Origin of the sequence: Candidatus Sysuiplasma acidicola (assembly GCA_019721035.1) — an archaeon.
GTDB lineage: Archaea > Thermoplasmatota > Thermoplasmata > Sysuiplasmatales > Sysuiplasmataceae > Sysuiplasma > Sysuiplasma acidicola.
Genome location: JAHEAA010000009.1, coordinates 1 through 57,671 on the forward strand (window position 1 = coordinate 1; position 57,671 = coordinate 57,671).

The window sequence follows — 57,671 nt, forward strand, 5'->3', positions numbered from 1 at the left end:
GATTATTCCAAAGAGCTATAGAGAAAGTTTCTCAATCAATAGAATCGATATGAAGAGAGAGGTGGGTATTACAAAGTCTCCATCAAACACCCCTCCTCCACCCCAAGGTGCGGTAACACGAGTGATTGACCCAGCATCGCTGATTATCCCTTCGGCAAAACCAAGTATAAAAGCCACTGGTAGCAATCTTTGCATTGTACCCCGGTAAACTCTGTACGCTAGGTATGCCAAGACTGATACAAAAGCTAACGAATTCAGTCCGGCACTGGATGAAGTGATCTTCTGAAGTGTGTATATGAAGGCAGAAATTATAAAAGAACTCAACAGAGAAATTGCCAATATGAGTTCGGGGTGGTTTGGTCCCCTAATTCTGGACAAGATTGTCTTATTCAACTCAATGCCTCCTTCATAGAAATTCCTTTCCATTTTTCATAGACTTCTCTTGGTGTGCAGTAACCGATTGCGGAGTGCAATCGTCTGCCGTTGTAGAACTCCACAAACCTGCCGATTGTCGCTTCGGAGTCGCCGAAGCTCTCGAACTCAAACCTTCTGATGACTTCCCTCTCCAGGATTGAGTTGAACGACTCTATGTGGGCATCCTCTTTCGGTGTGTGTGGATGGATGCGCTCATGACTGATGTTCATCATTGAGAGAAACTCCTCCACGGTCCTGCAGACGAGCTGCGTACCGTTGTCATTCCTGATCCTGACATTGCCGATACTGCCAATCCCCCTCTCGTGGAACGCCTGCATCATTGCCTCCCTGACGTCGTCTCCCCTGCACTGGAGTCCAAAATAGTGCTTCACCGCCTCCCTGGTGAAACAGTCGATGAAACCGAGGAAGTATGCGTTCCTCTCCTCGCCGGCAATCCAGACATACTTTATGTCCGTCTCCCAGACTTGGTTCGGTGCGCTGACAATGACTTTGGATTCCACCACTCTGCTGACAGGGCTGCGTCTGTTGTACGAATGGTTGAGCAGACGGTTCTCAGCCATCAGCCTGCGGACTTTCTTCCTGTTTATCACGAAGCCCTCACGCTGCAGCTGCTTCGTCACCTTTTTGTAGCCATAGCACACAAACTCCTGTGAGAGCACTGCCCTCATCTCCTCAACCACCTCACCGTTGGTCAGATACAGTGTTTCACACCCATTCCTCCTCATTGTGTGCATGGAGTCAGCCCTGCCTGCCCTCGAAGGCGATGTGGAAGGCGCCGAATAGAAGCTGCTTCTCGGAATGTGCAGCATGTTCAGCGCATCCGTCACGGGAACACCCTTCGCGACGTATCCGGCCGCCAGTGCGCTCATTGTTTCGTCACCTTCCTTTTTTTTAATGCCTCGCTCAGCATCTCATTGGCGAGCTCCTTTTCAGCAAGGAGCTTCTTCAGCCTGGAGTTCTCCTTCATCAGCTTCCTGATACCCGGTTCCAATCTCCTGGCGTATGACCTGAGGCCGTCTATGCCGAATGTGTCGTAGTTTTCCTTCCACTTGTAGTACATTGTAGGATCGACGGTGTACTTCCTGCACGTCTCCACCACTGCACCCTTTTCCTGTATCTCCTTGATTATGGCAAGCTTCTCCTCCGGCTGCCATCTCCTTCTCGAAGTCGCAGTCACTGTTCTCCCTCCGGACCACCCTCTATCTGACTCCTTTCCTTGAGTATTTTTCCTTCTTCCTTATTTGCCAATTTTGTCCAATGGATTAAGGGGGCAGACCAAGGAAGAGCGTAATCTGAAAAATCAGGGCACTGAACTCACTTATCGAAGCAAGCCGCTATCAAATATCTAAATATTTGCCAGTTTGAGACAAGTTTTCAAAATATCGCTGCTGTCACTTATCGGAGTAATACTTCTGGGGCTGCTGGGAGGATCAGAATCAAAATTGCCAGCCTCTTCAATATGAAGTTTTACACTGTTTCAGAGCATAGTTCTTAAGTTTCGGACACGTTGTGTATAATTGGTTATAGATGATTTGCAAATGTGCATCTACAAGTAATGGAAATGATGGTGGATGAGTGACAGGACCAAATTAGCCAATCTGTTAGATTGTCTAGGGATAGATTTGGTTGAACTAAGGGAAGTGAACAACACCGAGCTACGTCTTAAGGTGCAGAAGACCGTCTATCTACTTAACTATCTCAGGGAGAAAGGATTTGATTATCCATTTTCATTTTACGTTAGGGACCCTACTCTAGAGCGCTCGCCCTGGATTATTATAGAATTGACTCCACGCGGCCTGGTATGATCAAGAATCTGGAGGTAGTAAAGCAGTTCTTTACGCGTGAGACGTCATGGCTTGAATTGGCTTCAACGATGCTTATGGTTCACAAGGACAACGTGGGGCGTTCAAACGTCAATGAATTCGAGATAGTCAAGAATATCAAGCCCTGGATTACTCTTCCCAAGTTTCGTGAGATAATCAATGAATTCAATCAAAGCCATGTGCGTACCATGGTGAAGAATACATCACGAATTTAGTTCAATACTCAGCTGTTACTGACTCTTATGATGGGAGCTGACCTTGACTCACTGAACGAAATTAGGAAGAGTCTCATATGAGTAAGAATGCTATTCCGACCGACGTTTACGCGTTATCTTTTTTTCTTTCTCTACTCACGGTGCGCAGACTGCTGATATTGCAGCGACCGTTCCTAAGACACAGATTGTCCCGTGAAGCCATTCACTCAACATATGGCACTAAGATGCGGTTATAATTCGGCAACGTTAAAATGGAAGTGGCTGCCTTAATAGGGTTGCCAATGGATAGTCATAGCGGCATCACCGCCACCTCCGGGGAACTTACGAGGAATCTGTCGTTCAGGGACGTGTTCTTTCTGTCATTTGGCGGTATGTCGCCATTACTCAGTCTCCTGACTTACGGCGCTGTGGCCCTCGCGTTCGGCGGACCTCTCGCACCGCTGATAATGGTAATGGGCACACTCCTCGTCCTTGTAAACGGCCTTGTTGTAATGCAATTATCCAAGCGGTTCAGAACATCCGGCGGCTACTACACCTATGCCTTTCAGGTTCTTTCGGAGAGAGTAGGCTTCAGCACGGGCTGGGTGTATCTCTTTTATTCCATGCTGTTCGGAATGGCATATGTGATTGGAGCCGTGTTTGTTGTCTCAACAGTCATCGGGCTGCCGAGCTTTATTACACTGATGGCCATAGTCATTCCCGCCTCAGCATTTCTGATTGCAGGCATACGACCGTCGGCGAAGTATGCCGTATACACGGGCATAGTGGAGATTGCTCTCATACTTGTCATAGTTGCCCTCTCATTCTATCTGACAGGAGGCGCCGCATACCTACCCAACCCCGCCGTATACCACATCACGGGCGGTGAATTTGTACTCGGAATACTGTTCGCAATGGGTATTCCGACCGGATATGGCGCGATTGCACCGATATCAGGCGAAGTGAAGAATTCCGAGAAGGTGATTGGAAAATCAGCGGTTTCGGTCATATTGACTGGCGGCCTGCTTGCCACCCTTTTCATATATGGAATTTCAAACCTGCTTCTACAGGAAGGGCTTAAGATTCCTGCAGGAGTTTCAGGTCTTCCGATCCTGTCCGCCATAACTCATGACTTCTCCGCATACGGCGGATATCTCACGATTGCAGTGACTGTTGCAGCACTTAATGACGGCATCCTAGCAATCCTCTCGTTTGGCGCGGCCGCCTCAAGAACAATGTTCAGAATGGGGTACGACAGATCTTTTCCCAGCATATTTGCAACGAAGATCAGAAACCAGCCGATTGTGGCAAATATTGCTGTTTCTGTTATCATACTCTCAGTACCTCTGGTTCTGATACTCAACCTGCCCTTGACAGTTTCATTTATCATTCTTGGAACAATTGCCTCCCTTGGTGGGCTCTTCATTCACATAATGGCTGGCGCCTCCCTCATGCGGGTCGGTATGAGGAGGGGGAAGAGGCTTCTCCTGAGGGGTCCGAAGGATTCAGCGCATGTGCTGTACGACTACAGGGAGGCGGTTCTCGCTGTGGTCGCTGCCACCATAACAACCGTGGAGCTGGTATATTCGGCATATTCAACGCTCCTGGTATACTCAGCGCTTTTCCTGCTCTGGATAGTTGCAGGATACATGATACTGGACGTGAGAGATATAGTAACCAGGACGCCATATACTGCAAGGCTGTTCAAGGGCGAGTTATCCATGGCGGAAAGGTTCAAAGATCTCACCAGTCTGAAAATCAGGAGAGCGCTGCCTGATGTTGTCGTGCAGATGGACGAGAATTTGAAGAGTGCAGTTGACAGGTGTGTGTCCCTGGATGCCCAGGGCGCCGCGGTTATCGACCGCCTGTCCAATCCTGTGGGTACAATGATACTGCGTGATGTGTTCCTGCTTTCGGAAAATGAGATAATGCGGATGAAGGTCGGGGATCTGTGGCTGGAGCGCCCTGTAACAATAGGCAAGGACAGCGATGTCACCGAAATAATCAGGACTTTCAAGGAAAGCAGGATGCCGATCCTGAGTATCGTTGACGAGAACGGGAAGCTGGTAGGAACGGTCAGGGAGAGGGAAGTGCTGATGGCACTGGGTGGAGGCGTGGAGGGGAGTGGCAGCACTGAAGCACCTGCATCTTAGGGACGGTTTATCGACGGTTGCTTCATTTCCTTACTCTACCGCCTCATGCCCTGCTTTTGAACAGAATGCAATACGGCAAGACCACTCCGGGTTTTGCGTCAGATATACACTCGTTTTTGGATCGTCTTGAGGCACAGTTGTGCAATTGTCCGCTGCAGAACAGAATTGAAATGTGCAAAGAAGTGGCATCACAATATCCTCTCTCCTGGGTTTCAAGCGGATACGAGCTGTTTGCTGAATCCAGTACTGCGCTTTGCAAACTCGGACAAGTCGCGACGACCCTAATTACGCTTAGCCGGGAAACGGAAACGTATGAGAGTGTGATTTACGGCATTAGCAGATCAACATTACTGGCATTGTTATGGCGTTAGCTCAGCCCAAATTTATTTGTTCAGCTCTTTCGAAGGGACCGGATGGCTCAATATCTAAATATACCCCAGCATGATTTTTAAGATGACAAACATCGGAATGTCTGGTAACTTTGTTGGCGTGGTGGAGGAAACAAAGTGAATAATTACGGCATATAGCAAAGCTGGAGTTGAGTTGAATGGGATTACTCAAGTTAATTTTGTGGGCATGTTTTATAGTGTTCTTCCCGGAAATAGCCGTGCCCGTAATACTTTTCCTGTGGTGGCAAAGTGAAATTGAGGCGAAGGAGAATCAAAGACTGGCCAGACAGGGAATCGAATCATAACTATTCAATTTCTGCAGATTCAGCGGGACATACGGCGCTTGCCGTTGAAGGATACAGACTACTGGACATGGCACGAGGTATATGCGGCACTCCTGAATATAATCAGATATCAGAATGCGCACAGGTAGGAGGCGTTCCAAAATATGGGCTGACGAAGAAGGACAAATGGACTGCAAGAAAGAGGGCAATCTGAAAATTGATGGCACGGGTCCTCATTAATGTTACACAACACTGGAATGAAGATGGGAGACAGCTGTCACGGAAAACGATTAATCGGCGACATGTATTGCATCAGCCGGTCATGTGAGAAAATGATTGGTTTACTCGTTATAGATATGAACAACGCGTTTGTCAACAGTGAATCACCGCTCTGTGTCAGTGGCGCAAAGAAGACAGTGCCGCGTATCCGGCGCGTCGTTGATGAATGCAGGAAGAGGGGCATCCCCGTATTCTTCATAACAAGGGGGTACAGGGAGGATGGCTCAGACGTTGAACTGAGCAGATGGAAGTACTGGAGCGAGAATGGGAGACCGCTCCTTCTGAACTCAAAGGGAAAACTGTCTGGCGAATTCTACGGGCCGCTCAAGCCGAAGAAAGGCGATTACGTTGTGCTGAAAAAGAAATGGAGCGCCTTTTTCAGGACGGAACTTGACCTTCTTCTCAGAAAGCACGACGTGGACACCGTAGTGATCACAGGCACACAGACACCCAATTGCATAAGGGCAACGGCTTACGATGCAGACATGAATGACTTCGGCACCATTCTGATTTCAGATTGCATCTCTTCAAACACGGAGGAGGTACAGCAGGCAAACCTGAGGGATTTCAGGAATGTCGGCTTCACTGTTCTCTCTTCTGACGAATTCATTGGAAAACTAGACCGCTTCACAGGCGGGAGAACACTTGCCGAAACCGTCAAGACCGACGTGAAGAAGAGGTTCAACAGCAAGACAATGAAGCATCACGGGTGATGACACCTCGTGAGTCGGGTCTACTGCTTACAGGCGGACGCGCAGTATTGTTGACGGACACGCGCGATATATTTGGATCAGTAGCAGGTTTATTCTAATATGATTCCACAGTATCGTTTAAACCTAACATGGAGTTTATTTGTTATGCTATTCTGTTGGCGAAAATATAATTTCTTAAGCTAATTGCTGTAAGTCGTCCAGTAATAACTGCTGAAAATAAGTTTAAAGAAAAGTCAGTAGATGTGTGCAGCACTGGTCATTCTCACTGCCGTTCCAGTCTCGAAACAAGCTGAATGTAAAGCCATGGGAGAGTGAAACCAGGAGAAGGCAAAGTGAAGTTATCTTCTTTTCTTCTTTTTTGATGAACGCGCAGCCTCTGCGCCAGCAACATCGTCGATAAGCACGGACTCGTTGTAATTTTCTTTCAGCCTGTCAAGGACGTAGAAAGTACTGCTCCTTTCCACACCCTCGGTTTTGGTAAGTTGTTCTATTATGCCTGAAAGTTCCTTTTTTGTCCTGCACCTTATTAACACGATAAAATCGACGTCGCCCATAACAAAATAGACTGCCCACACGCCCCTTATTCTGGAAATGGCCTCGCCTATGTTCTGAGAATATTTGGGACCGTATCTTCCACGAACGAGTGAAATGGCCATCATGTTGTTGTCGAGTTTCTCAGGATCCAGCTGTGCATAGAATCCCTTGATTATGCCTGCGTCCTGCAGCTTGCCGACCCTGTTGTGAACGGTGGATTTAGATATCGAAAGTCTGTCAGCGATGCTCTGGAAGCTCATGCCGCCGTCAGTGGAAAGTATCTGGAGCAACATTCTGTCGAGCCTATCGAGTTTTTCATGTGCTTCCTTTGCCATGATGTGTGATAATCAGTCAAAATACAATAAATTATGTCGGCATTCAGTTTCGTGTAACGGTTGTATCTTCAAGGCATTCTTGCAGATCAACATTTGCAGGTGGATGCCATCGACCCAACTGTCCACAGTGAAGTGAGAACCTACCGAGCTGCATAAGGAATAACAGCCACCAGCTGACCACAATCTTTCTCTCTGTGTGAGTATGGCATGACCTTCACACGCCGTCCTGGGCTTGCAGGTCTCCGAAGGAGGAATACCTGTTTCTCCGGAACCGGCACATGGCAGCTGGTGCTGGAACGCGTGTGTCAGCATATCCATTCCACGCTATTACGGATAAAATGAAGTTCATTGCTTGTTTTTTACGTGCCGGCAAGGGAATCGGAGACTGCCAGAGATTCGTCGAGCACCTCAATACCGTGGTCTATTTCCTCTTTCGTCACTATCAGGGGCGGTGCGATGGTGAGATGTGTAATCCATGAGTTGACATAAACACCTCTCTTCATCATCTCCTGAGACACTTTTCCCGCCACTGTCTGTCTTCCTTCAAGTTTGTCCTCTCTGGTGTTGAACGGCTCCTTTGTATCCCTGTTTTTTACAAGCTCAACGGCCCAGAACATACCGACTCCCCTGACATCTCCTATGCTGACGTGCCTCTCCTTCAGCTCTGCAAGACTTCTGCCAAGATACTCTCCAATTTCAGCAGATCGCTTAATCAGATTGAGCCTCTTGTATTCATCAATTGCAGCAACCGCGGGGAGCAGCGTCAGCGGATGCGCCTCATATGTATGGCCATGCTGGAAGACATTGTCCTCGAAGTAATCGGCAATCTCCTTGGTGGTTGCAGTCAGGGAGAGAGGAGCATAGGCGCCGGTTATGCCCTTCGCTGTTGTCAATATGTCCGGCCTGACTTTCCATCTGTTGACTGCAAACCATTCACCAGTCCTTCCCCATCCAGACATCACTTCATCTGCAATGAGCAGTGCACCATGTTCGTGTGTTATCTCACTAAGCCGCTTCATGTAGCCGTCAGGCGGAACAATAACACCGTTTGTGCCTGTCACCGGCTCAACCATGACTGCTGCAACATTTCCCTCATGCCTGAACATGTAGTCGACATATTCCGCGCACGCGATGCCGCATTCAGGATATTTCAATCCCAGCGGGCATCTGTAACAGTATGGGTCGGGCGCCCTGACCACTCCACCTGCATTCCCCGGAGTTTCCGAAGCATATCGCCTGTGGTCACCTGTCAGCGCTATACTGGCTGCCGTTGAACCGTGGTACGAGTCGTACCGGGTGATGATTTTAAATTTCCCCTCCTTCCTGAAAAACATCCGGGCGATTTTGACGGCGGCCTCATTGGCTTCCGTACCTGATGTCCCGTAGAAGAATTTTACCAGATTGTCGGGCAGGACTTCGAGCAGCTTCTTCGTCAGTTCCACCCTCGCAGCTGTTGTGAACTCCGGTGAAATGTAGGGCAGCGTGCGTGCCTGTTCGGCTATTGCATCGATCACCTTCCTGTTGCCGTGACCAAGGTTGCTGCACATGAGCTGGGATGAAAAGTCGAGGTAGGTGTTACCTTCCGAATCGGTGAAGTTGCAACCCTCTGCACCGACAATTAATTTCGGCTTCCAGCCTTCCTGTTTCTTCCAGGTACCGTAGTTGTAATGCCTGGTAATCGCAGCGCCATCCTCTACCACAGTGGCATCCGTTTTCTTGGTATCTGCCTTCATTTTATCCTACCTGCATGCCTGTGACGGCAATCACAGAGCGTTTATCCACGCTGTAACATTACGGCCATTGCCATTATTTAAAGTTAATCGAATTCACTATATTGCTGGAAATTATATACCATAATGGCGGTTGCATAAGACAATATGTCAAATAACATCGAAATTATTTGACTTTTTGCCCAGCAGCCCCTACGAATGCTTGGAGCTATTCAGTGCCGAAATGCAGATTGTGCCCGGTCTGCGGAAAATGATTCAAATACTCATTTCAGGCGCACCCTCAATGCCTGTGCGCAACAAAAGATCGATATCCTCTCAGGAAGTCCTCCTTCCGCTCTCCGTTATGCATAATCATGTGTGATGTCATCAGTAGAAAATTATCATGTTCAACGAAAATGCGCCATCCGTAGTTCACGTATGAATCAGCTTATTAAACATCGCTAAAATTCGTCTTTGCCAGCCGGACTCCACCGGAGTTGCAACGGCAGCCACAAGCATCAGCTGCGAAGATATCCGGGAGATTGCATTCATCAGGTAATCTAACGTGTTTCCAGTCCGGGGTGCCCCGTAACCCGCGGCTATCCAGGCAAGCATTGCCATGGCATAGATTGCGGCAAGTGGCATGACATATCGCAGATTCCTTTTGTTGGACCACGGCATCACCGTGAGCACCAAGAGCAGGCCGGAAACAGTGGCGCTGACAGCTCCCGCACTTCACCAGTAGTATTGTGACCAGTATATGGCATTCCCCACATCTGCCGGAACCAGAAACCATGCACTGACAAAGAACTGTTCATACACGTTGATCATTCCGATAGATGCTGCGTTTGCGACGAGTGCTCCAATTACAAGTGACGCGATGGTGCTCCTGTGCTTCCTTTCCCGAATAAAACAGAAATAGCAGACGCCGACGAATGAGAGGTCAACCGCAACATAGGTGAACGGATAAACCGTATTCGAATAGCCAGCAACCTTAAAGATCAAATGTCCGGCCGAGTCTCTTTCGGGATTGAAAAGTGCAGTTGCTGCGGCATAATCGAACCAGAATCCGAATGACGTTGCAAGTGCAAGCCAGAGCCAGATCGCGACATTCCCGCCCTTATACTCCACGCGGAATGGATGGTTGCCTAAGTTATGAAATTTGTCTGCTGCGGCAGCCGATGACTGTTTCGTGTTTTAGCATTCTATGAAAATTTCACTGAACGTTTGATGCGACCCTTACAGTGACTGCTGCATAATACGCATATTAATTCAACATAGTGTGCTGTTGCACCTCCCTGATTACACTGGATGAGATAGATTCTCTATTCACCAACAATGCCAAAGTGCCGAATTTAGCGGTATTCGCCAATCTCCACGTAATGTGATATGTGCTTCAGCACGACAGTTTTGACTTCCGCAATTTCAGCGGCGGCGGTTTCGAGTTCACCGAACTGTTCAAAGGTCTTAAAGGGGTTCTGAGCAGTTGAAGGTAGGATAGCGTTTTATAGACAGAGAGGCGGTGTGTATCGATGAAATTATCCGAGTGGGCACGACAGGCAGGTGTGCGTTACGAAACCGCATGGAGATGGTACAAGGCATGCATCCTCCCGGTTCCGGCGACACGATTGCCCACAGGGACCATCCTTGTGCTGCCGTCGGCTCCCCCCTCGCCCTCTGTTGCCCTGTATGCGAGAGTCTCTTCACATGACCAGAAGGCAGACCTCGCGCAGCAGACTGCTCGACTTGTCACATACGCCACCGGAAAGGGCTGCAAGATCGGGAAGGTTGTCGAGTAAGTCAGTTCAGGACTCGACTGTCACTGTTCCAAGGACTTTGTCAAATTTTCCTTAAAACTCAGGCTGCTTCATGATTTCTGTGAATGCTGTCCGCTGCAATCACAATTGTCGTCGTCAGTTGCGGACATTGCCCTGATTGCTATGCAGCGGACACTGTCAGTATTGTGCAATAACATGTTTCGGCGACCTCCCCCTGTCGCCGTTTAAATAGTCTGTAAGACTAGAATGATGCATGAGGATGGCGCGTTATCGGCTCCGTGGCAATGCCCGTGCGGTGCCACACATGACCGTGACATACGATCGCGGCCGAACCAGGATGTCTGCCCGTGACCCGGGCAGGAGCGGGAGGCTGATGAGGCAGTTCAAAGATGCTCAGCGGAAGCCTTCAAGTCAACATTTTCAAGCAAAAGTGGACAGTGTCGTTCCAAGTTGCTCGTCATCCTCCGTGATCCCGAGATCGGAGGCATCGTCGTGGAGCATCGTGATCGTCTTGCGAGATTTTGTACAGAGTATATCGAAGCGGCCTTCGCCGCTTCAGGCAGGAGGTTCATCGTGATGGAACAGGGTGAGGAACAGGGTGAAGTGGAGGATGACATCGTGAGGGACATGACGGAAGTACTCATATCCTTCTGTGCACGGCTCTACGGGCGCGGGTCTGCCGGAAACAGAGCAAGGAGAGCGCTGGAGGCAGCACGGGCATGAATATCATTCGCTCGACACGGTGCTCTCTCACGGAGGCCACTCAGGCCAAGGTGGAGCTACTCGCCACTGTCCTGACGGAGTATGGACGGGTGGTGAACCACTTCATCAATCTCTGGTGGGGACACGGCCCTCCACCAAAAAAGACGGAACTCCTCAAGGAAGTCATTGCCGTTCCAGGCACCTGGCTGTCGGCCCGTCTTCGCAAGGTGGCGGCGAGAGAGGCCATTGACATGATCCGCGCCTCGAGAGAGCGGGACGGGAAAGACGCTGTCAAGCCCGTCCATAAGGGCAAGCGGATGTATGTCTCCTCGACCATCGCTTCTCTCACCCACGACGCTGCCGCAAAGGAGTTCGACGCATGGTTGCACATTGCAAGCGTGGGTCGTGGCATCACCATGAATCTCCCCGTGCGGTTCCACAGGCACTATCACCGCTATGCTCAGGACCCGGGAGCGCGCCGATTGGAGTCCTACATCATCACCGAGGATTCAGTGCAGCTGGCATTCGAGGTGGATGTGGGGGAACCCCGTACTGTTGGTCCTGAGCTTGGATTGGATACGGGCATCAACACGCTCGCCGCTCTCTCGGACGGGACGCTCCTGGGGACAGACATCAGGCCGATGGTTGAACGTATCAAGAGATGCAAACACGGTTCGAACGGGCAGAAGACTGCCCGCCGTGCCATCAAACAGCGGATGGCGGAGGTGGCGAAGGAAGTCCTGTCCACTGGTCCCTCAGTCATAGTGACTGAGGATCTTACGCTCCTTTCTCATGGAAGGAAGACACAGCGTCGCGTGTCTAAAAATATGCGGCGTAGTCTCGGTGCGTGGACATACCGTAACTGGCTTAACCGGCTGGAAATGGCCTGCCAGACGAACAGTGTTCGATTCGAGCGGGTTCCACCGGCATACACCAGTCAGCGGTGCCATGAATGCGGCCACATCGGGAAGGGGAACCGGAACGGGGAGAGTTTCTGCTGCCGGAAGTGTGGCTACGCCGGCAACGCGGATGTAAATGCTGCGAAGAACCTCCTGATACGGTTCTGGGGCAAGACCCCGACCCTGCACCAGCCTACGGTCGGTGCTTCAAACGGATGTCATACAACGCTATGACTTCCGAGCTGTCATTGTCTTGAAAGTGAAATGCGATTTCGTTCAAGGCTTGCCTCATGCAACGGGCCTATCGCGCAAGCCTCCTCGATCATGTCCGCTCCAATCAGCATCGCTTTGCATGGGGCATTCAGTCACTGAATTCGATTCTCGATGAGGATTCTTGACGAGTCTTGATCCGGGCGAGTTTGAAGCATTCAAATCAGTTCTTTTCTATCCAGTCGAAAAGCTGAATGAGATTGTCACGTAGTTCACAGCCTCTGTCAGTCAGTGAATATTCTACAACAAGCGGTCTCCTGTCTATTACCTTTCTCTGTATCAGATTCAAGACTTCAAGTTCTTTGAATCTCATGGAAAGGAGATTGGCTCTAGGTCTGCCTATGCTTTCCAGAATCTTGTTGAAACCCATGCCTTTTTCATTACCAAGGAGACCTATGATCAGAAGCGTATATTTCTTTCCCAGGACTCTCAGTATGGCCTCTGATGGAAAGATGCATATTGTTTTCTCCCCATGCCTGATCATACACGCCTTTTCACTGATTCCCTTCATATCGATGACATGTACTACCGATTATTATAAAATCATCATAAAAGGCTGCACGCCCGTATTTCCGCTTCAGTTCAAAACATTAAAGGTGGTGTAAATTTTGGGACTGCTGCATTTATAACGTCGCGAGACCTGATTATCACGGAATCATGCAATTTGAGTGTGTGATTGAATGAAATCTGTCACAGGCAGATCAATCGTTCCGGCAGCCGAATACACAAACGCCGCATCATCAGGGGCAAATGACGGCGAAAGGTACTGTATAGTCTGCGGGAACAAAGGAACAAAAGTCTTTGCGACTACCATGCGAAATCATGTGGACGTCAGATACTGGTCCCTCATCGATGATACGTACCGTTTTTCCACCACCCCTGGATGCAATGTGGTTTATTACAGCAATGCTGCAGGAATTTATTTTTTGACCGATGAGGTTAAGACTCCGTGTGCCCTCAAGGAAACGGATTCAGTGAAGCCGGTCTGTTATTGCATGGGCATAACAGAAGACAACATCAAAGCCGAAATACTGGGCAAGGCATGCTGTGATTCGCTAGAGGATATCGAAGCTTATACGCGGGCGGGAACAGGCAAGTGGTGCTTTGTGACCAATCCGAGCGGAAAATGCTGCAGAGATTACCTTCCATCGATAGTCGACAAATTCCTTAAGCAGGTTAAAGAACCGCGCGTCAGGTTGCTGCTCGCAGACGTGGCAAGCAGACTCTCGCGCGAAAGTGATGATTTTACTGACATCACGCTCAGCGTTCAAGGAATGACGTGCGAAAGTTGTGCTGTGCTAGTAAAAGAAGCTCTTAAGGGTGCAGGGGCAGATTCAGTCTTAGTATCATTGAGTGGAAAGACCGTCACCGCGAAGGTGCCGGAAGGTCTCAGTCCTGAAGAGGCGGCGAGGGCAGTTACTGATGCTGGTTTCGAAGCTGTGGTGACTGAAAAGAGTACATAATGCGTGAAACATGGTTGCCTTTTCGTTCACGCCCTGGCCGGGATTTGAACCCGAGTCCCAAGCTATCTGCCGAAAGCCGACAGGCTTGGATGATAGGCCACTACACTACCAGGGCTTCCATGGGCCAAAACGATTGTGCATATTTAACTTGCGCAGAGCGGACATGATGTTCAGCTGCCCGTCAGTATTCTGATTATGGCGTCCGCCGGTCTTCCATCGGTCTGCATCAGTGCCTGCCTAGCCTGCTCCACTGTGCATCCAGTCTGGCTAACAACGAGGTCGATGTCCTCCTGCTGTATAACTGGGCCTGAGTGGATGCTCTCTGAAGCGGTTGCGCCGCCAATTACCGGCTCTCCAGTGACTTGGTAAATTTGTTGTCCTGACACTTTTACCATGACGACCGTTGGTTTCGAAAATCTGTATTCTTTGGATTTCGTTCTGATGATCACTTCGCTGACATCGTCAATCTCTTCTGTCTGCATACCCATCTTTTTCATTGCCATCTTCATCTGGCGCGGGTCTATCTTTCCTAGTCCGGGTATCATGATATCACAGCAATCCTACGCACGCATCGGTACACAAAGCATGCATATATAATTGAGGCAGTCCGTGTCAGGCCACCTCCTACCTGTGTCATATCGCTGCAGTTTTAAAGTCCGGCATCTTCTGCCTCAGTAGTGAACTGCCGTGATGCTGACACCGGCGGGAAGCTGGAGCGCAATTTAAATGACCCCCACTCAAGGGAATATCCGGTGCATTGTAACGGATGTTGACGGAACCCTGACTTCCTACGACAGGCGAATCAGTGTCGGTGCGATAAACACACTGAGGCGCATTCAGGATGCCGGCATCACAATAATACTGGCGACCGGAAACGTCCTTCCCATCGCATACGGTCTTTTCAAAATGATAGGTCTTACAGGTGCGATAGTGGCAGAAAACGGGGGTGTTCTGTACCACAACCAGACAGTGGAGTATCTCAACAGCCCCCAGAAACCTCTCGAGGCTTTCAACTTTCTGAAGAGCAGGCTGGACGTTCACAGGCTATTCACAGATCAGTGGAGAATGACCGAAGTCGCTCTGGAGCCCTCGGCGGATACTGAGGCCGTCAGAAGATTGCTCAGCGGGCACGATGTCAACGTGGAGTCGAGCGGCTTCGCAATACACATTCAGAGCAGAAATTTCACAAAATTCAAAGCCGTTTCGAGAGTATGCCACACCATGGGTATTGCGCTCGAGCATGTTGCGGCGTTCGGTGACGGTGAGAATGATATCGAGATGCTGAAGAACTGCGGCATTGGTATAGCTGTTGCTAATGCACCCGAGCACGTAAAGAAAGTGGCATCGCATGTCACGAAATCGAGCCATGGAGATGGCTTCGTTGAAGGCATCGAATGGCTTGCCATTCTGCGATGAAGTCGAGTGTGCTTTCAGACTTCTTACAACGTTCTGCCACTGTAACAGCCCGAACAAACCGGCCTGTCAACCGCAAAATGTCTATCGCACGTTGCCAATCCGCAAATGGAGCACGTTCTGCGGCTAAGGCCGCCGCATATGTGGCACAATCCTGAAACGCTCATGCAGTTTGTCAGGGCGACATGCTATTTCAGGAGTTCGAATCATAGGAGTTTTTTTGCCGTTTCTTCATCCATTGATATCGACTTCAGCGCATACTTTAACGCTTTTTTCTGGATCATCTCGCGAGTCTTGTCGTCCAGAAACCTTTCCATGAATATGGGGGCTTTTCGTGCATATTCTGCTGCAAATTCAGAATAGAACTGTGCCGATGATTCAGGCTCAAGCTCCGCAGCCCTGTTGTAGGCCGCTTCAGCATCGTTGAAGCGGCCATTCTCCGCACAGAAAAAACCAAGAGAACTCTGATAATATGCGTTCGCGGGATCATACTCTATGGCTTTTTTGTAGAGTGCGAGTATCTCGTCAATCGTAACCTGTGAAAGCGCCAGGGATGCCTCTGCACGCCAGAAGTACGCTTCGGCATTTTTTGGATCGCTCTTCAGTACTTTGGCAAATTTTTTGACTGCATCTTCGGGTCTCCCCTCATTTAGCAGCTGTATTCCATCTTCAAGATCCTTTCTGCTGTCTTCACCGGGCATTTTTCATCACTGTGTGTCGCTCGCGCAATTTGGCACAGTACGCCTGTACCTGTCGATGATAAATCAGCTTTCCTCTTAAAGGTTGCCTGAAAATTTATGGTACGAGTATCTTTTCGTCCATCTGTCGTGTTCTTTCTCCCTGCCATTTCGTTTTTTTTTTGAGATAGCTTCAGTTCTTGAAGTGATTTGAATTCTGCGGGCGAAGGAATATGTTATCTTATGGCAACACGTTTCACACCTGTCGGATTATATCATGGCGGACAAGGGACGGACAGTTCAGCTCGGAGCAGATGAGGCAGGTCGGGGCCCCGTTATGGGACCGATGGTTTTGTGTGCGCTCGCAGGCGAACCTGAAGAACTTGCGGCAATAGGGGTGAGAGATTCCAAGAAGCTATCGCCTTCAAGACGGAATGAGCTGTTTGAGCAGCTGCACTACGTTTCAAAATGGGAAATCCATGTAGTCTGGCCACAGGAGATTGACAATGCGGTTAATATGTCGGCGTTAAACATGCTTGAGCTGACGCACTTTGCCCAGTTGCTCAGTCTGTTTGACTGTCCTGGGGCTTATGTCGACGCTCCTGATGTCGACGAACGCCGTTTCTCTCTAGAAGTGTCAAAACTTTGTGGCAAGTTGGTTGTTGCCGAGCATAGGGCGGACGAACGATATCCTTCGGTCTCGGCCGCATCCATCATCGCAAAGGTGACGAGAGACAGGCTTATTGATGGATTGAAGACGGAACTCGGTTCGGATTTTGGAAGCGGATATGCCTCCGACAGGAAGACCGTACTGTTTATAGAAGAGTATGTGGCCAGGTGCGGCGTTCTCCCGCCTTATTGCAGGCATTCGTGGGAAACTTCGAGGCGAATACTGGCAAACAGTAAGATTAAAAACCTCGAATATTTCAGGTAAGTCAATGATAGAGGACCTGATCAACGGAGCGATAAGCAAGTTCAATTCAAGGGTGGAGAAGGACCCTGTTCTGCAAAAAGAGCTGGAGGGAATGACAAGAACGGTTCAGGTTGAGCTGAAGGACGGTAAGAGCTTCTGTTTTAGCCTCCAGAAAAACAGGATGGGCGATCTTCACGAAGGAAGGCTTGAAAATCCTGATATTAAGATAGTTTCTGACGAGGCTACGCTGTCCGGACTTCTGACTGGAACCATCAGACCCATGAAGGCATGGGCTACAAAGAAAGTTCAGTTCAAGGCATCTCTTGAAGATCTGATGAGAATACGCAAATTCTTCTGATCCACGATTCCTTTTGCAAATTGCCCGCGTTATTTTGCGGCCGACTTACCAGGCATATCAAGAATGAAAGCTTTATTATGGGGGCACCAATCAGTCTAACACAAAACAAAGCGGGGTGGGGTAGCCAGGACATCCCGTCGGGCTCATAATACTCATGGGAAACCCGAAGAACGATCGTTCAAATCGATCCCCCGCTACTGAAAACCGCTCTCCGCTGTTGAGTCTGGCAATTGTTTTATAAGCAGTAATGTTTCTGCCGGGCTGAATGGAAAAGGTCAACCTCTGCAAAAAATGCATCAACTGGGACCATCGCCCCGAAGGGAACCCCGGTGAACGAATGGGTTACTGCCTTTCACGTAAGAGACTGGTCGGACCGCATTATGAATGTGAATTCTATCAGCTGAAAACACCCGAAAGGATGGCCATCATGAACAGAAAACTGTACGGATCCATCGACGAGTCCGGCGCAGAAGAAATGGAATTCTGAGCGATCTGCCTTTCTTTGGATGTGAATATATTTTATCGGTGAAGCCGTTTTAGCCTCGCCGGATGAAAGTCAGGCACAGGACAAAAGAAAACGCATTACCCGAGGACGTGTACCGTTGGAAGGTGGTTCTGTCTGAAGAAAATTGTCAGGAACACGGTTATTGTCTGTCTTGTGGCAGGACTCGTTGCACTCAACGTTTTTACGGGCTTTTACAACAACACGAAGCCTGCCAACTCCTATCCGGGTTATCCTTCTATCATGTTTGCCTATAATGCCGGAAACATAACAGTTTTCATCCACGGCGCTCTTGGCCCTTATTTTTACAACAATATCACCGTTACTGGCAGTTACAGTTACGCGGGGAATCATTCTCTGAGACTGGTTAAGTATGCAAATAACACATATTACCTCGGGCTTCAGGTGCGTGCATCAATTATGTCAATAAATGCGACGGCAATAGACAGCTCACAGAGCACGGAGTACTATTACAACGCGAGTATAACCGTCAATCCTTCCGCTACGGTAAGCGTCGAGAAGCAGGTTGCCGGAAGCAGACACATTCATGTTCTGGTCCTCGGCAATACTCCATATGTTGGTGCAATGGAGGGCATTAAAATTGCCTAAATTGTCAATTTCCGGTGTTATATGGTCTGCAGTCATTGCGATTCTTGTGCTGTTCGAGATACTTCAGTTCTCCGGTATAATACGATTATCATCGATTGCTGCAAATTTCTACATATTCATGTTTTCTCTTGTAACGATCTCCATACTGGCTGTCATAGGTGCAATTTTTCTTGGAATAACAATAGCGCACAGACTTCTGGAATCAAAGGGGTTCACCCCGTTTGAGGTGGAGATGCTTGCAATGAAGGAGCAGATTTCAGAAATGCGCAAAGCCATCGATGAACTCCTGCGTAAGTAGCACGCACAAGTGTTAAACGAGGCGCTCCGGGCAGATGTTCCTTCTGGAGCAGTTGAGGCATTTACCCGGTCTGTTGTGATTCCTGTGTGCGTTTCCCGCATCTTCTGCACTCTTCATCTCTGATACTTTTGTCATCAGAAGTTTTTCCACCTCGTCGTCGTAATCCACGGCAAATCTCTTTGTACCGTAATATATGAAACCGAAATCCGGCCTCTTACCGTAGTTGTCCTCAACGAGTTTGCAATAGGCTGAAATCTGTATCACGTGGGAGAACAGAGGCCCGGATGGTACTCTCCCTGACTTGAATTCCACAGGCATCAGCATACCGTCACTCTCTACTATGAAATCCGGTCGACCAGAGATGCTTCGGTTCTCTGAAACAAGCACAGGATGGCTGTCGTCGCCTATGTATACGATCTTCCCGCTGATGTTCATACTTCTTTCGAGTCGTAATGCCTTCTCTTCCACCCTCAAATCAAGGTAGAGAAAGCTACTTGCGCCAATGAGCCAGATGAGTGATGCTGTCTCCAGTATCTCTGCCAGAAGTGTGTTGACCTGAAGTATGGTCACAGACATTATGGACAGGACCATAGACAGCGTAGCCAGGAAGAGGATAAGCCGTTCCGTCAGCCTCTTCCTGCTGTAGACCTCCGTCCTGGTCAGATAAAGTATTGACAGCGAGAGCAGTAGCCACACCACCGCCACAAGCAGCAGTATTCTTGAGATCATGAGCTTCTGGTCAAAGTTCACGAGTGAAATGCCTATCGCGGCGAGGGCCGTCGCAATCACGGCGTAATACATGATCATCCTGCTGTAGAGGACACTTTCTGCCTGTTTTCCAGACAGGTTGGACAGATCAGCACTCAGCTTTTCGTGTGCCAGAGTGCCTGCGCTGGTATTCTCTCCCTGTGTAGTGTTATCGCTCCTGCTGAGCCACCAGCTCATGGGGCAGTAACAGAACTTTTCCACCTCGCCCGCGGAGAAAGATCTATCTGCCATTGAGACCGATTGCTTCATGGAAGGATAAAAACGATTGCATGTGCTTTTCAATTCGCAAACTTTTTACTTGCGCTTAGTGCCTTTTCGAGCTCGCCGAGTATGCTTTCGTCTCCGATGAGAATGGAATCTTCGCTCTTCATGTCATCTATGTAGCCAAACCAGTAGAGAACAAGCCCTTTTCCAAAAAGCGTCACATATTGGTGGAACTGTCTCCTGTTGTTCTTTCTCAGCTCGATATCATCGCCGAACGACGCCTTCGAATCTATCCATTTGATTTCATAACCGTTGTAATCCAGCGGCTCATCAAGGAGGAAATCCGGAGTCTTCGGAAACTTTCCGCGCAAATCCGCTTCAGTCCTGTATTTTATGCCCTGTTCGTCCAGCCATTTGGCAAGCTTCTCCTCTCCCTTTATTCCACGCTGTTTCTGAACTTCGGCACCTTCCGGAGAATAAAGTATGTCGCTCTTCCTTATGGCAATCATTTCAGATTTCAGCCTCTTGTCCGTTATTGTTTCTGGCTCCCTGACCATCTTCCAGAAACGCTTTCGGCCCACGTTGTCCTGCGACATCAGTATGAGTCCGAGTAATATTGGCGGAAAATTGAGCCTCCTTGCTATTTTGACCATCGGCTCGCCGTTCTTCCATCTTCTCAGGAGAGATGGTGCCATTTCTACGATCTGGTAATAATCGCGCGTCGCGAATCTCACAGTGCGCTGGGTGTAAATTACCAGCATTAGCTCTTCATCAAGCTTTGTCTTTTCGGCCATCTTGGCTATGTCCTCAGGCCTGCGGAGAGAATAGTATATGTCGGAATACAAGTCCCTGTTCATCATCGTACGTTCCTTTTAAGCTGAAATCCGCCCCTCGTCAGGATTGGATGGGCCGATTCCCACCCATACTGGGGAACTAGATAATAATAAATATCGATTGCTCAATCGCTCACATGTCGGCTGAAGGCTCACCGACAAAGGCAGGATTAAGTTGACTCAGTTGAATTTTTTCACGTCAGAAGAGGTGCCACCATGGCTGCCTCCACCGGCCAGAGAAGCGCGCAGCTATGCTTTCTGGGCACAGATCGTTGCACTCATTGAAATTCCCATTTCTGTGGTCCTTTCTATTGTTTCATTTTATTATTACTTCAAGTTCTCAGCTCCGGGATATGTGATAGTGAATCCCAATGCGGCCGCATATTCCACGTCATATCTGTGGCTCTCGGTCTACTTCCTTGCAGTAATCTTCGTTTCAATACTGGAAATTAGTTTCATAAAGGCGCATGTGAGTTCGCTTATTGACACTGGCAAGTTCGTCCCTGCTGAGGAGCGGGCAATCATCTGGGGTATTGTGTCCATTCTCTTCGGCTTCCTGCCGGGAATTTTCCTAATTGCCTGCGCGTATCGTCTACGTGCGATGAACAGTGAAATGCCACAGAGCGCCATGCAGAGTGTTGGCTCGCAAACTGATGTCCATACAACGGCGAAGCAAGAAGTACCTCAGCAATGGCATCCGCAGAAACAGGAACAGCAGACCAGGCCGCAGCAGTACAACGTGCCCGCGGCAACAACAACCCCAAGGCATCACACTGACATGGTAAAGTGCAAGAAGTGCGGTGCTTCTTATCCTGCGTTCATGCACGCCTGTCCGAATTGCAACGAGCCGAAGAGTTGAGTCTGCCAATGTTGTTTCCTCCAGCATTATCCTCCACGGAACATGTCAGGTTGCAGCCTTACCTGGACGCAGCGTGGCAACGATTCACTGCAAAAGATAATTGTTGACCTTTTGCTATCCACCGACGTCAGGGTGTGAATACAGTGAAATTTGCAAACATATCATTTGTCGGGCATTCGAGTGAGAAAATGGCCTCCTTCGCCCAGAAACTTGCGAAAAAGGGCACGGAAAGCGACATAGCGATATTCGACAAGAGAGAGGGCGATATTGCAATGAGCATCGCCGTACCCAAAACTTATCCTGAGCGTATGCAGCCGCTTCTCCAATCCCTCAGGCTCTCGGACGCATCTGTTCTGTTTGCAGATGCGGTAGACGGCACGCTGGGAGAACTAATAGTTTCGCTCAGCACTTTTGGCCTTCCCGGTGTTGTAGTTGCAGACAGTGCAATCTCCGAAAAGGTCTTTTCTATTGCGAAAACAAGACTCCCTGGCTGGACTATGCTGGAGTACGACGACGATTGCGAACGAAAACTCCGGGAATTCATCATGAACCTTGAAGTCAAGAGGGAGCAGGATGGAGAATTCTGGAGGGTTGACGTGGACCATTCCTTCGAGGTCAAGGGCATCGGCACCGTCGCACTGGGAATAGTCAGAAGTGGCACCGTGAAGGTGCATGACAGGGTATTTGGCCAGCCAGGAGGATCTGAAGGCTCAGTGCGTTCGATTCAGATATTCGATGTTGACCACGGTGAGGCGGCGGCTGGAAGCAGGGTTGGCCTTGCCCTTAAAGGGATGATGCCGGTGCAGGTTCCGCGGGGGACCGTTCTGACGAACAACGCCCGTTTCCAGTCGGCGAAATCCGGCAGTTTGAGTTTCAACCGTGAAGGCTTTTATAAAGAGCCGCTGGAAGGTGGAAAGATTATCCATATCAATGCAGGTCTGCAGTGCGTACAGTCCAGGATCATTGATGCCGGGGAGCGGATAGACATTGAATTTGATCAGGAAGTGGCATTCGGCGAGGAGATTGCAATTCTTTTCAATGCAAGGCCACCCGGCCAGCTCAGAATCGCCGGTAGCGGAGCTATTTCGCGGCTCATAGCCTGAAAGATTTAACTATGGGTTCCGTCTGGAGAGTTAAGATGAGCTTCCTTTCCTCTCTCTTCAACATCAGCCTGGGCCTCCTGCTCTCACTTGGATATGCCGGCATATTCTATCTATTGACGCTGGACAGCATGATGGTGCCGGCCGCGAGTGAGGCAATCCTGACGCTGGCCGGCGTATTGTGCTTCGAGGGAAGATTCAACCTTCTTGCCGTCATACTGATTGCGACGATAGCCTCATTGCTCGGTTCAACTGTCTCCTGGGCGATTGGAAAATATGGAGGAAGGCGCTTTCTTGAGAAACACGGGAAGTACCTGTTTATCAGGAAAAAGGAGTTGGATCGCGGAGACGCATTCTTTCGCGATCACGGGGAGTCGGCTGTCTTCTTCGGTCGCATCATTCCGCTTGTAAGGACATACATATCGCTCCCGGCAGGCATAGCGGCGATGGGATACAGGCGGTTCATCATATTCACACTTGGCGGCACACTCATCTTTGTTACAATGCTTACGCTTCTCGGATATGAGCTCGGAAGCAATATCTCTTTGCTCAATGCAGCGCTGAATTACTTCAACGGCGCTGCTATTGTGATAGCATTGCTATTTGTTGCGGGAATTATTTACTCCGTTATGAGGGCAAGAAGACGCGCAACGTGAGGCGCAGCTGTCGCCTGCGGCGCAAGTTTATAAGTGGTGCGATGATTGACATGCCGCATGACCGATGACGTGGCAGATTTCAAAACGGCCGTTTCACGGTTTCCTACAGGCGTGACTGTGATAGCCACGAGTGACGGCACAAATCTTGCTGGCATGACGGCAAATGCGATATTTTCGCTTTCTCTGAGTCCGCCATCAGTTGTCGTTTCTCTTCAGAACGACGCCGAAACGACGAGACTCATAGGCATAACGAGGAAGGGTGCGGTTTCTTTTCTTTCCGCCGATCAGCGCCATGTTTCGGAGACTTTTTCCCGGCGCAACAGTCAGGCGGAAAAGTTCCGGACAGTTCCGTGGCTGAAAGGTAACAACGGTCAGCCAATCATAGAAGGGTGCATTTCCGCGCTGGAGATATCTGTGCAGAACATCATCCCCGCCGCAGACCACCAGCTCGTGATTGCCAACGTTACGCGGGTCGTCAATTCCGGCGGACGTCTCCCGCTGATATATTATGCCAGCAGTTATGCGACTATGGAGCCAGACGGCAAACTTGTTTTGCCGCAAGGACGGCGCAATTATTGACTATTCATCGTAGTAGAAGTTGCCAGTGCTCTTCTGCTCCCGGTCGAGTCTTGAGTCGAGCTTGTTTATCCTGGGTCTCGCCGTGCTGCCGTCCCTTCTGAATGTTATATTTATAGATTTCAGGAATGTATTCATTCCGTTTTTCATGCTCATCGGAGTCGAACCGTGACCGGAAAGTCCGGATTCTCCGGAAAATATCATCAACCGGTCAGCCACAAGATCCATGAAGTAAATGTCATGCTCCACAACAATAGCAGACTTCTTGCTGTTCTCAATCACACGTCGTATTACTCTCGACGTGTTCATTCTCTGCGCGGAATCCAGGTAAGCCGACGGCTCGTCAATCAGATAGATGTCTGCGTCTCTTAGAAGACAGAGCGAAACAGCCACTCTCTGAAGTTCACCTCCGGACAGACTGTCCACGTTCTTGTCCATGAGGTGTCTCAGTTCCATCGGCTCGACCACTTGCGAAACGTAGAACTGCTGTGTAAATCTCTCTGCCGCAGTCGATGACAGAAGTTCCTCTACGGTTGCCCCGCTCCCTGCGCTTATGTACTGTGGCTTGTAACTCACAGTCATTTTACCGTCAACAATGCCGTCGTCCGGTTTTTCAACTCCCGCAAGCATCTTGATGAAGGTGGTCTTTCCTGTGGCGTTGGGACCCAGCACGCCTATCACCTCACCCTTGCCTATCTCACCTGCTTCAACACACAGAGAAAAGCCTGGATATCGCTTTTCCAGCGACGTGTACGAAAGTATTGGTGCATAAGCGCCTTCCCTATCTGATGACCTCTTCTGGAAATCTATTGCGTAATCTCTGAATCTTATGTTGTCCTCCCTGATCCTGCCATCAAGATAGGCGTTTATTGCAGTCCTTGCGCCCATTTCGTTGGATACGACGCCGTATGCACCATAGACGCCGTAGAAAATGTATACATTGTCGGAAATGAAGTCAAAAATGGCAAGATCGTGTTCCACAACGACTATTCTCTTCCCCTTTGCCTCTCTCCTTATCAGGGAAGCGAGTTTCAGTCTTTCATTTATATCCAGATAAGAAGAGGGTTCATCGATAAGGTACACATCCGCATCTTTGCAGAAGGTTGCGGCTACTGCGACCTTCTGAAGCTCTCCGCCTGAAAGATGCGATATTTTTCTCTCCATGGCATTCTTGAGTCCCAGTTCCTCAACAAGATCCCGGAGTATATCGCGTTCATCAACCTTGCCGAGTAGCTCGCTGACTACGCCGTTAAATGTTTTCGGTATGCTGTCCACATACTGCGGCTTTGTCGCTGTCCTGATTTTCCCGCTGTACAGCTTTTCAAAATATTCTTTCATCCCTGTTCCGCGAAAGAATTCTATAACTGCGTCTTTGTCTGCCTGAGCCTCAAAATTGCCGAGGTTGGGTATGATATTGCCCGAAAGGACTGAAATTGCCGTGGACTTGCCTATCCCGTTTGAACCGAGTATGCCTACAACCGCATCTGTTCTGGGAGTGGGAAGACCGTAGAGCCTGAAAGAGTTGATCCCGTATCTGTGTATTGTGTCTTCGCTCATTTCGTCCGGCAGTCCCTCAATTCGAAGAGCATCAAAAGGGCACTTGTTCACGCATATCCCGCATCCGATACAGAGATCCTCGAAGACAACGGGTTTTCCTTCTTCTCCCATCTTGATACAGTCTGTTCCAGCACGGACAACCGGGCAGAAAAAAATACACTCCTGATTGCACTTCTTCGACTGGCATCTGTCTTCGAGCAGTACTGCGACTCTCATCTTACACCACTCTGAAGGAAATCAGCATTGCACTTTAACCTGTCCCTACGGGGCACCGCTGCCAAGCTTCTCGACGTATCCAAGCCTCCGTGCCTTCCTCATGGCTGAGAAGAAGGAGACGATGCCAACGAGGCCCACGCTGAAGACCACGAGAAAGAATCCAATCCCCAGATTATCGAGATTATGCACGTTTATGCCAGTATTCAACCCAATGTTCAGTATGTTGGGCATTGCTATCACCAACAGACCGGAGATGGCAAATGCCAGCCCGCCATAGAGAAGCACGCTTGTTGTTATGTTGCCGGTCACAAAATCGATTCCCTCCTTAGTGAGTTTCCCGACTCGTCTCAGGGTTCCGGCGAAGAAGGCGCCGAACAGCAACTGCATGGTCATCGTTCCAAGACCAAATAGCAGACCCGGTACAAAACCGAGCCAGGGGCTTGGCATCGAAGGTGAAAAAACCGTATAGAGTATGAGTGCAAAGGCACCGAATCCGAAGCCGGCTATCAGACCGTGTACCAGTGCCAGCCTGGATGGTATGGGCTGGGTCGCAAAGGCGCCGTCGCGGCTCTCGATCGGGTTGGCAGTATGTCCGAATTCGCTGTCCTGCTCCGAGCTGTGTTTACTGTGTAATCCGAACAGGTGTTCCATGAGTCTTTCCAGGACATGTATGTGAAAGTAGTGTCTCTTCCGTGCAAAGTAGACTCCTGCAGCAGCCATTGCAGCCCCTACCGCAATGTATGTGATTCCGAACGACAGTGCAGTCATGAATATCCCTGCGAGAGCGAAATATGCAACCTCGGAGAGTATGGCCCTTTGTATGGTGAAACCCGCGGAAAATATCAGTCCGGCTTTAGCGCCCTGTCTGGATCCTCCACTGCTTACGGAATATGAGAACGTTATAGGCCACGTGTGTTCATCCGGGGTTATTCCGTGAACAACTCCAAGCAGGTAAGAGAGCATCAGTACTGTCGTAAAACCCGTGTCTGTCGGATTCCAGAGATTCACGCTGATCAAGCTACTGGCCCCCTTCCGTTCCTACTCTTATCGGATCTCCATGAGGGCAGGATGCAGGGTTACCGATCTTTCTAAGAATCGCTAGACTCGTTCTTGTGTCCAGGAAGTAATCGAAAGCCTTAATGTCTCTGCATGCTTTTTCCATGGAAATGCCACTTTGCACAAAAAGAGATTCCAATACGCGGTGATTTAGTACTATTCTCTCGTATTCGGCATCACCTTCTTCCGTGAGCGTAATCATACCATTCCTCGACTCAGCCAAGTTTTTCCCTTTAAGCCTACCTATGATCTCAAGAGCCGAGGGCGAGCTGATACCCATGATTCTTGCGACTTCACACAACCTCGCTGGAAAAGGCGCAACAGTACTTTCCCTGATTGCTACAAGACAATCTCTTTCTTTCTTTGTCATCCCGGATAATCTCTTTTTTTCTTTCATCTTATTAGCCACATTAGGGTAACCCTAATAATGTAAGGTGCAGTATTTAAGGATTTACAATTCACGATTAGAGGCAATGCCGTAACCATGCAGCCACGTGTCCGCACACCACACTTGGGATAGAATTAATAATCTGATGAAGATAGTCTGCCGGAAAACCGGATGAATCTGTCTGATGTATATGCTGTGAATCGGCAAGGATGATGGTAACTGTGACAAAATATGTTGTAAATGTTGCATGGCCGTACGCCAACGGTGCGATACATGTTGGTCATGTCGCTGGTTCGCTTCTTTCACCGGATATCTTTTCCCGTTACCAGCGGATGAGAGGGAATAATGTACTGATGGTTTCAGGAAGCGATCAGCACGGAACCTCAGTTGTCATAACGGCCGAGAAAGAGGGCATTTCTGTAGATCGGGTAGCAGAAATGTATCACAAATCCAACAAGGAGGCTATTGAATGGCTGGGAATACAGTTCGACCTTTTTACTAAAACGCATACTCAGAACCACTTCGACGTCGTGCAGTCTTTTTTCAGAAAACTGTATTCAGACGGTCATCTTTATGCGAAAACCACCGACCAGTATTACTGTACAACAGACAAGCGGTTTCTGGCCGACACGTACGTCTCCGGTACCTGTCCGAAATGTGGATATCAGGAGGCAAAGGGAAATCAGTGCGAGGTCTGCAAAACCATATTTGAACCGGGAGAACTGAATGAAGTGAGATGCACTCTCTGCTCAAATCCCGTTGTGCTGAAAGGTTCCGAGCAACTCTTTTTTTCACTCTCTGCTTTTTCCGGGCGCCTTCACTCATTCCTTTCCGGCAAAAATTATTGGAGGCAGAACGTGCTTGATTTCTCATTGAACTGGATTTCGTCCGGTCTCGATGACAGATCTGCCACGAGGGATCTTGACTGGGGCATCCCTGTTCCTGTTCCAGGTTTCGAAAAGAATGTAATTTATGTGTGGTTTGAAGCAGTAATCGGTTATCTGTCTGCTTCCATAGAGTGGGCAAGAAACAGGGGTGAACCGGAAGCTTGGAAGCAGTTCTGGCAGGATGAGGAGGCGATGCATTATTATTTCATGGGTAAGGACAACATTCCGTTCCACACAATCATTTGGCCTGCTATGATGATGGCGCACGGTGACCTCGTGCTACCTTATGATGTTGTCGCCAACGAGTACCTCACGCCGGACAATTCAGGGATGAAGTTTTCAAAGAGCCGGGGAGGGGCACCGGAAATCAGGGAACTCATGAGGAAATTCACGCCGGAACAGCTTCGCTACTATCTCACATCCGTGATGCCTGAGGGCAGGGACAGTGTCTTCCGCCTGGATGACATGGTATCAAAGGTTAATAACGAACTCGTCGCGACACTAGGCAATTATTTTCACCGAGTGCTTTCTTTTTCATTCAAGAATTTCGGCGAATTGAAGAGACCTGATACATGGTCTGAGAATGAGCACGTTATACGGGAATCTGTCAAGGCTGCTTCTCTGATATCTGAATTGATCGAGGGATGCGAGTTCAAGAAAGCACTGAAAGCGCTGATGGATCTTGCTCAGTCAGGCAATCAGTACTTTGACAGATGCGCTCCATGGTTTTCAATCAAGACAGACAGGACAAAATGCTCTGCAGATCTCTTTGCGAATCTGGAGCTGATCAGGCGCATTGCCATACTCAGCTTCCCGTTCCTTCCGTTTGCCTCCGCGTCTGTCATGTCATTCCTCGGCTATGCTGACTGCGCAGGAGAACTGCGCTGGGACAGGCTGGACGCAGTTCCAGAGCACTACTTAATCAAGGAGCCGAAACCGGTGTTCAGCCGTATCGACCCAGATATGTTGAAAGATGCGCCGGTAGATAGCCCGGACGTCATCCCTCTAGACCTTCGGGTTGGAAAGATCATTTCAGCGAGAAAGCACCCGTCTGCGGAAAAATTGCTGCTGCTCGAGGTTGATACTGGAGAGAGGAGACAGATTGTGGCCGGTTTGAGGCAGCATTATGCCGAAGAGGCGCTTGTCGGGATGAGTGTTGTAGTTGTCGCAAATCTTGCGACAGCCAAGCTCAGGGGTTACGAGTCGCAGGGTATGATGCTTGCAGCAGAAAGTGGGGGTGCAGTGAAACTGCTCAGACCGTATTCCGAAGTACCGGTCGGAAGAATCGGAGAAGACAATGAGCCTATGAGGACAATCAGCATTGATGAATTCCGGAAAGTTGATCTCAGAATTGCCGGATACAGCGGCGGCATAGTGTCCCTATCTGACGAAAAGCCGGAACTTGAAATCGCCGTTGTCGTATCCGGAGGGAAGCCATTGCCAATCAGGAAGGGTGATGTTTTCATAACGGTGGACGGAGGACGAATCGGTGTTGGTTCAAGGATAAGATGAAGTTAGATCTGCATAATCACTCCATATATAGTCCTGACTCGAATGTGGAGCTAAGGGACGCAGTGGCTGCAGCAAGGCGCAGAGGCATGGACGGCATGGCGTTTACAGACCATAATACTGTGAAAGGTTCAATTGCTGCGCAGTCCTTCAGTACTGAAGACTTTGTGATATTAACAGGATGTGAATTGTCTACTGCAGAAGGACATCTTCTCTGCATAGGCATAATTGACGATATTCCTTCAGGCTCAGGCATGGCTGAGGCTATTGAAAAGGTGGAGTCGCTTGGTGGAATCGCTGTTCCGTCCCATCCGTTCAGACTTGGCACCGGGGCAGGGATGGATACACTGATCAGACTGAATGTGAAAGCCATTGAAACGGTCAATGGCAGGAATCATCACGCTCGAAACAAGAGTGCACTCGCTTTTGCCTCCTCGCGTGGCACAGGTGGTACTGGCGGAAGTGATTCACATTCTTCGGACGAGATTGGGCGCGCCTATACTGTCATAGATGGCGAAAACCTGGGTGCAGACGACATCATACAAGAAATTGCCTCAGGCAGAACCACGGGTGCCGGTACCGGACAGACGTTTTCTGGCTCGGCAAGGACGATGTCTAAAATAGTGTCCGAATTCATACGCAGAAAGGGCAAACACATCTGAACAGGCGGTGCTCTCAATGCGCATACTCAGACAGGATCCGAAAACAGGTGAAATAACTGTTCTCGTTACGAATTCAGATGACCTGTGGCATCTTTACAACATCATACGCACCGGGGACGTAGTGAAGGGGCACACTTACAGACGGGAGGAAGCCAGGGAAGACGCCATCAGAGCACAGAGAGAATCCAAAGTGCGCATCTATCTAACCGTCCGGGTGGAGAAGGTGGAGTTCACAGAGTTCAGCAGTATGCTCAGGGTAACTGGGACGATCGAGGAAGCCGAATTCGGCTCGGGACTTCACCACACCTTCAACGTCGAAGAGGGAACGGAGATAACAATTGTCAAGGAGGAGTGGCACGCCGCATCCCTTGAAAGGCTCAGGGAGGCTGCTTCCGGCAAGGGGGCCGCAAGATTCATCTGTATCTCGATAGAGCACGGCGAAGCAACCGTCGCCGTCATCAAGAGTTTTGGCGTCGACGAGGTTGCTACAATACATGGCAGAAAGTCTAAGGACGAGGCCGCGTCCAGAGATCGGGATGAAACATCCGCATCCATCATTCGGCTGGTGAAATCGTTGCCACGCATGCCTATTCTGGTAGTGGGACCGGGCTTCATGAAGGATGACTTCCTTCGCGAGGCGCGGGCGGCCGAACCTTCACTTTTCTCTAATGCACAACTGATTCAGACCGGGCAGGCCGGTATGGCAGGCATAAGAGAGGCAGTTTCCAAACCGGAGAATGCAAAATTGTTCCAGGAGGCGCGGATCGCGGAAGAGGCAAGAGTCGTAGAGGAGATAAAGAAGCTCATAGCGACCGACGGACCGGTGACGTTCGGAATCGAACAAATCGTGGAAGCGCTGGATGCCGGAGCTGTCTCCAGGCTGGTTGTCACGGACAGGCTGCTGAGAGAGAGCGCCACGGAGCGTCTGATGAAAAAGGCGGAGGAAAAGGCGGGGGTAGTGATGGTTGTAACGTCAAGATGGGAACCCGGAAGACAGATTGACGCACTTGGCGGTGCGGCCGCCATACTCCGTTACAAGCGCTGAACTTCAGGTCTTGTAATCGTTTTTCCTAAATTCATAAATTCCAACGCCCTTGGTCCAGAGTGTCTGTTTGAGCCCGGTTGAATCGAGTTTTTCCCCTCCTTCGGCCAGGAGTATGTATCCTGAGGGTATTGTGTTCAAAGACGCACGATTCTCGAGATGCATGGGGGTCAGTGCCCTTGCTTCTTCATTCAGCAGAAAAACGCTTCCAAGTCTGTCCTGCACAAATGAAAGGTGCCTCCTTTCCAAATCCCTTTTGTCCGCTGTCCGCGGATCGAAAGCAAGCCATGCCGTAGGCAGCAGCCCCCCGAACATGCCGATATGCTCCATCTCATCAAGCAGAACATTAGCGGGGCTGAATCCCGGTAAAATGTTAGCACCGTTTTCAGCCTGCCAGAGTGAGACACTGCTTCTCCTTCTGAATCCGGCCCTCTCAGTAACGGATATTGAGGCAATGTTGATGTCGCTGATCATCAGCCTGAATACGGTTTCTCCGGGCATGGTTGTGGCAAAACGCGTCAGAGCACCACCGATGCCGGTTCTTCTCCACGACTTGCCAACTCTCAATCCAGACAGCCAGATGCTGCCATCGGGCAAATGTTCGAAGTGAGACATTCCGGCGGCCGCTTCGTGCACGAATGCGATGAAGACACTTTCACGCTCTATCCATTCCTGAATAACATCCGGAAGATAGTCATCCGGCTCCAGCTCCTCAAGAATAGGAGCAAGTTTGTGCAACTCTTCCTTCCTTGCGATCCTGATTTCCACTTCGCCATTCATGTCAGTTTACCGGTGTATCCGAATCGTACTCCCTTCCTTATTATCTCTCTCGAGTTTCTATAACCCGCATCGGCATGCCTTATCAGACCCAGTCCAGGATCTGCATTGAGCACTTTCGCGATCTTTCCCTCCTGTCGGTCAGTCCCATCAGCAACGACTACTAAACCAGCGTGTATTGAAGTGCCTATTCCTGTCCCACCTCCCTGATGCACAGAGACCCAGGTTGCACCGGATATTGCATTCAGGAGTGCGTTCAAAATTGGCCAGTCCGCAATTGCATCACTGCCGTCCATCATATTCTCAGTCTCCCTGTACGGCGAGGCAACTGAACCTGTGTCGTGATGATCCCTCCCAATCGCCACTGGCGCCGATACTTCTCCATCTCTTACAAGCCTGTTGATCATCAGGCCGGCTTTCTCCCTATCTCCGTATTTCATATAACATATGCGTGCTGGAAGCCCCTGAAAGTGCACCTTTTTCCCGGCTAGTTCAATCCATCTCTTAAGGTGTATGTCGTCGAATTCCTTTATTATCTCCGCATCTATTCTTTTTATGTCGTCCGGATCGCCGGATAGCGCGACCCACCTGAACGGACCTGAACCAATTGCGAAGAGCGGGCGTATGTATGCCGGCACATACCCCTCAATCTCATAAGCGCTTTCGAATCCACCCTCCTTCGCCCTAGTCCTGATATTGTTTCCGTAGTCGAACACGTTTGAGCCGTTTTTCCTGAACCACAGCATTGCCTGCATTTCCAGAACAATGCTCCTGTATACGGCTTGTCGGTACTCTTCAGGCTTTTCTTTGCGTAATACATCCGCATCCTTCAGACTCATGTCCGCGGGTATGTATCCTTCCATAATGTCGTGGGCCGCCGTCTGATCGGTAACAATATCTGGCACGATTCCTCTTCTCGAAAGCTCCGTGTAGGTGCTCGCCGCATTGCCAAGAAGCCCTATGGATATTGGCCTGTTCTGGCTCAGGGACACGTCCTTCATTCTGAGGGCTTCATCTAGACTCTCGGTCCATGTATCGAGATAACCGTCATGTATTCTCCTGTTAATCTTTTCCCTGTCAACTTCAACAATTATGCCCGTTCCACCGTTCATTGTGATTGCCAGAGGTTGCGCTCCACCCATCTCGCCCAGGCCGGACGAAAGCACCCACTTTCCTGCCAGCGAATCCCTTCCGAAGGTCTGATTCGCTATGGCATGAAGTGTTTCGTAGGTGCCCTGCAGTATTCCCTGCGTTCCAATGTATATCCACGAACCAGCCGTCATCTGGCCGAACATCGTCAGTCCCCTTTTCTCGAGATCCCAGAAAATGTCATCGGTCGCAAATTTTGGAACTATCTGTGAATTGACAATAAGCAGTCGCGGCATTTCTTCCCCGGTTGTGAAGACTCCAACCGGTTTTCCGGACTGAATAAGAAGCGTTTCATCATTGCCGAGAACTTTGAGGGCAGCCACAATGCTTTCAAAGGCTTCCCAGCTCCTAGCAGCCTTGCCTCGACCGCCGTAGACGATGAGTTTCTCAGGTTCCTTCGCGACCTCAGGATCAAGATTGTTCATAAGCAGCCGTAGTGCCGCCTCCTGCCCCCATCCTCTGCAGTTGAGTTCACTGCCTCGTGGCGCCCTCATGTTTCTCCTATCCATTTGACCGCCAGTCAATATATCTATATGTTAAAAAAATCTCGCCGCCAAACTTCCAACATTTTAAGGGAGCAAATATGTGGCTTCATTGCCGCTTAATCAGAGCTTGTATCTCTTCAGCCTTTTCTCATCTTCCTTAGAGAATGGCTTCACTCTTTTTGGGTGTGCAGAAATAAACACCCCGGTAGTAGAGGCCAACGCAATCAGGAATGAAACTGAAAGCCAGTACAGGTTCGTCGCATCGGAGAAGAACGTGAAGCCATTGAAAACATTATTGCGAGACTGAATACTCTGGACAAGGAGTGCAGACTGAAACGAACCGGTGAGCTGCACATTGGTGACGTTGAATATATTGCCCTGCGCGGCGTTGAATACTATTCCAGTTTCGGAATATATGCCATTGGAAACTACGGCTGTATAGACGAAGTGGTTATGATTGGACCAGTATAGGTATATTCCATGCGGCTCGGTGCCGTAAACGGACCAGGAGGATGCTCTGAATGTGTTGTTGCTCGAATACTGCAGAAGCAGCGCCTGTGTGCCAATCAGATTCACTGTCACGTTAGATATCGTATTGCTTCCGGAATCGATGAGCACCATTCCTGCATCGCCGTATGTCCCGTCAGATGCAACAGTTGTTGAATCAACAGTATTTCCGAATGCTCTGAAGATATAAACCGCCGTAGATACAAAACCGCCTGAAAAGAACATGTGCAGGTTGCTTATGGCACTGTCATTGGTAAAAAGAACAGAACATCCATCGATGAAACCGCCGTTGAGTCCCGGGGCGTTAACCATGCGTACGCCGTTTATAGTTATCCCGGATGAGCCGGCGATAGTTAGGCCATAAAATTCAGCAAAATTGAATTCGTCGGGTATCAGTTCGACAAATGCATCATACAATGCAGATTGCCTGCATTTGACGAACTGAACGGCGGATATGACGTTCCTCTCGTATATTTTGTCAAGTAGTATTCCAGATGAGAATACAATTCGTATCCCGAAAAGACTGCCGAATGCTGAGTCACCTACAAGAGAAACATTGGTGCTGTTCTGCAAAATGATTGTAAAGATGCCCCCAATAGAACTCACATTTGATATGGTGCCGCGAATTAGTGCATCTGCGATGATCCCGGCATAGTCAGATGTCGTAACAATCTGGCTTACATTGGCGAGCCATCCATCATATAGGACAATTCCTGTTTCTCCTCCAGCTATCCTAAGAGAGTCAATATTCGTAAAATTACAGTCGGTTATAAACACCGCTGCACTGGTCTTAGGTGAAGTATTACTTGTTGCATTGTCAGAGCCGAAGATCGAATTTTCCACCCTGATGTGCAGAGACTTTGTTGCGGACAGTCCCGAGTCCGCCTGCGTCCCGGAATCGTTAAGGTAATTGCCGCTGAAGATTAGACTGCGCGACGACGCGACGGAAATCACAGTAAACGGAGTACCATGTGAGGCATTTGCCTGAATGAATGGTGTTGGTGTCGACACAAAGGAATCCCCGGTCATCACAACATCTCGGCATATAGATACGGCAATCAGCGCTCCAACACCATAAAATCCGCTTAAACGCAGTAAAATGGAGCTTGAATTCACAGAGTCGATTATCGGTCCAGTGGCGTAAAGTTTTGAATCATGCACTGACGCGAAGGAATTATTCAGTTCAATCATTGCAGCAGGCGAAGGCGCAGATGAATTACCGTTCAGCATACTCCTGTTTATGATGAGCCGGGAATCGAGAAATTTCATTGTGAACTGGCCATAGTTGTTCACGGCGTGGCTGATTTCAATGTTTGTGTTGTTGAAAATTGCAGTCGAATTGAAGAAGGAAAGCGAAACGGGCCTGGAGATGGATGAGTTTACGACGATTGTTTCGTTTGAAGCCGTAAAATTAATGTTATTGTATGAGCTGTTCGAAGTAATATAAACCGTACTAGATCCCTTCGATGGCAATGAGGGTGCTAAGGTGCTGAAATTAACATGAATGGCCTCCGCGTGTGTTACCTGCGCTTCTTTGAGTTGGATAGTGTTAGTATGCGATGGAGACGCTGGATACTCACAGCCTGCAATCGGCTGGTCCGTCGCAGCCGCTAATAAAAGAATGCAGATGCATATGATCAGTATCTCCAGTTTGTGTTCCAAGCACGCGCTTCCCTTGCTTTCCGCTTTCACTCCATGGTCGGCTAGGCTGATAACTTTTTTTGCAGATCGCCTTGCCTGCGTAAAAATCTATATAACTGGAATCTCTGCGTCTTTTTTGATTGCTGGAATTCGATATGCCTGTTACCGATGAAGTTGTGAAGAAGGCTCTGTGGTTCTACCATGATGAAGTGAAGGATGCCGAGGTGTACAGCAGCCTAGGAGCGAAGGAGCAAGACAGCAAGAGAGGCAGATTCCTGAAGGAACTGGGAGAGATGGAAAGGAATCACGCCGATTTCTGGAAGGATTTTCTACAGAAGCGTGGGGTCGGCAACTTGGATTACAGATACCCTTCGTACAGGAGAAAGTTCATACTTCTTCTTCGCAGGATCATCGGCCTCCCCATGGTTATACGGCTGTTCGAAAGGGGGGAAGAGGCAGTGATTAAGGAATACAGTGAATTCCTCACTACACAGCTAATTGACGAAGAGCAGCGAAAGAAACTTCACAGTATAGTCACTGATGAAATACTTCATGAAGAGTATTTTGCGACGCAACTCAGCGGCATGTCAAACAGACTCGAATCCATCAGGGACGTTTTCTACGGTATGAGCGACGGCTTGGTGGAAGTACTTGCCGCAGTAGCCGGACTTGTGCCGATAGTCAAGACACCCGTGCTTGTGGCAGCCGGGGGTCTGGTAGTGGGCATTTCCGGCACGCTTTCCATGGCAATAGGCGCATACATGTCCACAAAGGCTCACGTGGAAATCGGACGAAGGCAGACAGACAGAGTTGCAAGGGAAATTGAATTAGTGAGCGTCGAAGAGAGAATTGAGAGATTGAAGTCGCTCTTCAAGAATATGGGTTTTGAAGATGCTTACATCAATGAAGCCGCCGAATCAATGGCCCGCAACGGCAATGTTTCGACCGAATTCTACGTGCGGAACAAGCTGGGCAGATCAACCGTTAGCGAAGAAAACCCGAGGCGGGCGGGTCTGCAAACCGGTCTCTTTTATCTTATAGGTTCAGCATTCCCGATACTTCCTTTTGCATTTGTGGGTGGAATTACCGGTCTCATACTGTCAGTAATAGCCGTTGCTGCGGCACAGACTGCCGCGGCGACAGTCATATCACTCTCTTCAGATACGTCTGTGTTGAAGAAGGTGCTTGAAACAGTTGGACTCACGCTTGGCGCAGCTGCTGCCACATTCATACTCGGAAACATAATGTTTGCATTACTGCATCTGCCGGCAGTGCCTTGACAGGACAATCGCTCATGTCATGGTCCAAATGGTCTGCAGGCACTGCAGAAACATGGTTCAATCCCCGGTCATGGAATATTTCCTGTCTTTCCATAATACTTTGAACCCTGCAACTGCCCTCAGGAATGCGCTCGTCGAAATGAGCAAATATATTCCTATGGAAACCGGAAACAGAAGAGCGATATATGCAGGACTTCCTGTACCTATCTGGAATATCAGCATTCTGAGGATGACAAATACAAGAGACAGCGACGAAACGGCAAGAAGCAGAAGACTTCCATCGAATATGGAGTAATACATCATCCAGAATGGAAGGTAAAATGTGAATGCTAGGTATAGAATTCCAGCCAAATGGATGTGATATTTTCTTCCTACCTCTCCCTGAATGTCTCTCACCACGCCTTCCCACAGTTCTCCCCTGTTTCTGTACATTCTCGTGCTCAGATAGCCGCTCGCCCAGTAAAATCTGATTTTCATGCCGTTCTTTCTGAAGAGCTTCGCGAGATTGACATCCTCCACTATCTTTTCCCTGATGGCGCGGTGCGTGCCGCACTTCTCATACGCTTCCCTCTTCATCATCATATATTGTCCGTTGGCCATCGCCACGCGTCCCCTGTCCCGGTTCATTAGTGGTGGCATGTAAAGCAGCATGATAAACTGAGCAAATAATGGAAGCATGAGTTTCTCCCAGAACCCTTTCATCACCATTTTCGGCCCGAGCGAAAGCAAATCTGTATTCTCATGGAGCATCGACCTGACAGTCGTGGAAACTGTTTCACGCGTCAGTACCATGTCTCCGTCAACGAAGAGAAGTATCTCTCCCCGGGATTCCTTGTATCCAAGAAATGCGCCCCAGTTCTTGCCGGTCCACCCGGTAGGTCTCTCACTCTCTCTAATGATCTTTATCCTGTCGCCGTAGCTCTGTAATATTTCCCATGTACCATCCTCGGAATTACCATCTGCAACGATCACTTCCAGGCCCGTGTAGTCCTGATTAAGTACGGAGTCGATGCAGCCGCGTATGTCGTTTGCTTCGTTCCTGCAGGGAATTATGACACTGACTGTCGTTCCAGGCTGATGAGTTCCTTCTTCAGAACCGGGCAGATGGTTGTCAATGCTGTCGACGTTTATTGCAAGCAGAAACACGATTCCCAGCGAAATGAATGAGTATATCGCAAAGAAACAAAACAGCAAAAGTGTAACTGTGTTCAGATGCACGCCTCTGAACAAATTCGCTGTATATTTATTGTTAACCCGCAACACGAGCGCAGTTTGGTGGATAGCCAGATGCGCTAACTCCTGTTGCATTTTTGTACACGACTGCTGCTGTTATGAATCCATGGGAAGTCCATCCTTCTGAAAAGGTTGAATAACCTCGCTGCCATTTGCCACAACTGACAGGTTCCGTCTTTCAAGGAATCGCGATGGTAGATTTCAAATGGCATTGCAATACACATCACCCCTGCTTACCATTGGAATACTGTTCTTTTTCGCCAAGGTTGTTGGCCTCATCGCAAAGCGTTTTCACCTTCCCTCGGTAATCGGCGAAATACTGGGCGGCGCCATCCTCGGCCCGTATGCGCTTGGAGGCTACATTGACGCCTGGACCGGCATCGATCTGATTAATGTCAACAGCACAGTTCTCCTTTTTTCGCAGGTTGCTGTCGTTCTCATAATTTTTTCAGCGGCCGCCGAAAACGGCCTTTCAGGCCTCAGACAGGCGGGAGCCTATGCTGTTCTGGTTGCTGTTGGGGGTGCACTTCTTCCTGTGGTACTCGGTTTTTACTTCTACATAGCAACAGGAAGGTCGCTATCTGGTGCCATCCTTATCGCATCTACAATGGCAGCTACCAGCCTTGCCATAACGGTACAGTCTATGGAGCGCTTCAAGGAGAAATATGGCGTTGAGGCGAACCTGATTTTCAATGCCGCCGCGATAGATGATGTAGTCAGTGTCGTTATTCTTGCAGTTGCTCTGACGGTGCTCAATTCGCGCAAGGGTGTTACAACTCTCAGTGTGTTTTCAATTGCTATTGCAGCAACTTTCACCTGGTTTGTCATGCTCGTTGCATCGCTCACAATTATCCCGCAGTTCATTAAGATCGTTGCAAGGCTGAAAGATGACAGCGTTCTGGAATCCGCATCGCTGGCTGTTGCATTCGCTATGTCTTCGATTTCGGCGTTTGTCGGTCTCTCAACTGTGGTCGGTGCGTATCTTGGCGGCATATCAATGGCAGGTTCGCTTGCCAAGGAGCATGCAAGAAGATTCAGCAATATTCTCAAGGATGCACTTGGGCCTCTCTTTTTTGCTGTAATTGGGGCTGAATTAAATTTTGGCGATTTTCTAAACCTTTACTCACTGTTGGGCATGGCATTGCTTACCGTTATTGCCGTTCTCGGAAAGATAGCCGGCTCAGGAGCAATGGCCTTTTTAAAATTCCGGCACATCCAAAGTGCGCTCCGGGTAGGTGTAGCGATGGTCCCAAGAGGAGAGGTTGGATTGGTAATCGCGGGAATTGCGCTCGAGCAGGGCGTTGTGACGCAGTCACTCTACGGCGAGATAATCGGAATGGTTCTGCTGACGTCTGTAATCGGGCCAATTCTGCTACAGCGACTCTACCATCTGGCACTCAGACCGGATTGAATCGTATTCCTGTCATGATATGGAGGCGCTGAGGGTGCCGTTTTCTGACAATGAACTGTAGAAGCTCACCACTTGCATGAGTGTAATGCACCAGATGCATCCAGTGAAGTTCTGCTGAATGCAAAATTGTTCAACGATTGATCTAAAATCAAACCAAAAAACAAAAAAGGCAAATGGAAATGGTTTAACGTACACTCCATATTGTCCAAAATTCAGGCTGCTTCCGCCGCTGCTGCGTGTGGTCTGGCAGCATATGCTATCAGGCTGCCTATGACGGCTACTGTCACATTTACCGCGACTGAGAACAAACCGATATAAAGCAGTCCGTACGGGGATTTATAGAAGCTTGTGACAAGTTTACCGAAGTGGTTGGCATACTCAACAAGATATATTCCGGAAATCAATCCAATTGCCCAGCCTGCGGTCATAGCATATTTGTTCATGCGCCTGAGGAACAGGCCCATGAAGACCGGTGCAATCGTCTGAAGTATCAATATTCCGCCGAGCAGCTGAAGCTGAATTGCGTATGTCAGCGGTACGATAAAGACAAATCCCAGTGCAACGAACTTGAATACGGCAGAGAAGATCTTTGCCAGCTTCGCTTCTGTTTCGGGTTTCATGCCTGGCGAGAATTCCTTGAACACATTCCGGACGAGCAGATTCGCCTGGGACATGGCCATTATTGATGCAGGCACTAGTCCGCCTATGAATATCCCCAGAAACGCCAGCCCTGAGAACCAGGGCGGCAGCGAATACTGTATTAAAGCGGGAACAACAAGAATGCCCCTTGTTGCCGCGGGTGTCTTGGCAAGATATGCCATTGCCGGCCCTACTGCATAGACCAGTATGCCGAACATGGCGAGCAAAGCAAGACCAACTCCATATATTGGCAGCAATGCTGTGCTGAGTCTGAGCTTCTTTTCACTGGAAGCGCTCAGGGAGCCGTTAACTGCGTGGGGATATAGAAACAGTGCAAGTGCGCTTCCAAGCCAGAGCGTCCAATATGCAGAACCAGCAACTGGCGCGAGCTTACTGAATGCAGGCTTTGCCGCGAAAGCTTTTGCAAACCCCCCGAAGTGTGCGGGAACGACAATAATCACCACAATCACTGTTAAGAAGATGAGAATGTCCTTGAATACTGCCGTCAGCGTTGCTCCACGGAGTCCACTTGTAAATGTGAACAACGCAAGCACGATGAATGATAGGACAAGTGCGATCTCGATGATGGCGGAGGAGTTAGCGCCGAGTCCCTGCAGCATGACTGTAAGAACAGCAGTCATGCCGACAATCTGCAGTGCGATATACGGTAGTTCTGCAACTATTCCAGTCAGAGCGATAAGTATTGCAAGTACTGTGCCGAATCTGTGCTTTACAAAGTCAGCGGCTGTAACATAGCCGTGCTTCCTCGCTTCAATCCAGAGCTTTGGCATGGTGACCATTGCTATGGCAAATGTCACTGCAACGTACGGAACGGCATAAAAGATGATCGCCCCCGAAGCGAAGACACCTGACGGAACGGCGACGAAAGTGTACGCGGTGTATAAATCTGCTCCGATGAGGAACCATGCCAGGAATGGACCGAGTCTCCGCCCGGCAAGTGCCCAGTCTCCAAGATCGGCGAGATTGCCTTTTCTCCATCTGCTTGCATAGAACCCGAGGAAGGCGAATATTGCAAAAAGAACCAGGAATACGGAAATTTCTGTAATCTGGTCAGTAGACATCGGATTTCCCTCCTCTTCCGCTGTTCAGCAGTAGCGCTGCAAATACGAATAATATTGCAGAAATGACAAGCCACACAGTCTGGTACCAGTAAAAATAAGGTATTCCATACAATGTAGGACTCACTTTGTCAAACGATCCTAGGTCAAGATAAGCAGCAAATGGAATCAGCAAAAGTATTACTGCTGCAATATCTTTTCCTGCGCTCCGCTTGGCACCATTCTTACTTCCTTCGGCCAAATTTTTCCCCTCTATTTCAAAATCTAACAATCTTTCTCAAGAGGTTTAATTTCCCTGAGCACAGCCAGACGCTTGGCATCACACGCTGTAGGCTGGGTAATCTTTTACCTTAGGTTGGATTTCGTGCCAGGTTTGTGTGGGTAATGATCAGATCGATACTTAAAGATTTTTAACAGGCTGCTGCATTGGATGAGTAGTCCGATCACTCTGCGGACAGGCCACTTTCCACCATATTGTTAAGTTCTACCGTCCAAGAATTAATGTTCGCTACTTGCTTTCTGAGGAAACGAACTATCTCTGTTTCCTCACCGATCTTCAGCAGTACGACCACATTCGAATGCCGTATGTGATTCAGCCATTCAAGCATGCCTGCTATCCTGCTATGTTCTTTTTCCATAACTAGAATGACTGTCGTCCGCATGGTGCTTATGACAGTATCACAAACTGTCATTTGCTGGAGTGATTCGGTAGGGAATTCTTAGACACTCGTTACTGAGTCAGTTTCACGAGAAGCTCGTCGTACGAGGAGAGTTTTGCTTCGCCTTGAGTTTGTCGGCGGGTGGAATGGAGAGCCTGTTGTCATATATGAATGGAAATCCGGATTGATAAGGCATTCAATGATTTACCGGGCGTTGTCCCTACCATAGGTTCCTGGAATTTGTTGCAGGGTTTTATATTCCGAATTGAAAAGTCTTAAAGGGCATTCGCCTTTTACAGTTCATGAATTACGTCAAAGCAAAGGTTCTGTACGACGGAACTGCAAATGCTGTAAGGAACGATGTTTTCATCAGCTATGATCGAGACAGGATAACTGCCATAGGAACGACTCAACCGAAAGGCGAAATGATCGCAGAGGGTGTTGTGACGCCCGCCTTCATCGACGGCCATTCCCACATAGGGCTTGCCAGAAGCGGTGAACCGTCTGCAGAGGAAGAAGGTAATGAGCATATGGATCCAATGCTCCCGATGGTGAACGTTCTCGATTCTGTGTATATGGATGATTTTGCTTTCAGGGAAAGCATAGAACACGGCGTGCTCTACTCCCATGTAATGCCAGGGAGCGGAAACATCATAGGTGGAAGGACTGCGCTGATCAGGAATTTTGCAGAAGACATACGTGAGGCGTTCATTTCAAGGCCCGGCATCAAAGCTGCGTTGGGATATAATCCTCGCTCAACAACTGACTGGAAGGGAACCAGACCGACGACGAGGATGGGTGCAATATCTATATTGAGAAATGAGCTCAACAAGGCATTAAAAGCATCAAGGCTAATGAAGAAAAAGCGAAAGACAATCGATGAAATCGAGCCCCAGACGGAAGCTCTCATAGACATACTGAACGGAAAGCAGAGGCTGATGGTTCATGTTCATAAAGAGGACGATATTGTCAATCTGATTAATCTGATGTCAGAATTTGGCTTCAGAGCAGTGATTAACCACGCAGGGGATGTACATTCATCCAGGCTCTGGGAAATAGTGGCAAGAGAGGGACTTTCAGTAATTTACGGGCCGGTGGATGCTTTTTCCTACAAGGTTGAGCTTAAGCACGAGCGCTGGCAAAACGTCAGATTCATCGCTGAGTCGAATATAGATTATTGCCTCATGACAGACCATCCAGTCGTGCTACAGAGGAATCTTTTCCTCCAGCTTCGTTTCTTCCTCAGGTATGGCCTGACAAAGGAGCAATCGATAGCACTCATCACAGGCAATGCTGCGAATATTCTTGGCTGCAGGGATATAGGCATACTCGAAAAGGGCAGAATGGCATCGTTCACAGTGTGGAATAACGATCCATTCTCCCTCGATGCATGGCCGGAAACCGTCGTGGGAGAGGGGAAAACGCTAATAGGCTGAAGATGCCCCTATGTCGCACTGCCGCGCTTCATCTTTCCTTCGTGAATTCCTTCTTCCTCTCTGCGTCGAGTTCACAGACTTCTACGTTGACTGCGGCCACTTTCGCAACCGATGACGCAAACTCCGCTATAATGTCACCGCGCACGGCGATGAGCATATTCCCCGCCGCAGCATCCACATATGTCCTGAAGCCGGAACAGCCCATGCTCACCGCAACCGGTGCTCTTCCGCTTAAGACAAACGGTATGACTGAGCAAGCTGGGCGCCCGGTCAGCGGGACATTGAATGGATGGGCGCCGTAGAGGCTGGCGGCTTCCAGAGCAATCATCGCGCCGGATGGCCTGCAGAACATTACAACAGCTGTAGGGTCTATGTCACGTTTTCCCAGTGGGCCGTAATAGACAAATTCTGGCGCGCTGCTGTTATGTGGTATTTTCGCTGCTTCTCCTTTTCCCAGATACCCTTTTTCTTCCATCCAGCCAAGTGTCTCCGAGAGCCTGGATCCAAGCTCGCCAGAAGGCCTGATGCCAAGTACAAAGGCACCTATTTCGCAATTTTCATGCGCAGAAAGCGGTGCGTAAATCTCTTTCTGTGTGCCTATTCCCCAGAATGAACAACCGGCCGGCACACTGTGAGGATATCTCTCGATACCCAGGGGTTCAGCATTCAAGTAGGAAATCTGGACTGGCGCAGACTCGAGTTTCAGATCCCTTTTGAGATTTTCAGACAGTTCTGTCAGGTCGTCTTCCATGTTTCAATCACATTCATGAACTTCCTATATACCTTCCGAGACAGACTTTTCGCCTCGAAGGCTGCGTTGCACGCTGTCACTGTTTTTACCAGGCGGAAGTAGTGGATTCAATTAGCCGCAAAGCGACTGATTCATCATTTAACTCTCATTTCGAATAGTGCGGATTCCTGCAGATCGGAATAGGTTTATTTAGGCTACCCATTTACACACACTCAACGGAATTAACGGAGTGTTGCGAAATGTGTAAGTTCTGCAGTGACGAAAAGTGTTCATGCGACTGTGTGTACCCTGAAAGAGTTAGGAAGGAATTGCGCAACCTGTACTCGCAGAACCTGATTGACATAGACAAATGCATAATCACCTGTATCAAGTGCAGGCACCAGCTTGTTTACACAGTTCCATCGATGCATCAGCACAGTGCTACGGCAATGGAATAGCAATTTCACACGTACTTTCCCAATATCTATCATAGCTCAAATGTTGTTGGCGCCAACGCCAGTCCTTTCCATTGCCTTAAGCGCCTCTGCAATATGCCTTTTCGGCTGGAGCTGGGAACTGAAGACATGAAGCACAGTGCCATCCTTTCCAATCAGGTACGTCGTTCTTCCAGGAATTATGCCTAGCGAACGCTTCACGCCGAATAAGTCTGCTATCCGGTGACCACCATCGCTTAGGAGGTGAAAAGGCAAGGAGTGCTTCTGTTTGAAACTCGTGTGTCTTTCCGTGCCGTCCGTGCTTATGCCTGCAACCCTTACCCCCTTCTTTACGAACAGGTCATAATTATCCCGGAATTCGCATGCTTCAGTTGTGCAGCCGCTTGTGAAATCCCTCGGAAAGAAGTAAATGATCAGCGGCCCTTTTTTCAGCTCTTCGTAGAGGTGAAATTGATTTCCATTTTCGTCAGGTAGAGTGAAATCAGGTACTTTCATACCTACCGGCACATCCATGAATATGCATCGCCTTCGCTATGACTTAAACATTGCCTTCGATCACGCGGGATACATCACATTCCTGCCCGAAGCCTCTTCATCAGGCCGACGTACGCTTCCAGCAGCTCCAGTCCCTTCCGTATGCCCATATCCGCCTCTTTCACAGTATGAGTGTTGAAGTAATCCCTCACTTCATCAGGTCTCCGCGTCCCGGCTCCGCTGATGAGATTCTCCACCATAGCCGAGTTGAGTCCTGTGCCCGAATAGGTCTTCAGAAGTTTTTCTCTGTTGTCCACGAACCACTTCCATACGGCATCCCTGCTTTCGTTGTTTGAAGTTGCCACTATTACCATGTAGGCTATGTGGCCAATGTTCACTTTACCTGTAAAAGAGAGCTCCAGCGCCCTGCGATTAAGCTCGCCCTCTTTGAATGAAACCATTGCTATCGCAATCTTCATCGCGTCCTGATCACTTCCTGCGGAAGTCATTTCCTTCAACAATCTGTCAAACGCATTCTCGCCGTTAACACGGGCATAAGATATTGCAACTGCCTGCCTGAGCTCTGGCTCAACCTCATTCCATTTGTCAAAGAGTGATGCCATTTGCGCTGCGAAAACATTATCGATCCTTGTAAGTCCGTTGCTTAACCGTTCCCTGAGAACTGCGTTTCCTCTGTCTTCCCTGACCCTCCTCCTTACACCGATCCTTCTCAGGTGGCTACGACAGAAACTAGTGTAGATTTTTTTCAAATCTTCCCTCTCCGGAACTAGTTCTGTAAGGAATCCCAGTTGAGAGTTCATCACACTTACGATGAGATAGTCGTTGTCCCGCGCAACTTTCCTGGCGAACTGCAAATACATATTTACGTCTGTTTCTCCCGATATCAGAAACATGAACAGATCGGACATCAGCCCCCATCGTCCTGCGGCTCCAATGCGATTGATGTCATGCTTTAATTTTGAATAAAGCGTATCGTCATACTTCACCCTGTAAAATCCTGTTCTGTCGCCGTTGATGAGAAACTCACTTACCCGCTTGGCGCCGATTGTCGTGTTTTTCCGATCGAACAGCATTGTCTTTCTCCTGCCGTTGAGCGTATATGTCAGGGGAATCGGCCAAATGTCCTTTGAACCTCTGCCTGAAATAATAAAGCGTTCCTGACTGAGCTCGATTTTATCCCCCTTGATTGTTGCGCGAACAAGCGGATGCCCCGGCTTGCCTATCCACGATTTCATAATCCTGCCAATATCCTGGCCGGATGCCCTTGCAAGAGCATTCCACAGATCGCTGCTTTCGGCGTTGCCGTATGCAAACTCCCTCAAGTATGCTGAAACACCCCTCCTAAATGCCCTACTGCCAAGGTAATTTTCAATCATCCTGAGAACACTCGCTCCCTTTCCATAACTTATTTCGTCGAATATCTCGCCTATTTCTTCGGGCCTGTCAACCTTAACCTCTATGGGGTGCGTGTTCTTCAGCGAATCCGCATGCATCGATCGTCCTGTTTCGCTGAGGATAAAATCAGACCACGTATTCCACTCGGGATATATTCCGTCAACAATTCTGTTGCTCATGTATGTCGCAAAACTCTCATTGAGCCACAGATCGTTCCACCATTTCATCGTGACCAGGTTTCCGAACCACTGGTGCGCTATCTCGTGCGCAAGGACAATCGCAACGACTCTCCTGTTATATTCGCTGGTGGATTTGTCAACGAGCAGCGCATATTCCCTGAATGTTATGCTTCCCCAGTTTTCCATTGCACCTACTGCAAATTCCGGAACACCGACAAGATGCAATTTTGATAGAGGGTAGGGTATGGAATAGAATTTTTCATACTCCCTCAGAAATTTGAGCGCGTTCGAAAGTGCGAACGATCCTTTTCCTCGCTGCGCCTGAGTAGATGCGGCGATAATGTGCAGGGTTCCGTCCTTCCTGGACGACTCCGCGAACCTGCCAATGCCTAGATAGAGAAGATAAGTCGACATCAACGGTGTGGGTTTGAAAATATACTCCCATTTACCGTTCCTTTCAGTCCTGCTCAATACCTCGGTATTGGAAATCGCCAGAAGTCCTTTGTCGACTGTTACACGTATATTGAAGATTGACTTGTAGGCAGGATGATCTATACATGGTATGAAGCTCCTCGCACCCGTAGGCTCAAACTGTGTGGTGAGCACGTAGTCATCTTTGGATTTGGATTTGTAGAATCCCTGTAATCCGCCTTCAAGAACTCTGCCGGAAAAACTAATTTTACAGGTGACTTTTCGGTGTACGCCCGTGTTAACTGACAGTTTGCAGTTCTTCCTGTCGTACTTCCATACGGCTTTTTTTCCATCGATGCTTACGTCTTGTATATCGAGCCGATCGCTGTCAAGGACTACCGTCCTCTCCGTGTTCGCGAAACTCACTGTGCACTGACCACTGTACCGCAGACCTTTGAAATCCACATCAAGCGAAATGTCATAAAGAACAACTTTCATGACTACGACTCTCAATAATTGTATTTATCTTTTGGGCCGACCCATCGGTACGCCGAAATGATAAAATTTTGAATACATGGAAGTTTATTGCCAGAGCGTGAATTACTTTGGCACCTGATTTTTCTGTAGCTGCTAACCATCCGCTTGCCACCCGAGCCGGATTGGAGATACTCGAGAGAGGAGGGAACGTGTATGATGCCGCTCTTGCAGTAAGCGCATCTCTGGTTGTGGTCCAGCCGCATCTCAACGGCCTCGGAGGCGACTTGTTCGCAGTTGTCGATGATGGCGGTGTTCGTTCAGTAAACGGCAGTGGTTACGCGGCGGAGCTTGCAACTGCTGATTTTTTCTCATCGAGAGGGCTCTCCTCAATACCCAAGCGAGGACCCCTTTCGTCATTTGTTGTGCCAGGTATGGTTTCCGCATGGAAACTGTTGTCGGAGCAGTGCACGATGGACATGCCTGACTTATTCAGGAGGGCGATTCAGTACGCAACTGAGGGATTCAGAGTTCAGAACAGCCTATTCAATTCTATCAGTCTCACAAAAAGTGATGACAGTGACTGGGGGAAAATATACCACGACATATCCAAAGGCGGAACCATCTATCAGAAGGAACTGGGCAACACGCTCAACCTAGTTTCCAGAGATGAGGGTCATTCCTTTTACCACGGGGCCCTGGCGAAGTCCATTGAGGCTGACATGCTGGCAAAAGGAGGACTTATACGTTTCAGCGACATGGATGGTTACGAAGCGAAATGGGTTGATCCGATTAGCACGACTTACAGGGGACGAACTGTGTACACTACACCGCCCAACAGCCAGGGTGCCACTTTGCTTTTCTGGATGAACATGCTTTCCAGACATTCTCTCTCCTCGATGGAAAAGAATGACTATTATGGCACTTTACTGTCAGCGATGAACATCGCTTATCATTACCGATCGCGTTTTATCGGTGATCCGGAATATGTCATTCTTCCACCTCATCTTCTTTCACCGGAATACCATTATGTTGCCGAAGATGCCAGCAGGGCAAGGGCGGATTCCCTTTCCGATACAACGGCATTCTCTGTTTATGACGGCAATGCAGGCATAAGCGCTATACAAAGCAATTACATGGGTTTCGGTTCCGGCCATACTATACAAGGTACCGGTATAAACATGAATAACAGAGGTTCGTATTTCACCCTTGACAGTTCGCATCACAATCATGTGGCACCTCACAAAAAGACTTTTCACACACTAATGGCAACCGTTTGCAAGGGTCCCGAAAATCTTTATCTGAGCTCCATGGGAGGTGATGTGCAGCCACAGACAAACATACAGATTATTTCTAGAATCCTCGACATGGGTGAGGACATTCAGCATGCAATCGCAGCACCACGCTTCTGCTATCCTGCATCAATATATTCCAGCTCGACGCTGTATGCCGAGAAGAGTCTTGGGCTGAAACTTGCTGAACCTGTGGATGACAACAACAGCATGATGGGCCACGCTCAGGGTATCATTGTTTCCGACACAGTGACACCCGGTTTCGATCCGAGAGGCGATGCTTTCGAAAAGTACTGATGACTCTATCTAATTCCTGCGTTATCGGGCGCATTGTCTCGTCGTACCGGGATGGTCAAACACAATATTAATATGCCATTACTTTTTACAGAAACTCAGTAAATAGAGGTTATATGTATGGTTGACCTGGAAAGCCTTGATTACAAACCAAAACCGATAGACGAAAATTTTCTGAACGACCAGGAACATTATCCAGTTACAAGTCCGCATAAGACGTATGCAGATACGGAACATGAAGTCAGAGCGGAAGGTGTTCAGAGAATGGATGCCGAAGGAAAGCCGTATCCCACCAAACTCGGAATACACGGTACAAATGTTGCTGTGGATTGGGAGGCATGTGTGGCGGACGGCGAGTGCATGGATGTCTGCCCTGTAACGCTTTATGAGTGGTTTCTCAATCCCGGCCAGATGGGCGTCAACAATGACAAGAAGATTGCCGACGATAAGGAGCTTTATGCTAAATACAGGACAGACAAGTGCGATCCTGTCAGAGAGAAGGAATGCGTCTATTGCATGGCGTGTGTTCCAGTCTGCCCAACCGGCGCAATCAAGATAACGGAAGGTTAGAGCAGTAGCGACAAAACAATCCACTCAAACCGTTTAACCATCTGTTTTTATGCGTTGTTTATCGCCTTCAGTTGTTTTTTTCATGGCCGTGCAGCTCAATGCCCCATCCTCAGACCTGCTGTGTTTCCAGAATACGCCGCCATGGACAAAAACCCGATCTTTTAATAACATCAGTCGGTTAGATGACCAAGCAATGGATCGTGAATAAAATGAGCATTTTCAAGAAGGAGAAAACATACGGCAAGCAGACCGACATAAATGCACTGACTCAGTCGGTTTACAACCACCTTCGACAGGAAGGGTGGAAGGCGCAGCAGAAGGCAGAGGGAAACAGAGGCATTATTCAAGCTCAGAAGGGAGGAATTCTCAGAGACATTATAGCTGCAGAACACGCCCTAATCATCACTTTTGAACAGGTGCCTGAAGGAACGAAGTTAACAATGGGTGCTGGTAAATGGGTCCAGAATCTGGGCGTGATGGCTGTGGAGACATTGCTTCTTTCTCCCTTGTTCATCCCTCTGGACGTTTCCGAAATGCTGTGGACTGATCATGTGGAGAAGGGTTTGATGCATGAAATCGACAGCATAGTCGATTCTGTGTGAAAGTGCGTGATTTTGTCTGCGGATATTTGAAACGAGATTGGCGACAGCGCTTATCCGTCGAATCCTATGGGATGCAGACTGACAAAATTCCATTTGGCCGGCGTAGAGTCAGTGTAAGTTTCCACTGGCGATACTTAAAGCCAGATTCAATGGTGATAAAATCAAATAAAGGGTTTTGACCGCCTTACGGCGGTCCGATAACTGGTGGGTGGGTTGCTTCAGAACCTTCTGGATCTGTCGTCCCGTCTGCCGCCGCCGTAGGAAGGCCTGCGCCTGTCCCCGCCGTACGAGCGCCTCTCTGGCTGCTCATACTCTTTGTCGCTCACGTTCACTGCGGTGCTGGGATCGGAAACATCAACTTCGCTCTTCATTATCTTTCCGTATTTCCCTACGTTCACCCTTATGTGTCCCTTTACAAGTGAGACATATCCGTTCTCTATCTGGATCGTCTCGCCCTCAGACACTGTGCCTATCTGGTCCTGCCAGAGGCTCAGTACAACGCTGCCGGACTCGTCTGCTATTGGCACTTCTGCCACCTTTCTCGAAGGTCCAAACTTGGAAGGGATCTCTTTCGATTCCCCTACAGAAAGTACCTTGGCTATCACATTGACGCTCTTAGATTCAGGCGTCAAATCGGCTATTTTTGTCATTTCCTTGCTCTGTTCCATCTAAATTCTTCCTTGTTTAAGCTATGCCTTCCACACAGAAGGCAACGATTCCATTTACGGCCACTTATTTAATATGTCGCATTGTTGTACAATAATGAGCATTAGCGTTGGCCAGCATCATGGATTGGCAATAGCATGGTAGTTAATCTCTTTTTACAAATCCGAAGATGGCCATCGGTATGATAGATACCGCCTCACGCCACAAAATCGAGCCATGAACCAAATGGCTTGGAGTTGAGTTCAAATGCATCGCCTTGAACGTCGTCACTCACTGTCGTCACTCACTGGGTACATGAATCGGTACATGAATCGCGTGGGCATGCAATCTGGCGTGAAGATGTTATCTGAAATTTCAAATATCTTTAAGATCTCCACTGCTGCATGGTGACGAAGACTTACAATCTGTCCCTGGATTTTGAGGCGCCATTGAATTTTGTGTATCGATGGTGCACCGACTACAGAGAGGATGACCTGAAGATCATCGGCAGCAAGGTTAAACGACACATCATCTCAAAGTCAAGAACCAGAGCAGCATGGATCAACCATTTCGTCATCAATGATATGGAGGTGGAGAATGTCAGAATTGTCACGCTTAATCCTCCCAGCAAATGGTCTGTTCTGGGATTGGGTGAAGACTTAGATGAAGAGGGGCATTATGTCCTGAAAACAGTGGGTAAAAATAGAACACGACTGACGATGACATTCAAGGTGAAATACAAGTCTGCTCCGGTTGAAAATAAGAGAGCATGGGAGGGGCAACTTGCTGAGGAATGGGACAAGTACAGGACTGTGCTCGAACAGGACTATGGAGAGTCAGGCCGGCGGAGAAAGTTGTAGTTGTGGTGATTAAAGTTCGAGAATTGCACTTCAAGGGGCATGGTGGTCCACTATTAGAGCTTCAATGTTCTATTTTTACTGTGTAGGTTCCTAAGCTCCAGTCAATCAAGTCTTGCGAGCCGTATTGCAACGCTCGCGAGGCGCGCAAATCGGAATCGGTTATTTAAGAACAATTTCCACCAGCTTGTCTCTGGATTTCGCGCCTTTAATGATTGACACTTCCGATTTCCGGACGTGGAAGTGTTCTGACAAAATGGATATGAGTCGCCTGTTGGCACGACCGTCAACTGCTCTTTCGTCAACTTTGACTTCAAGGTTTGTGCTGCTCACCTCCACCACTCGTGCTTCCTTAGCATTTGGAATCACGTGCACTTTTATCCGCATCGGATGCGTGTGCGCACGAACAGATATAAAAGTTGCGAGCGTGTGCACATTAGGCGTAGTCATCAGAATAGTAAAACGTACAGGGCTGTGAGCAGGAGCATTGCGCTAACGATATAATCTGTCACTTTCGGGCTCATTTTTTTCAGCAGCGTCAGCATTCCATGGGACGCGAGGTAGACAACGGCTATTATCGTCACCGTTGTAACGACTACAAATACAATGACAAGCAGACTTATGAATTCCGCTCCAAGGGAAGCTGATGCCAGGAATATCGGGACGAGTGCAGGATCGGGAATGATGCTGGCAAAGAGTGATGCTTGTTGCATCTCTGTGCTTCCTTCTTTCTCGAGGAACGCATTGATCGTGATGTACAGTGCGACAACCACCAGGACTATGACGGAGGCTGTACGGAGTAATAAGGCGCTCAGATAAAGCGTACCGACAAACGCAATGAGTCCGGATAGCGCAGTAGTGGATGTGCCATGAGCGATTCCGATAACCGCGGAAAGGGACGTTGTTCTTTTCTGTGAATATCCTTTTCTTGCCTTGAGGGCTACCAGCGGCAACCAGTGATCAGGCGCAATCATGTGAGTGAAGGCAATAATTGAAACGATAACGATGTAGAGATAGGGCATTTTGAGCCCGATGCACCTGCTTTAATAAAGATTGTCCGATTAGTCGACAGGACTGTCGATCACAGCCGCGTAATGGCGTATAAAGACACTGGCCGCCCTTTCCATCTCCCGGCAGTTTAATCCACATACTTCATCTGCTGTGAAATTTTTGTCTTAGGGCCGATTTGTCTATCTTCCCTACGCTGGTCAACGGCATCTGTTCGACCAGTTCCATACTTTCGGGTATCCACCATTTCGATATTTTACCATCCTTCACAAGATCCATCAGGTGATCCATTAACTGTTCTCTGGTGAAATCACTGCCAGCCGTTGGTTTGATCACGGCAAGTGGTCTTTCTCCCCACTTATCGTCAGGTACGGCAATAATCGCCGCCGTTTCAACACCGTGGACTTCGCATATTGCCGACTCAAGTATGCTGCTTGGTATCCACTCTCCGCCGCTCTTTATGACATCGCTCACTCTGTCGACAACCTGCAGCCCGCCTTTTTCAGTCAGCCTCGCAACGTCTCCAGTCCTGAACCATCCGCCGGAGTACGCGAGGCGCGTCCTCTCCTGATCGTTGTAATATCCGCCAGGTAGCCAGGGCGTCCTCACATACAGCTCACCTATTTCTCCTGCCGGAACGTCCGTGCCTGCGGGAGAAGTAATTTTCACTTCTGCAAAAGGAACAGGGTGCGTGGTTCTCCTGAGCATGTCTATCGACTCGTCACCGCCCAGATCCTCAGGCAATATTGATATTGCCACGGCAAGCATATCCGTGCCGCCGTATATCGTTGAGAAGTGTATGCCGCGGGATGACATTTTGCTGGCAAGGGAGAGTGGAACTGTGCTTCCTCCAACAAGAATTTTCAGTCCCTTGAGCTCTCCATCACTCTCCTTGTTGAGCAGTTCGTGTATCATGGTTGGAATGGCGTTGATCCATGTTATTCCCTCATCCTTTATCGATTTCAGTGCCGCTTTCGGTTCGAACCTACCGCCAAGTACGTAATTGCTTCCAAGGTATGACGCATGAAAAAGGGTGCCCCATGCCCACAGATGGTAGAATGGTATTAGAGGCATGATTGTGTCTCGACTGCTGAGAGAAGCCGGTGTGTTGAAGTGGCCAAGCTGGTGCACGATACTGATTGCTCCGTGCACTGTTTTCTCGTGTGTGTATATGACGCTCTTCGGAGCTCCCGTTGTTCCAGAAGTGCAGAGTATTGAGTACGGATCGGTGCCGCTGATATCTACAGCAGGCGGATCCGTAGTGCCGTCGTTCACCAGTTTTTCATATGATCTGCCGGGTGCGATACCGTCCATCGAGACTATCATGTCTTTGTCTGCGCCGGCACCTTCCGGCAACTGTTCAAATTCTTTGGAAACGCAGAACCACTGTACTCCGGTTTGTTTCAGCGTCTGTAATATCTGACCGGGAGGAAGCCGTATGTTTATCGGGTATACCACGGCCCCCAGGTTGCCTGCAACGTAAAGCATCTCTGCGAAGGCGGGAGTGTTCCAGTCCGCCACACCGATTACTGAGCCCTTTGTAATTCCGATCGAATTGCATGCGTTTGTAGCTCTGATTACTCTGTCATAAGTTTCGGCATAAGTTCTGGAAACACCTCTGAAAATTATCTTTCTGTTTGGAAACAGTCGCGATGCACGCTCCAGGAAAGACATCACAGTGAACCCTTTGTGCATCGATATCACGCTCCTTCATCTATTCGTATCAGCCGTCCCGCTTCTGCCGCCGCCTTTGGTCCGTATGTCTGCCGCTCAACGAACCTTTTTGAATACAGTTCAGCCACGCTCAAAAGCCTCTCTGAATTTAGCCTGTTTGCCGCATGGATCAGCTGGATGACGGCTATCGAGTGTCCGAGATCGTTTAACAAGTCCTTTGCGAAGAACTGCGCTTCGGCATCAGATTTACTGGAAAGCGATTCCAGTGTCTCGTGAATCCTGTTCTCAGATGTCTCGAGTATCGGCATGCCGAATCTGATATCCATCTTCATGCCAGAAACATCTTCCAGCAATTTCAGATGTGCCTTCTTTTTTGATATTGCCTCCAGCATGTCCAGTGCCTGTATGTTGCTCGGTCCTTCCCAGATTGGCGTAATGAGCGCTTCCCGGTGCAGCCTCTCTATCGGGAAATCGCTCAAAAATCCAAGACCTCCGTGCAGTTCCATTGCCATCTTTGTCACGTTTGCGGCCATCTCCGCCGTAATATTCTTTGCAATGTGCGTCAGGAGTCTGGCATAATGATAATCCATGCTGTACGGCGGCCTGTCTTTCCAGCTTCTTTGGAACATATCCACTGCCTTGAATCCGAGTGCCATGGCGCCCTCGAGATAAACTTCCATGTCCAGCAGATCGCGAGCATAAAGCGGATGGTCTATCAGATGCTTCCCGAAGGCAATTCTCTTCTTTGAATAATAATAGGTTTCAAGGAGGGCTTTTCTTGCTATGCCAAGTGCTGCGACCGAATTTGCGAGACGGGACACCATCAGGTTTTCCATGGTGTAGTAGATTCCCTCGCCCACTTCACCGATTAGGATGGCTTCTGAATTACTGAATTCGACTTCTCCTGTGGGGACGCTTACAGTACCACTCTTTTCCTTTAGCCTTCGCACTGCGAAATTTTTGGCTCCTCTGACATTATATTCAGGTACAAGAAAGAGGCCCAGTCCTTTCGCCCCTTCTCTGCCATTCTCTATTCTTGCGGTGACCAGAGCGACATCCGCCAGGCCCGCGTTGCTGGAAAAGTACTTTGTGTCTCCGTCAATCTTCCATCTGCCGTCGCTGAGTGTTGCCTTCACTTTATTTGCCCCTAGGTCGCTTCCGCCCTGTATCTCCGTAAACCACGTAGCACCGTACATGATGTCCTCTTTGTCTCCGATCAAGTGAGGAAGAAATTTCTTCGCCTCACCGTCTCCATACTTGTGTATTGCATACGCTGTCTGATTGGTTACTGTGATGATGCAGCCGATGCCAGGATCCGAGACGAGATACAAAGCGGCGAAATGTTTCATCCAGTCGCCATTGTGGTAAGGGGACCTGTTTATGCCGTAGTCTCTTACCAGTTTTTCAAGAGCCCAGAGCTCTGACGGTTCGAGCCACACTTTGTCAACTCTGTCACCGTCTATGCTCCACATAACGTGTTTCGGTCTGCCAAATTTATCGACGTGGTCTGCAATCTCATACAGTTCCCGCCCCGCAAACTTTCCAAGACTGGACAGGTCAGGCACGAATCCGAGATGATATTTAAGTATGGACTGAAAGGGCCTGTCAATGTCAAAATGATTCCTGTCATATGCGTTTGACAAGTGACCAAACGGAGATTTATGCATGAGATCAATGAGAGCTGTCCGGCCTATATGATTGTTGCCGGTATTCTGTGTCTTGACACTTTTTCCCCGCTGACACTTCCCGCACTTTTGTGCTCTTTCCGGACTATTGTCATTCCACTCTGTAGCGAGTCCCGAAGCGCACGGTTCACAACAGGCGCATGCTGAGAGTGGAACGGTCAGTTGTATCTTCAAAATTTCTCCATGGAAGACGAGAAGATTGATGAATTGGCATGCATTCTGTTAATGCATGACCCGGTCGGTAAAACATGACGATTACCTCAGATCACTTTTCAGTGTTCCAGCTGTTGATTCGTTCGCCGTATCTGCCAACAGCAAATTGGTATTCAGCTCAAACATTGATGAGTGTCTGCAGCTGTATCTGCTTGACAGTGCGCGCGCTGACGCCGATGGCGCTGTTCGGCTGACTACAGATAACGAAACAAAAACATCACCCGTTTTTTCAGAGGATGGGAAGAGTATTGCGTATTTTTCAGATCGAGGTGGTGATGAAAACTTTGACTTGTTTGCTCTTGCGCTTAACGGGTCTGATGAATCCGATGATAATCCGGTCAGCAAGAAGGCTGTCAATCTTACACCATCTACAGATTACGCAATTTTGCCTCACGTCAGCTTTTCTCCCGGCTGGAAATATGCTGCCGTAGTTGCTAACATGGAAGGTGACTTTGCAACCTATGTCCTTAATGTCACGGAGGGCAGTTTCAGGAGAGTTACGCATCATAATTTTTCCGACATTACCGCAGATTTTTCCCCTGATGGAAAGAAGCTTGCGGTGACTTCCAGTGTTTCTGGACAGGAGTTCGCGGTTTTCATTCTAAACTTGGAAAACGGAAACGTTTCGCCGATTTCTGATCCGAATACAGGAATGAGAATAGACGCATCATCTCCAAGCTGGTCAACCGATGGAAGATTGCTTTCATTTGTCTCCTCAGCCAGCGGATATGCACATATCGGCATTCTTGCCACGGAGGATGGGTGCATAAACTGGGTTACAAGCGGACAAACGGAACACCTGAGTCCTGCCCTGTCGCCGGATTCCAAATGGATTGCATACGAGGTGAATGACGGGGTCAATATAAGCCTGGAGATACGGGAACTGGATCGTCAGTGGAATTCAGTGCAGGTGAAGCGCCCGAAATTTACGCCTGGAATCGTTAACAGTATAAAGTTCTCTCCGGACTCAAAACATGTGTATTTTCTGTTCAGCGGGAGCAGAGTCTCATCAGATGTTTTCAGATATTCTGTAGCTGAGGATAATTTCGAACAGATAACACACAGCATATCGCATGACATAGACGTCAGCCGATTTATAGACGGAAGGACAGTGAATTACAAGAGTAAGGCGGACGGTACGAATCTGAGGGCACTGCTTTTCCTGCCGGGAGACGGGGGGGAGGAGAAAAGACTGCCGGCAGTGCTGCAGATACACGGCGGACCAGCATGGCAGGCAAGTAACTATTGGAACCCGCTGAGGCAGATGCTGCTTTCAAGGGGCATTGCGGTTATCGCGCCTAACTACAGAGGGAGCACCGGCTCCGGCAGGAAATTTATGGAGGCAAACAGGTT

Annotated in this window: 57 protein-coding genes, 2 tRNA genes and 1 pseudogene (1 of these 60 running past the window's edge); 29 read left to right on the forward strand and 31 right to left on the reverse strand. The window is 48.9% G+C overall.

The window, feature by feature from the left end:
• Window positions 1-15: 15 nt before the first annotated feature.
• The 3 genes from KIS30_05395 to KIS30_05405 are packed head-to-tail and all read right to left on the reverse strand — an operon-like array spanning window position 16 to window position 1,612.
• A complete protein-coding gene (locus KIS30_05395; GenBank protein MBX8646177.1) occupies window positions 16-393 on the reverse strand; it encodes a hypothetical protein in 378 nt (125 codons plus the stop codon).
• Window positions 390-1,304 (reverse strand): IS3 family transposase, encoded by a 915-nt coding sequence (locus KIS30_05400; GenBank protein ID MBX8646178.1) that lies wholly within the window; start codon window positions 1,302-1,304, stop codon window positions 390-392. Before KIS30_05400 ends, KIS30_05395 begins: the two co-directional genes overlap by 4 nt.
• Window positions 1,301-1,612: a transposase gene (locus KIS30_05405; GenBank protein MBX8646179.1), complete on the reverse strand. Its 312-nt coding sequence runs from the start codon at window positions 1,610-1,612 to the stop codon at window positions 1,301-1,303. Before KIS30_05405 ends, KIS30_05400 begins: the two co-directional genes overlap by 4 nt.
• Window positions 1,613-2,772: 1,160 nt before the next feature.
• Here KIS30_05405 and KIS30_05410 point away from each other — a divergent pair.
• The 3 genes from KIS30_05410 (at window position 2,773) to KIS30_05420 (ending at window position 6,270) form a co-directional block, all read left to right on the forward strand.
• Complete coding sequence (locus tag KIS30_05410; protein MBX8646180.1) at window positions 2,773-4,605, forward strand: amino acid permease; 1,833 nt, start codon at window positions 2,773-2,775, stop codon at window positions 4,603-4,605.
• A gap of 644 nt (window positions 4,606-5,249) precedes the next feature.
• On the forward strand, window positions 5,250-5,492 hold the full coding sequence (locus tag KIS30_05415) for a hypothetical protein (protein MBX8646181.1): 243 nt from the start codon (window positions 5,250-5,252) through the stop codon (window positions 5,490-5,492).
• Between the two features lie 118 nt (window positions 5,493-5,610).
• Window positions 5,611-6,270: a cysteine hydrolase gene (locus tag KIS30_05420; protein ID MBX8646182.1), complete on the forward strand. Its 660-nt coding sequence runs from the start codon at window positions 5,611-5,613 to the stop codon at window positions 6,268-6,270.
• A 338-nt stretch (window positions 6,271-6,608) separates the two neighbouring features.
• Here KIS30_05420 and KIS30_05425 read toward each other — a convergent pair whose 3' ends face one another.
• From KIS30_05425 to KIS30_05440, 4 genes are all read right to left on the reverse strand, one after another.
• The gene (locus tag KIS30_05425) at window positions 6,609-7,139 is read right to left on the reverse strand and encodes an Lrp/AsnC family transcriptional regulator (protein MBX8646183.1); all 531 of its coding nucleotides are present in this window, start codon (window positions 7,137-7,139) and stop codon (window positions 6,609-6,611) included.
• Between the two features lie 359 nt (window positions 7,140-7,498).
• Window positions 7,499-8,872 carry an aspartate aminotransferase family protein gene (locus tag KIS30_05430; GenBank protein MBX8646184.1) on the reverse strand — a complete coding sequence of 458 codons (1,374 nt, stop codon included), beginning with the start codon at window positions 8,870-8,872 and terminating at the stop codon, window positions 7,499-7,501.
• Window positions 8,873-9,280: 408 nt separating this feature from the next.
• Entirely contained in the window at window positions 9,281-9,529 is a 249-nt protein-coding gene (locus KIS30_05435) for a hypothetical protein (GenBank protein ID MBX8646185.1), read from the reverse strand.
• Between the two features lie 54 nt (window positions 9,530-9,583).
• Window positions 9,584-9,979 carry a hypothetical protein gene (locus KIS30_05440; protein MBX8646186.1) on the reverse strand — a complete coding sequence of 132 codons (396 nt, stop codon included), beginning with the start codon at window positions 9,977-9,979 and terminating at the stop codon, window positions 9,584-9,586.
• Window positions 9,980-10,380: 401 nt separating this feature from the next.
• Between KIS30_05440 and KIS30_05445 the strand changes: the two genes are divergently transcribed.
• From KIS30_05445 to KIS30_05455, 3 genes and pseudogenes are all read left to right on the forward strand, one after another.
• Window positions 10,381-10,647 (forward strand): recombinase family protein, encoded by a 267-nt coding sequence (locus KIS30_05445; GenBank protein ID MBX8646187.1) that lies wholly within the window; start codon window positions 10,381-10,383, stop codon window positions 10,645-10,647.
• 381 nt (window positions 10,648-11,028) lie between these two features.
• Window positions 11,029-11,349 (forward strand): annotated as a pseudogene (locus tag KIS30_05450) (recombinase family protein).
• Window positions 11,346-12,461: a transposase gene (locus KIS30_05455; protein ID MBX8646188.1), complete on the forward strand. Its 1,116-nt coding sequence runs from the start codon at window positions 11,346-11,348 to the stop codon at window positions 12,459-12,461. The pseudogene KIS30_05450 and the gene KIS30_05455 overlap by 4 nt, the downstream one beginning before the upstream one ends.
• 199 nt (window positions 12,462-12,660) lie before the next feature.
• Here the strand turns inward: KIS30_05455 and KIS30_05460 are convergent, their stop codons facing one another.
• Complete coding sequence (locus KIS30_05460) at window positions 12,661-13,008, reverse strand: helix-turn-helix transcriptional regulator (protein MBX8646189.1); 348 nt, start codon at window positions 13,006-13,008, stop codon at window positions 12,661-12,663.
• Window positions 13,009-13,177: 169 nt separating this feature from the next.
• Between KIS30_05460 and KIS30_05465 the strand changes: the two genes are divergently transcribed.
• A complete protein-coding gene (locus tag KIS30_05465; GenBank protein ID MBX8646190.1) occupies window positions 13,178-13,960 on the forward strand; it encodes a (2Fe-2S)-binding protein in 783 nt (260 codons plus the stop codon).
• Between the two features lie 29 nt (window positions 13,961-13,989).
• Here the strand turns inward: KIS30_05465 and KIS30_05470 are convergent.
• Together KIS30_05470 and KIS30_05475 are read right to left on the reverse strand one after the other, a co-directional pair.
• A tRNA-Asp gene (locus KIS30_05470) sits at window positions 13,990-14,075 on the reverse strand.
• 55 nt (window positions 14,076-14,130) lie between these two features.
• The gene (locus KIS30_05475) at window positions 14,131-14,505 is read right to left on the reverse strand and encodes a Nascent polypeptide-associated complex protein (GenBank protein MBX8646191.1); all 375 of its coding nucleotides are present in this window, start codon (window positions 14,503-14,505) and stop codon (window positions 14,131-14,133) included.
• Between the two features lie 181 nt (window positions 14,506-14,686).
• Between KIS30_05475 and KIS30_05480 the strand changes: the two genes are divergently transcribed.
• Window positions 14,687-15,376, forward strand: a complete 690-nt coding sequence (locus KIS30_05480; GenBank protein MBX8646192.1) for a phosphoglycolate phosphatase — start codon at window positions 14,687-14,689, stop codon at window positions 15,374-15,376.
• Window positions 15,377-15,579: 203 nt separating this feature from the next.
• Here KIS30_05480 and KIS30_05485 read toward each other — a convergent pair whose 3' ends face one another.
• Window positions 15,580-16,074 carry a tetratricopeptide repeat protein gene (locus KIS30_05485; GenBank protein ID MBX8646193.1) on the reverse strand — a complete coding sequence of 165 codons (495 nt, stop codon included), beginning with the start codon at window positions 16,072-16,074 and terminating at the stop codon, window positions 15,580-15,582.
• A 253-nt stretch (window positions 16,075-16,327) separates the two neighbouring features.
• On the opposite strand from KIS30_05485, the gene rnhB reads away from it, so the two are divergent.
• From rnhB to KIS30_05515, 6 genes are all read left to right on the forward strand, one after another.
• Complete coding sequence (rnhB, locus tag KIS30_05490) at window positions 16,328-16,984, forward strand: ribonuclease HII (protein MBX8646194.1); 657 nt, start codon at window positions 16,328-16,330, stop codon at window positions 16,982-16,984.
• Between the two features lie 4 nt (window positions 16,985-16,988).
• Window positions 16,989-17,321: an SCP2 sterol-binding domain-containing protein gene (locus tag KIS30_05495; GenBank protein MBX8646195.1), complete on the forward strand. Its 333-nt coding sequence runs from the start codon at window positions 16,989-16,991 to the stop codon at window positions 17,319-17,321.
• 109 nt (window positions 17,322-17,430) lie between these two features.
• Window positions 17,431-17,518: transfer RNA gene (locus KIS30_05500), tRNA-Met, on the forward strand.
• Window positions 17,519-17,586: 68 nt separating this feature from the next.
• The gene (locus KIS30_05505; GenBank protein MBX8646196.1) at window positions 17,587-17,808 is read left to right on the forward strand and encodes a hypothetical protein; all 222 of its coding nucleotides are present in this window, start codon (window positions 17,587-17,589) and stop codon (window positions 17,806-17,808) included.
• A gap of 171 nt (window positions 17,809-17,979) precedes the next feature.
• Window positions 17,980-18,432 carry a hypothetical protein gene (locus KIS30_05510; protein MBX8646197.1) on the forward strand — a complete coding sequence of 151 codons (453 nt, stop codon included), beginning with the start codon at window positions 17,980-17,982 and terminating at the stop codon, window positions 18,430-18,432.
• Window positions 18,425-18,730: a hypothetical protein gene (locus KIS30_05515; protein ID MBX8646198.1), complete on the forward strand. Its 306-nt coding sequence runs from the start codon at window positions 18,425-18,427 to the stop codon at window positions 18,728-18,730. The genes KIS30_05510 and KIS30_05515 overlap by 8 nt, the downstream gene beginning before the upstream one ends.
• A 12-nt stretch (window positions 18,731-18,742) precedes the next feature.
• On the opposite strand, the gene KIS30_05520 is transcribed toward KIS30_05515, so the two are convergent.
• Window positions 18,743-19,729, reverse strand: coding sequence for a PD-(D/E)XK nuclease family protein (locus KIS30_05520; GenBank protein ID MBX8646199.1), 987 nt, complete (start codon window positions 19,727-19,729; stop codon window positions 18,743-18,745).
• 47 nt (window positions 19,730-19,776) lie between these two features.
• Window positions 19,777-20,562 carry a TPD domain-containing protein gene (locus KIS30_05525; protein ID MBX8646200.1) on the reverse strand — a complete coding sequence of 262 codons (786 nt, stop codon included), beginning with the start codon at window positions 20,560-20,562 and terminating at the stop codon, window positions 19,777-19,779.
• A gap of 148 nt (window positions 20,563-20,710) precedes the next feature.
• Between KIS30_05525 and KIS30_05530 the strand changes: the two genes are divergently transcribed.
• The 4 genes from KIS30_05530 (at window position 20,711) to KIS30_05545 (ending at window position 23,729) form a co-directional block, all read left to right on the forward strand.
• Window positions 20,711-21,394, forward strand: coding sequence for a hypothetical protein (locus tag KIS30_05530; protein ID MBX8646201.1), 684 nt, complete (start codon window positions 20,711-20,713; stop codon window positions 21,392-21,394).
• Between the two features lie 143 nt (window positions 21,395-21,537).
• Window positions 21,538-22,497 carry a hypothetical protein gene (locus KIS30_05535; GenBank protein ID MBX8646202.1) on the forward strand — a complete coding sequence of 320 codons (960 nt, stop codon included), beginning with the start codon at window positions 21,538-21,540 and terminating at the stop codon, window positions 22,495-22,497.
• A gap of 11 nt (window positions 22,498-22,508) precedes the next feature.
• A complete protein-coding gene (locus tag KIS30_05540) occupies window positions 22,509-23,150 on the forward strand; it encodes a DedA family protein (GenBank protein ID MBX8646203.1) in 642 nt (213 codons plus the stop codon).
• 57 nt (window positions 23,151-23,207) lie between these two features.
• Window positions 23,208-23,729 (forward strand): flavin reductase family protein, encoded by a 522-nt coding sequence (locus KIS30_05545; protein ID MBX8646204.1) that lies wholly within the window; start codon window positions 23,208-23,210, stop codon window positions 23,727-23,729.
• Here KIS30_05545 and KIS30_05550 read toward each other — a convergent pair whose 3' ends face one another.
• From KIS30_05550 to KIS30_05560, 3 genes are read right to left on the reverse strand one after another with little or no spacing between them, the layout of a single operon-like run.
• Window positions 23,730-25,499, reverse strand: a complete 1,770-nt coding sequence (locus tag KIS30_05550; protein ID MBX8646205.1) for a ribosome biogenesis/translation initiation ATPase RLI — start codon at window positions 25,497-25,499, stop codon at window positions 23,730-23,732. It lies immediately after the preceding gene.
• A gap of 45 nt (window positions 25,500-25,544) precedes the next feature.
• Window positions 25,545-26,513 (reverse strand): hypothetical protein, encoded by a 969-nt coding sequence (locus tag KIS30_05555; GenBank protein MBX8646206.1) that lies wholly within the window; start codon window positions 26,511-26,513, stop codon window positions 25,545-25,547.
• A 4-nt stretch (window positions 26,514-26,517) separates the two neighbouring features.
• Entirely contained in the window at window positions 26,518-26,952 is a 435-nt protein-coding gene (locus KIS30_05560; protein MBX8646207.1) for a metal-dependent transcriptional regulator, read from the reverse strand.
• Between the two features lie 200 nt (window positions 26,953-27,152).
• Between KIS30_05560 and metG the strand changes: the two genes are divergently transcribed.
• From metG to KIS30_05575, 3 genes are read left to right on the forward strand one after another with little or no spacing between them, the layout of a single operon-like run.
• Window positions 27,153-29,342 carry a methionine--tRNA ligase gene (gene metG, locus KIS30_05565; protein MBX8646208.1) on the forward strand — a complete coding sequence of 730 codons (2,190 nt, stop codon included), beginning with the start codon at window positions 27,153-27,155 and terminating at the stop codon, window positions 29,340-29,342.
• Entirely contained in the window at window positions 29,339-30,001 is a 663-nt protein-coding gene (locus KIS30_05570; GenBank protein ID MBX8646209.1) for a PHP domain-containing protein, read from the forward strand. Before metG ends, KIS30_05570 begins: the two co-directional genes overlap by 4 nt.
• A 16-nt stretch (window positions 30,002-30,017) precedes the next feature.
• Window positions 30,018-31,046 (forward strand): mRNA surveillance protein pelota, encoded by a 1,029-nt coding sequence (locus KIS30_05575; GenBank protein ID MBX8646210.1) that lies wholly within the window; start codon window positions 30,018-30,020, stop codon window positions 31,044-31,046.
• 3 nt (window positions 31,047-31,049) lie between these two features.
• Here KIS30_05575 and KIS30_05580 read toward each other — a convergent pair whose 3' ends face one another.
• The 3 genes from KIS30_05580 to KIS30_05590 form a co-directional block, all read right to left on the reverse strand.
• Window positions 31,050-31,823, reverse strand: coding sequence for a hypothetical protein (locus tag KIS30_05580; GenBank protein MBX8646211.1), 774 nt, complete (start codon window positions 31,821-31,823; stop codon window positions 31,050-31,052).
• Window positions 31,820-33,478 carry a urocanate hydratase gene (gene hutU / locus KIS30_05585; GenBank protein MBX8646212.1) on the reverse strand — a complete coding sequence of 553 codons (1,659 nt, stop codon included), beginning with the start codon at window positions 33,476-33,478 and terminating at the stop codon, window positions 31,820-31,822. The genes KIS30_05580 and hutU overlap by 4 nt, the downstream gene beginning before the upstream one ends.
• A 96-nt stretch (window positions 33,479-33,574) precedes the next feature.
• A complete protein-coding gene (locus KIS30_05590; protein MBX8646213.1) occupies window positions 33,575-35,434 on the reverse strand; it encodes a hypothetical protein in 1,860 nt (619 codons plus the stop codon).
• Window positions 35,435-35,742: 308 nt separating this feature from the next.
• On the opposite strand from KIS30_05590, the gene KIS30_05595 reads away from it, so the two are divergent.
• Window positions 35,743-36,882, forward strand: coding sequence for a VIT1/CCC1 family protein (locus KIS30_05595; protein ID MBX8646214.1), 1,140 nt, complete (start codon window positions 35,743-35,745; stop codon window positions 36,880-36,882).
• 57 nt (window positions 36,883-36,939) lie between these two features.
• Here KIS30_05595 and KIS30_05600 read toward each other — a convergent pair whose 3' ends face one another.
• Window positions 36,940-38,100, reverse strand: a complete 1,161-nt coding sequence (locus KIS30_05600) for a glycosyltransferase (GenBank protein MBX8646215.1) — start codon at window positions 38,098-38,100, stop codon at window positions 36,940-36,942.
• Window positions 38,101-38,320: 220 nt separating this feature from the next.
• On the opposite strand from KIS30_05600, the gene KIS30_05605 reads away from it, so the two are divergent.
• Window positions 38,321-39,526: a cation:proton antiporter gene (locus KIS30_05605; GenBank protein MBX8646216.1), complete on the forward strand. Its 1,206-nt coding sequence runs from the start codon at window positions 38,321-38,323 to the stop codon at window positions 39,524-39,526.
• Between the two features lie 212 nt (window positions 39,527-39,738).
• On the opposite strand, the gene KIS30_05610 is transcribed toward KIS30_05605, so the two are convergent.
• The 3 genes from KIS30_05610 to KIS30_05620 all read right to left on the reverse strand — a co-directional run bounded on the left by KIS30_05610 (window position 39,739) and on the right by KIS30_05620 (window position 41,882).
• Window positions 39,739-41,247, reverse strand: a complete 1,509-nt coding sequence (locus tag KIS30_05610; GenBank protein MBX8646217.1) for a sodium:solute symporter — start codon at window positions 41,245-41,247, stop codon at window positions 39,739-39,741.
• The gene (locus KIS30_05615; protein ID MBX8646218.1) at window positions 41,237-41,485 is read right to left on the reverse strand and encodes a DUF3311 domain-containing protein; all 249 of its coding nucleotides are present in this window, start codon (window positions 41,483-41,485) and stop codon (window positions 41,237-41,239) included. Before KIS30_05615 ends, KIS30_05610 begins: the two co-directional genes overlap by 11 nt.
• 202 nt (window positions 41,486-41,687) lie before the next feature.
• Complete coding sequence (locus tag KIS30_05620; protein MBX8646219.1) at window positions 41,688-41,882, reverse strand: hypothetical protein; 195 nt, start codon at window positions 41,880-41,882, stop codon at window positions 41,688-41,690.
• Between the two features lie 323 nt (window positions 41,883-42,205).
• Between KIS30_05620 and KIS30_05625 the strand changes: the two genes are divergently transcribed.
• Window positions 42,206-43,339 carry an amidohydrolase family protein gene (locus KIS30_05625; GenBank protein MBX8646220.1) on the forward strand — a complete coding sequence of 378 codons (1,134 nt, stop codon included), beginning with the start codon at window positions 42,206-42,208 and terminating at the stop codon, window positions 43,337-43,339.
• A 28-nt stretch (window positions 43,340-43,367) separates the two neighbouring features.
• On the opposite strand, the gene KIS30_05630 is transcribed toward KIS30_05625, so the two are convergent.
• The 3 genes from KIS30_05630 to KIS30_05640 all read right to left on the reverse strand — a co-directional run bounded on the left by KIS30_05630 (window position 43,368) and on the right by KIS30_05640 (window position 47,517).
• On the reverse strand, window positions 43,368-44,090 hold the full coding sequence (locus tag KIS30_05630) for a DUF169 domain-containing protein (protein ID MBX8646221.1): 723 nt from the start codon (window positions 44,088-44,090) through the stop codon (window positions 43,368-43,370).
• 473 nt (window positions 44,091-44,563) lie between these two features.
• Window positions 44,564-45,037 (reverse strand): peroxiredoxin, encoded by a 474-nt coding sequence (locus tag KIS30_05635; protein ID MBX8646222.1) that lies wholly within the window; start codon window positions 45,035-45,037, stop codon window positions 44,564-44,566.
• 56 nt (window positions 45,038-45,093) lie between these two features.
• The gene (locus tag KIS30_05640) at window positions 45,094-47,517 is read right to left on the reverse strand and encodes a M1 family metallopeptidase (protein ID MBX8646223.1); all 2,424 of its coding nucleotides are present in this window, start codon (window positions 47,515-47,517) and stop codon (window positions 45,094-45,096) included.
• A 92-nt stretch (window positions 47,518-47,609) separates the two neighbouring features.
• On the opposite strand from KIS30_05640, the gene KIS30_05645 reads away from it, so the two are divergent.
• From KIS30_05645 to KIS30_05655, 3 genes are all read left to right on the forward strand, one after another.
• The gene (locus tag KIS30_05645; GenBank protein ID MBX8646224.1) at window positions 47,610-49,067 is read left to right on the forward strand and encodes a gamma-glutamyltransferase; all 1,458 of its coding nucleotides are present in this window, start codon (window positions 47,610-47,612) and stop codon (window positions 49,065-49,067) included.
• A gap of 117 nt (window positions 49,068-49,184) precedes the next feature.
• On the forward strand, window positions 49,185-49,634 hold the full coding sequence (locus KIS30_05650; GenBank protein MBX8646225.1) for a ferredoxin family protein: 450 nt from the start codon (window positions 49,185-49,187) through the stop codon (window positions 49,632-49,634).
• Window positions 49,635-49,843: 209 nt separating this feature from the next.
• Window positions 49,844-50,236: a hypothetical protein gene (locus KIS30_05655; GenBank protein ID MBX8646226.1), complete on the forward strand. Its 393-nt coding sequence runs from the start codon at window positions 49,844-49,846 to the stop codon at window positions 50,234-50,236.
• Between the two features lie 218 nt (window positions 50,237-50,454).
• Here KIS30_05655 and KIS30_05660 read toward each other — a convergent pair whose 3' ends face one another.
• Complete coding sequence (locus tag KIS30_05660; GenBank protein MBX8646227.1) at window positions 50,455-50,904, reverse strand: single-stranded DNA-binding protein; 450 nt, start codon at window positions 50,902-50,904, stop codon at window positions 50,455-50,457.
• 381 nt (window positions 50,905-51,285) lie between these two features.
• Here KIS30_05660 and KIS30_05665 point away from each other — a divergent pair, with 381 nt between their 5' ends.
• Window positions 51,286-51,741, forward strand: coding sequence for a hypothetical protein (locus KIS30_05665; GenBank protein MBX8646228.1), 456 nt, complete (start codon window positions 51,286-51,288; stop codon window positions 51,739-51,741).
• A gap of 159 nt (window positions 51,742-51,900) precedes the next feature.
• Here the strand turns inward: KIS30_05665 and KIS30_05670 are convergent, their stop codons facing one another.
• From KIS30_05670 to KIS30_05685, 4 genes are all read right to left on the reverse strand, one after another.
• The gene (locus tag KIS30_05670) at window positions 51,901-52,125 is read right to left on the reverse strand and encodes a DUF167 domain-containing protein (protein MBX8646229.1); all 225 of its coding nucleotides are present in this window, start codon (window positions 52,123-52,125) and stop codon (window positions 51,901-51,903) included.
• Window positions 52,126-52,187: 62 nt separating this feature from the next.
• On the reverse strand, window positions 52,188-52,760 hold the full coding sequence (locus KIS30_05675; protein ID MBX8646230.1) for a hypothetical protein: 573 nt from the start codon (window positions 52,758-52,760) through the stop codon (window positions 52,188-52,190).
• 130 nt (window positions 52,761-52,890) lie between these two features.
• A complete protein-coding gene (locus KIS30_05680) occupies window positions 52,891-54,441 on the reverse strand; it encodes an AMP-binding protein (GenBank protein ID MBX8646231.1) in 1,551 nt (516 codons plus the stop codon).
• A gap of 5 nt (window positions 54,442-54,446) precedes the next feature.
• Window positions 54,447-56,087 carry an acyl-CoA dehydrogenase family protein gene (locus tag KIS30_05685; protein MBX8646232.1) on the reverse strand — a complete coding sequence of 547 codons (1,641 nt, stop codon included), beginning with the start codon at window positions 56,085-56,087 and terminating at the stop codon, window positions 54,447-54,449.
• 247 nt (window positions 56,088-56,334) lie between these two features.
• On the opposite strand from KIS30_05685, the gene KIS30_05690 reads away from it, so the two are divergent.
• Window positions 56,335-57,671, forward strand: the 5' portion of a protein-coding gene (locus tag KIS30_05690; protein ID MBX8646233.1) for a S9 family peptidase. 526 nt of this gene lie beyond the right edge of the window; the window shows 1,337 of its 1,863 coding nt (coding positions 1-1,337); the start codon lies at window positions 56,335-56,337; the stop codon falls past the right edge of the window.

Bases quoted from the DNA above. Each gene is read 5' to 3' on its own strand.
- KIS30_05660 (MBX8646227.1), bottom strand. From the start codon at position 50,904: ATGGAACAGAGCAAGGAAATGACAAAAATAGCCGATTTGACGCCTGAA.
- KIS30_05435 (MBX8646185.1), bottom strand. From the start codon at position 9,529: ATGCCGTGGTCCAACAAAAGGAATCTGCGATATGTCATGCCACTTGCC.
- KIS30_05485 (MBX8646193.1), bottom strand. From the start codon at position 16,074: ATGCCCGGTGAAGACAGCAGAAAGGATCTTGAAGATGGAATACAGCTG.
- KIS30_05420 (MBX8646182.1), top strand. From the start codon at position 5,611: ATGATTGGTTTACTCGTTATAGATATGAACAACGCGTTTGTCAACAGT.
- KIS30_05495 (MBX8646195.1), top strand. From the start codon at position 16,989: ATGATAGAGGACCTGATCAACGGAGCGATAAGCAAGTTCAATTCAAGG.
- KIS30_05520 (MBX8646199.1), bottom strand. From the start codon at position 19,729: ATGGCAGATAGATCTTTCTCCGCGGGCGAGGTGGAAAAGTTCTGTTAC.
- hutU (MBX8646212.1), bottom strand. From the start codon at position 33,478: ATGGATAGGAGAAACATGAGGGCGCCACGAGGCAGTGAACTCAACTGC.
- KIS30_05630 (MBX8646221.1), bottom strand. From the start codon at position 44,090: ATGGAAGACGACCTGACAGAACTGTCTGAAAATCTCAAAAGGGATCTG.
- KIS30_05650 (MBX8646225.1), top strand. From the start codon at position 49,185: ATGGTTGACCTGGAAAGCCTTGATTACAAACCAAAACCGATAGACGAA.
- KIS30_05620 (MBX8646219.1), bottom strand. From the start codon at position 41,882: ATGGAAAAAGAACATAGCAGGATAGCAGGCATGCTTGAATGGCTGAAT.
- KIS30_05455 (MBX8646188.1), top strand. From the start codon at position 11,346: ATGAATATCATTCGCTCGACACGGTGCTCTCTCACGGAGGCCACTCAG.
- KIS30_05605 (MBX8646216.1), top strand. From the start codon at position 38,321: ATGGCATTGCAATACACATCACCCCTGCTTACCATTGGAATACTGTTC.
- KIS30_05425 (MBX8646183.1), bottom strand. From the start codon at position 7,139: ATGGCAAAGGAAGCACATGAAAAACTCGATAGGCTCGACAGAATGTTG.
- KIS30_05665 (MBX8646228.1), top strand. From the start codon at position 51,286: ATGGTGACGAAGACTTACAATCTGTCCCTGGATTTTGAGGCGCCATTG.
- KIS30_05670 (MBX8646229.1), bottom strand. From the start codon at position 52,125: ATGCGGATAAAAGTGCACGTGATTCCAAATGCTAAGGAAGCACGAGTG.
- KIS30_05560 (MBX8646207.1), bottom strand. From the start codon at position 26,952: ATGAAAGAAAAAAAGAGATTATCCGGGATGACAAAGAAAGAAAGAGAT.
- KIS30_05580 (MBX8646211.1), bottom strand. From the start codon at position 31,823: ATGAATGGCGAAGTGGAAATCAGGATCGCAAGGAAGGAAGAGTTGCAC.
- KIS30_05550 (MBX8646205.1), bottom strand. From the start codon at position 25,499: ATGAGAGTCGCAGTACTGCTCGAAGACAGATGCCAGTCGAAGAAGTGC.
- KIS30_05680 (MBX8646231.1), bottom strand. From the start codon at position 54,441: ATGCACAAAGGGTTCACTGTGATGTCTTTCCTGGAGCGTGCATCGCGA.
- KIS30_05445 (MBX8646187.1), top strand. From the start codon at position 10,381: ATGAAATTATCCGAGTGGGCACGACAGGCAGGTGTGCGTTACGAAACC.
- KIS30_05610 (MBX8646217.1), bottom strand. From the start codon at position 41,247: ATGTCTACTGACCAGATTACAGAAATTTCCGTATTCCTGGTTCTTTTT.
- rnhB (MBX8646194.1), top strand. From the start codon at position 16,328: ATGGCGGACAAGGGACGGACAGTTCAGCTCGGAGCAGATGAGGCAGGT.
- KIS30_05655 (MBX8646226.1), top strand. From the start codon at position 49,844: ATGAGCATTTTCAAGAAGGAGAAAACATACGGCAAGCAGACCGACATA.
- KIS30_05540 (MBX8646203.1), top strand. From the start codon at position 22,509: ATGGGTTCCGTCTGGAGAGTTAAGATGAGCTTCCTTTCCTCTCTCTTC.
- KIS30_05525 (MBX8646200.1), bottom strand. From the start codon at position 20,562: ATGATGAACAGGGACTTGTATTCCGACATATACTATTCTCTCCGCAGG.
- KIS30_05505 (MBX8646196.1), top strand. From the start codon at position 17,587: ATGGAAAAGGTCAACCTCTGCAAAAAATGCATCAACTGGGACCATCGC.
- KIS30_05570 (MBX8646209.1), top strand. From the start codon at position 29,339: ATGAAGTTAGATCTGCATAATCACTCCATATATAGTCCTGACTCGAAT.
- KIS30_05460 (MBX8646189.1), bottom strand. From the start codon at position 13,008: ATGAAGGGAATCAGTGAAAAGGCGTGTATGATCAGGCATGGGGAGAAA.
- KIS30_05625 (MBX8646220.1), top strand. From the start codon at position 42,206: ATGAATTACGTCAAAGCAAAGGTTCTGTACGACGGAACTGCAAATGCT.
- KIS30_05480 (MBX8646192.1), top strand. From the start codon at position 14,687: ATGACCCCCACTCAAGGGAATATCCGGTGCATTGTAACGGATGTTGAC.
- KIS30_05465 (MBX8646190.1), top strand. From the start codon at position 13,178: ATGAAATCTGTCACAGGCAGATCAATCGTTCCGGCAGCCGAATACACA.
- metG (MBX8646208.1), top strand. From the start codon at position 27,153: ATGATGGTAACTGTGACAAAATATGTTGTAAATGTTGCATGGCCGTAC.
- KIS30_05430 (MBX8646184.1), bottom strand. From the start codon at position 8,872: ATGAAGGCAGATACCAAGAAAACGGATGCCACTGTGGTAGAGGATGGC.
- KIS30_05400 (MBX8646178.1), bottom strand. From the start codon at position 1,304: ATGAGCGCACTGGCGGCCGGATACGTCGCGAAGGGTGTTCCCGTGACG.
- KIS30_05685 (MBX8646232.1), bottom strand. From the start codon at position 56,087: ATGCATAAATCTCCGTTTGGTCACTTGTCAAACGCATATGACAGGAAT.
- KIS30_05545 (MBX8646204.1), top strand. From the start codon at position 23,208: ATGACCGATGACGTGGCAGATTTCAAAACGGCCGTTTCACGGTTTCCT.
- KIS30_05575 (MBX8646210.1), top strand. From the start codon at position 30,018: ATGCGCATACTCAGACAGGATCCGAAAACAGGTGAAATAACTGTTCTC.
- KIS30_05675 (MBX8646230.1), bottom strand. From the start codon at position 52,760: ATGCCCTATCTCTACATCGTTATCGTTTCAATTATTGCCTTCACTCAC.
- KIS30_05475 (MBX8646191.1), bottom strand. From the start codon at position 14,505: ATGATACCCGGACTAGGAAAGATAGACCCGCGCCAGATGAAGATGGCA.
- KIS30_05635 (MBX8646222.1), bottom strand. From the start codon at position 45,037: ATGGATGTGCCGGTAGGTATGAAAGTACCTGATTTCACTCTACCTGAC.